The sequence below is a fragment of the Rhizobium sp. AB2/73 genome, from assembly GCF_020871915.1.
GTDB classification, from domain to species: domain Bacteria; phylum Pseudomonadota; class Alphaproteobacteria; order Rhizobiales; family Rhizobiaceae; genus Rhizobium; species Rhizobium dioscoreae.
This window is the reverse complement of sequence record NZ_CP067071.1, coordinates 618473-673936: the sequence shown is the minus strand read 5'-3', so window position 1 is coordinate 673936 and position 55464 is coordinate 618473. Positions and strand designations below refer to the sequence as shown.

Here is a 55464-nt window from a genome sequence, read left to right as displayed (position 1 = left end):
GGAAGATCAGCGTGTTCATGAGCGCTCGGCCTCCATCCCTTCCTCGAAACCGGGCTTCTCCTCAAGATCGGGATCGTTGGTTGCAAGCTTGCGCTCGCCGCCGGCGCGGATGCGGATCAGCGCCAGGATGGCAAGCCCGGTCATGGCGACGACAGCGATTTCGCCGAGCGTATCCGTGCCGCGGAAGTCGACGATGATGACGTTGACCACATTATCGCCATGCGCGATGAGCTTCGAATATTGATTGAAGAAGGTGGTCAGCGTCAGATCGAACGGCGCGTCGGTCGCCTTCAGCAGCAGGAGCGTAAAACCACTGCCGCAGGCAATGGCGAGCACGGCATGGGCGATCCTGGCGAGCGGCGGCCGGCGATCGGACGGCGAAAGCCGCAGCCGCGTCATGACAAGCGCCAGAATCACCACCGCAAGCGTCTCGACCATGAACTGCGTGAAGGAAAGATCCGGTGCGCCGAACAGCAGGAAAATGACGGCGACGGCAAAGCCCTGGATGCCAAGCGAAACGATCGCCGTCAGCCGGTCGCGTGCAAACACCACCGCCCCAACGCCGATGACCGCGATCAGGAAGATCGTCGCCTCATGCCATTGTAGGTTCGGCCATGCCGGCATCGCGGGCAGCTCGCCATGAGCAGCGAGAGGGATCAGCAACATTGCCGCCAGGCAAAGGAAAGTGACGGTGACGTAGATTTCCAGTCGGCCAGGTTGTAGCATCCGCGAGACGATGTGCGACAGCCGCACCAGACCGGAGATGAATCCATCAAAACCGCGATCCGGCCCCGGTCCAAGGGCGCGCAGAACGACGGACATCAGGAAACGCGCACGATCGAGCTGCCAGTAGACGATGACGCCGATCAGCACGGTCAACAGAGAAAGCGCCAGAGGCAGACCAACATGCGGGATCAAGGAGACCGAAATCTCCAATCCCTTGCCGCCGACCGCGCTTGCCATCGGCGAAGAGATATACTCGTGCCAAAGGCCTGAGAACAAAGCCGAAGCGATGCCGAGTAAAGCAAGCGTGACCGGTCCGAGCCAGAGCAATGGCGGCGCCTCATGCGGCTGATGAGGCGTATCGGTCAGCGGGCCGACGAAGGGCTTCAGCGCCACGGCAAAGGCGATGGCAAACATCAGCGCATTGCCGGCCACGGCGATGATGGTGAGGATGATCGCAGCCGGCGACGCCTGTGCCAGCGCGGCATAGATCTCTTCCTTGGCAAGGAAGCCGAAGGCCGGCGGCAGACCACCCATCGACACGGCGGCGACCAAGGCAGCGGCAAAGGTCAACGGCATGGCCGAGCGCAAGCCGCCCAGCCGGGTGATATCGCGTGTTCCCGTTTCATGATCGACGATACCGGCGACCATGAACAGGGCGCCCTTGAACAGGGAATGCGCCACCAGATAGAGGACGGCAGCTTCGACTGCATAATCGGTGCCGAAACCGGTGAGCATCACCAGCAGGCCGAGCGAGGAGACCGTCGTATAGGCGAGCTTCAGCTTCAAGTCGGTCTGGCGGATGGCAAGCAAAGTTCCGACGAGCAAGGTCGCCGCGCCGAATACCGGCAGGATGGTCTGCCAGGCCATCGTCCCGCCCATGATCGGATTGAGCCGCATCAGCAGATAGACGCCTGCCTTCACCATGGTTGCCGAATGCAGATAGGCCGAGACCGGAGTCGGCGCCTCCATGGCATTCGGCAGCCAGAAATGAAAAGGAAACTGCGCCGATTTGGTGAAGGCACCACCAAGCACCAGGATCAGGGCCGCCAGATAGAGCGGGCTTGCGCGCAGGACATCGCCAGCCTTCAGGAGATCGGACATCGCGCCGATGCCTGTGATCTGCCAGATCAACAACAGGCCCGCCAGCAACGGCAGCCCGCCGCCGCCGGTCACGACCAGCGCCTGCAGCGCCGCCCGTCGCGACGCTTCCCGATGATGATCGAAGCCGATCAGCAGGAAGGAGGTGATCGAGGTCAGTTCCCAGAAGACGAACAGCGTGAGGAAGCTGTCCGAGACGACGAGGCCGAGCATCGAGCCCATGAAGAGGAAGATGAAGGAGAAGAAGCGGCCGAGATCGACATGCCCCTTCAGATAGCCGCCGGCATAGAGGACGATCAGCGTGCCGATGCCGGTGATGAGCAGCGCAAAGGTCAGCGACAGGCCGTCAATCAGCCAGGAGAACCGGAGATCAAGGCTCGGCACCCAATCGAAACCGCCAGTTTGGATGCCGCCGGCTGCAACGGCGGGAAGGAAGCTCGAAAAATGCAGAAAGGCGAGAGTGGGAAGCAGCGCCAGGAGCCACGCCGCATTGTGGCCCAAACGCCGAACGACAACCGGCGCGGTCAGCGCACCGAGAAAGGGCAGGCATAGAGCCAGGAATGTCAGGCCCGCGGTGGCGGCGGCCATGCTCCCCCCTAACTGAACGTTCATGCGGAATCCGGCAAAGCCGGAGCGGTCTTGAAGGGATAGGCGAAAGGACACATCGCCTCAAGCCCTGACAAGGGAAAACCGGACGTAAACCAACGAAATCGATTTTTGCTGCCAGCAGCCGTGGAGGTTGCAGGATTCAATGATCGTCCGGAAGCCCGCGATGCCGGTTTGAACGTCGCAGCATTGCAGAATTCCTTGCTATTCCCGCATGGCTCGCAATGAAGTTGTAATGAATTTGCGCTAATTTATCGGTATTTTCCGAACCGCTATGGAAATTGCGCTCAAAAAAGCGCTAATCTTGATCGGTTTGCAGATCTCGCCTCCCGGAAACCGCAATGCTCGCCCGCCTGATCGCCCTCCTGCTTCTTTTCGCCGTCCCGGCCTTTGCCGCGGACTGGTGGTCCTATGACAATGCAGGCTTTGGCTACGCGATCGAGCTGCCGTCGGAATTCCATCTTGCCGCCTCTTCCGAGGATACCGATCGGCTGTCGCTGTCGCCGGCAGATCGCTCCGCTTCGCTGCAGGTCTTCGGCACGATGGTTGCCAATGGCGATTTTGCATCGGAAGCGAATGGGCGTGTGGCGCTTGCCAGAGACCAGGGCTGGAAGATTTCCTATTCGAAATCGAATTCGCGCGGCATCAGCTTTTCCGGCACCAGACAGGGGCGGATCGTCTACGTGCGTGGGGTTGCGCTCTGCAACGGTGCCGCGGCCTTCTTCCAGATGGATTACTCGAAGGCGGACATGCAGCGCTACGACGCCATCGTCATGCGCCTCGTGCGCAGCCTGCGCTCGACGAAGAAATGCGCGCCGACGGCGGAGATCGTCAAAAGTTTTCCGGCGACAGGCTGAAGCAGGTCAGTACCGCCGAATAATGCACGGCGGCGGCGGCAACCACGAAGCCATGCCAGATGGCATTCTGGAAGCGCAGCCTTTCCCATACGTGAAAGATCACGCCGAGCGAATAGATGACGCCGCCGATGATAATGAGCAGCATCGAGGCGAATGGAATATGCATGGAAACCGGCTTGGCGACGAGGATGCCGCTCCAGCCCATTGCAAGGTAGAGCAGAATCGCCAGCCGATCGAAGCGTCCCGGAAAAAGGATTTTCAGGACGATACCAAACGCCGCAAACACCCAGACTGCGATCAGCACGCCAAGCAGCAGCGGGTCCTCGGATCCGCGCTCCAGAAAGGGGGTGTAAGTAGCGGCGATCAGGACATAGATGAAAGAGTGGTCGAAGCGGCGCAGAAACCATTTCGTCCTGGATACCGGCCATAGATTATAGGTAAAGGACATTCCGAGCGTCAGCACCAGGCCGACGCCATAGATCCAGGCGGCGGCAATTTCGCCGTAGGAGCTCCAAACCGTCGCATAGAAGATCAACACGGTGGCGCCGATCAGCGCGAGGACCACGCCGACACCATTGACGATGCCGTCCGCGATAATCTCATAGCGGTCATAGGCCCAGCGGATGCCTCTGTATTCGGTCATTTCATCCGGCTCCGTTTTCGTTGGAAACCGATCCTTGCACTAGAAACAGGAGGAGACAACTGCGCCAAACGCGCACATCGATCAATCTTCGTGAACGGCTTGCCATAGGCCTAGTTGTCGCTTGTCAACGGAAAGCGAACGCTCAATCCGCAATTTATGGTCTTCTGTGAACAATCGAAATCCGCCATATAAATATGCAAGTACAACGGACCAGAGGATCAAAAAGGCATATCAACCGGCGAAACCCTCCTGTCCGCTACCGGCGGCCCTTGCCGCCGACGCCGGTTGCCTTTTCGAGACCCCACCCCAAGGTTGGAACTGACACCATGACCGAAACTGCCCCCTCCTACGCCCTGACCCGTCCCGCCTATGTTGGCCAGTCGCACCTCGTCGTTACCGACATGGCGCTGGTATCCCGCTTCTATCAGGACATGCTGGGCTTGAAGGTCATCGAGAAGACAGCGAGCGGCGAAGTACTCGGTGTCGCCGGTCTTCCTCTTCTGACGCTGACGACCGATCGGGCTGCGGTGCGTGCACCGAAGACGGCGGCCGGCCTGTTCCATACCGCGTTCCTGCTGCCGAGCCGTGTCGAGCTTGCGCGCTGGCTTCGTCATGCCGCTCATAAGAATGTGGTGCTGGAAGGCGCTTCGGATCATATCGTCAGCGAAGCCATCTACCTGTCCGACCCCGAAGGCAACGGCATCGAAATCTACGCCGACCGCCCGCATGAGGAATGGACCTTCCACGATGACGGCACGGTCGAAATGGCGACGCTCCGGCTTGATCTGCAGAAGCTCTACGAGAGCGCCCCGCAGGATCGCTGGGACGGTATGGCCGAAGGATCGGCCATCGGCCATATCCATCTGCAGGTCGGCGATGTTGCCGAAGCCAACGCCTTCTATCGCGACGTCCTCGGCATGAAGGTCATGGCAGCGCGCTATCCCGGCGCGACCTTCCTTGCGACCGGCGGCTATCACCATCATCTCGGCGCCAATACCTGGAACAGCCGCGGCGCCGGCATACGCAGCGAACATATGACCGGCCTTTCCGACTATACGTTGCGCTTCAACGACAAGTCAGCCCTGGACAAGGCCGTAGCGGCCCTGGAGCAACACGAAATCAAGACGGAGAAGCGCGACGGCGGCATATCGCTGCGCGATCCGTGGGGTATCGGACTTAATCTCATCGCCTGACTTTTCCGATCCGACCGCCATTCGACAAGCCCGTTGCGGAACCGCGGCGGGCTTTTCGCGTTGAAGTAGCGAGGCAATCCTGCCTTCGGGGAACTTTCCGGGGATGGAATTCGACAAAATCGCCGCCGGCCGATCGGATGCAGCAACCGCGTCGCAGGATGTCGGCCCGGGTATCGATCGCAACGCATCCCGGGCACAAGACGACGAAACGGAAATTTTCGGTCTCTCCGACCAGCGAGGACGCGACAAGCTCGACATTGCCGCCTCCTGGGCAACGATCGGCATCTTCCTGATGTTGGCCTTCGCCGCCGTCTACACGATGTCGCTGATCCTCATTCCGGTGACGCTTGCCGTCGTCGTCGGAATGATCCTCGGCTTGGCGGCCGAAAGGCTCAGCAAGCTCGGCATTCCCCGCGTTCTGAATGCCGTCATTCTTTCCTCCAGCGTTGCCCTGGTGATCTTCCTCATCATCAATGCGCTCGCCGAACCGATCGCCAAGCTCGCACAGCAGGCGCCCGACTTCTTCCAGCGCACATCCGACCGGCTGATGCCCTATCTCGACCGGTTTCAATGGCTGCACATTTCATCCGAAACCTTTCAAGGCAGCCCGATGTCGATCAACACCTTGCTGGAGAACAGCGGCAACGTGCTGCATGTCGTGTCCACCAGCCTGACGCCGGCCATCGTGCAGATCCTGATCTTCTTTGCAGCCCTGCTGCTATTCCTTGCCGGCAGGGTAAGCCTGCGCAAGACGATCATCATGACCTTTTCCAGCAGGGCATCTCGACTGAATGCCATCCGCATCATCAATGCCGTGGAGCGGGTGCTCGGCTTCTATTTTGCGACGGCTTCGCTGATTTATGCCGGGATCGGCCTCGTGATGACCTTGATCGCCTATGTCGGCGGAATGAGCGTGCCGGTGCTGTGGGGCGTTTTCGCCTTCTTATCCAGCTTCATCCCATTCCTCGGCGTCACGACCATGACGATTGCACTCGCGATCGCCGGCATCATCACGCATTCGGACATCATTTTCGGTCTCGCGCCGGCCGTCGCCTTCTTCGCAGTGCATCTGACCGTGGAAAACCTAGTCTTCCCGGCAATCATGGGCCGCCAATGGGAACTCAATCCCTTCGTCGTCTTTCTGGCCATCATCTTCTGGACATGGATGTGGGGCGCGGTCGGCGCCATGCTGGCGCTGCCGCTGTCGCTGATCGTCATGACCGTCATTGACGAGCTTTTCATCGAGGAAAAAACGCAGCCGCAATTGCCGGGCTAGCACTCGAGCGCTCAGTTGGTCGTGTCGTCGTCACCCTTTTCGGGGATATCCTGCAGACGAACGAAATCGACGCCCTTGGCCTTCAGCGCGAGGATGCTGGCCGCGACCCCCTCGCCTGCCGTATGCGTCGGCTGGTTGATGTGGGAGATGATGACATCGCCGTCCTTGGCGGAGGCATATTGCTTTTCCACCATCTTGGCCGGCAGAAGCGAACCGCTGTCGCCATTCACCGAGTAGCCGGCGATCCGATAGCCCATGCCACGGATCTGCATGATGGCGGCAGGCGTGTATTTCGCGGTCGCGCCACGGAACCAGCGCGGTTGTGGAATGCCGGCTGCGATCATCGCGTCCGCACCGCCCTTCACCTCCAGAGTGACCGCCTGCGGCGAGCCAGCGGCGGCGATACCGTAAACCTTGGTCGGGACATCGACGGCGGGGATATGATTTTGACCGTGATTTTCCAGCTCGAAGAGATCCGGATGCGCAAGGAAGACCTTCAATGCATCCGGATTGGTACGCAGCCAACGCGCGGTGACGAAGATCGTCGCCGGAATGCGCTGATCGACAAGGGTGCTCAGGATGCGTGGGTCGGTCTTGCCCATGCAGGCATCGAAGGTGAGCGCGATGCGGGGAGCTCCCTTGCCAGCGCGATCGACATGCAGATGCGGCTCCACAAGCTTGATCTTCGAAACCGGCGCCTTCGGCGGCAGTTGCGGCCAACCGGCAGGCGGCTGCTCGGGTTGCGCGGCAAAGGCGGCCGCCGCGACAAGAAGGAGTGAGGAAGCGAGCAACAGGCATTTCATCGGACGGCCACCGGTGGATCAGGCAAACAAAATTCGGCGGGCGCTTGATTACCAGCCCAGCCACACCGCTCGCCATTATCCGGCAAGACGCCGGAAATATGGCAAAGCGGCGGCGGCAGCGCCCATTTCACATCACAATGACGACGGACATGAAAGCTGCCAAGTCCGGGCTTCAACCTGACCGCGTCTATGATACGATTGATATGAGCCTACCCTAGCACTATCTGCGTATCTTTCCGTGCTCCCGAAGAGAGACATGTATGAGTCGCGATCCCTATGAAATTTTGGGCGTAAAGCGGGACGCCCCGCAAAAAGACATTCAAAGCGCCTATCGCAAGCTTGCCAAGAAGCTGCACCCAGATCTCAACCCGGGTGACAAGCAGGCCGAGGACAAATTCAAGGAAGTCTCGGCGGCCTATGGCATTCTCGGCGATGAGGAGAAACGCGGACGGTTCGACCGTGGCGAGATCGACAGCAGCGGTGCCGAGCAGGCACCGCGCAACTACTACCGCGATTATGCAGCGCAGGAGGGCCAGCGCGGCCGCTATCAGAATGCGGGCGGCTTTGCCGATTTCGGCGATGCCGACGATATATTTTCCAGCTTCTTCTCGCGGCGCAGCCGAGGCCAATCGCAAATGCAGGGTCAAGACCGTCACTATACGATGGAGGTCGACTTTCTGGACGCCATTAATGGCGCGAAGAAGCAGATCAGCCTGCCCGAGGGGCCGGCGCTCGACGTCCAAATTCCACCAGGGACACGCGATGGGCAGACGCTGCGGCTGAAGGGTAAGGGCGATCCCGGCTTCAATGGCGGGAAACCCGGGGACGCGCTGATCGCCGTGCATGTTCGGCCGCACCGCTTCTACACGCGCGATGGCGACGATATCCGATTGGAAGTGCCGATTTCGCTGGCCGAAGCTGTGCTCGGCGGCAAGATTCGCGTCCCGACACCGTCGGGAGCCGTCACCGTGACGCTGCCGCCGAACTCCAATACGGGCAAGGTGTTGCGCTTGAAGGGCAAGGGCGCACCCGTGCGCGGCAAGGACAATGGCGATGCCTATGTCTCGCTGAAGATCGTCCTGCCGGATACGCCGGACCCCGAGCTGACGCGCTTCGTTTCAGATTGGGAGGCAGGCAAGGCGCAAGATCCCAGAAAGACCATGGGAGGATAAGCGATGAACGAGAACGAGTTTCGACTTCACCTCCGGATCGAAACCACGGTGCTGGAAGTCTGGATATCTCAGGGCTGGGTCGTGCCCGAAGTCACCGATCAGGGCCGCAATTTCCATGACTCCGACATTGCGCGCGGCCGGCTCATCCTCGATCTCAGCAAATCGATGGGCGTCAACGAGCCAGGCGTCGATGTCGTCATGGATCTGGTGGATCAGCTTCACAGCCTCAGAGCGACGCTGCGCGACCTGACGGATGCCGTGTGCCGGCAGCCGCCCGATGTACAGGACCACATCCTGTCGGAGCTGACACGTGTGGAATCGCTGAGACGGCGATAGGTAGGAAACTACCTTAGGATGGAGTGTGGCCACCCTAAAGTGACGTCCGCGGCCCCTGCTGCTTGATCCGGGCGCTCAATCGTAAAGATAATGCTCCTGCCAAGCGTCGCGCGGCACCTTGTCACCGATCTGATAGCTCAGATCGCGGACATGGATGTGCTGCGGCCCGGTCACACACGTATAGGAGAGGTGATACCAGTCACCCTTGCTGCGAAAGACGGCGCCGGGCGCATTCATGGCATCCGGTTTCATATCCGGATCGCCGAATGTATAGGCGATCACCTTGTCCGGTTTGAAACCCGTCTTGTCCGTACCGATCCGCTTCATGGCCTCTGCATCGCACGCCTGCTCCATTCGCTCCGACGGATCGAGCTTCTCCAACTGCTTCTTGATAGCCGCATCGACGGCGAAGGCGGAGGTGGCGACGCTAACCAATGGAATCAGGATGGCGAAGAGTTTCAGCATGAGGACCGGTCCCTTGCATTGTTTTGGATTTGAGTGCGTTCGCTCTACTGGAGAAGGCTTTGACCGCCCTCATGTCGACGCACTGTATGCCGACTTCGATAAAGAATGTGGTCTCATCAAGGCAGCGCCACGATGCGGTCTCCCGCAAGCTGCCTGTTCGAGCAAAACTAATATCGGCTGCTTGCATGAAGCTGGAGGGACGGACTTGCCGCTTGAACCTCACCTCGCTGCCCTCTATTTCTCTCTTCACTTCACATCCGACTTTCACTCCAGAGAAAGCGCCCCTCGTGTCAGTTTTCAAGAATCTTCCCACCCCGCCCGCCGCTGCGAAAAAACCGTTTACGGATACACGTCATGGCATTACCCGCACCGACGATTACGCGTGGCTGCGGGCCGACAACTGGCAGGCGATGTTCAAGGACCCGTCGATCCTGGCGCCGGAAATCCGGTCGCATCTGGAGGCGGAGAACGCCTACATGAATGCCGCAATGGCGGACACGAAGGAGCTGCAGAAAGTTCTCTTTGCCGAGATGAAGGGCCGCATCAAGGAAGACGACAGCTCGATACCGATGAAGGATGGCCCCTACGCTTACGGCACGCTCTTCGTCACCGGCGGCGAACAGCCCCACTTCTTCCGCGAACCGCGCAACGGCGGGGAACGCAAGCTGCTGCTGAATGGCGACAAGGAGAATGAGGGGAAATCCTATTTCCGCCTTTCCGGCCTCGATCATTCCTCCGATCACAGCCACGGCATCTGGGGCTATGACGACAAGGGCTCGGAATATTTCACGCTGAAGATCCGCAATTTCGAGACCGGCGAAGATCTGCCCGACGTGATCGAGAACACCGGCGGCGATGCCGTCTGGGCACCCGACGGCAAGAGCTTCTTCTACACGCTGCAGGACGAAAACCATCGCCCCTCGAAGATCTTCCATCATATCATCGGCACAGCGCAGTCGGACGACCGGCTCGTCTATGAGGAGGAGGATCCGGGCTTCTTCATGGGCGTCGGCGGCTCGCTGTTGGACGACTACATCTTCATCGACATTCACGATCACGAGACCAGCGAATATCGCATCATCCCAACCTCGGATCTCACCGCCGAGCCCAAGATCGTGGCCGAGCGCGAAACCGAGATCGAATATGAGATCAGCGAAGGCGGCGACGTCTTCTACATTCTCACCAATGACGGCGGCGCCAAGGATTTCAAGATCATGGAAGCACCGGCAGAGAACCCGGGCAAGGAAAACTGGCGTGAGGTCGTGCCCCACAAGCCGGGCACGCTGATCCTCAGCCACCTCGCCTATGCTCGCCATCTTCTCTGGCTGGAGCGCAAGGACGGCCTGCCGCGCATCGTCATCCGCGACCGTCGCACTGGCGAGGAACACGCGATCGCTTTCGAGGAGGAAGCCTATGCACTCGGCCTGCAGGGTGCAGCAGAATACGATACGGATGTCATCCGCTTCTCCTACTCTTCGATGACGACGCCGAGCCAGCTCTACGACTACAACATGGTGACGCGCGAGCGCACGCTGCTGAAGACACAGGAAGTTCCTTCCGGCCATAATCCGGAAGATTATGTGACGCGCCGTGTCTTTGCCCCGGCCTGGGACGGTGAGACCGTGCCGGTGACGCTGCTTTACCGCAAGGACACGCCGCTCGACGGCTCGGCACCCTGCCTGCTCTATGGTTACGGCGCCTATGGCGTCACCATTCCGGCAGGTTTCAACACCAACTGCCTGTCGCTCGCCGATCGCGGTTTCGTCTATGCTATCGCCCATATCCGTGGCGGCAAGGACAAGGGCTTCGCCTGGTACGAAGACGGCAAAATGGAAAAGAAGACCAATACCTTCAAGGACTTCATCGCAGCCGCCGACTATTTGAATCAGCAGAAGTTCACCTCTTACACGAAGATCATCGCCGAAGGCGGCTCGGCCGGCGGCATGCTCATGGGCGCCGTCGCCAACATGGCGCCGGAAAAATTCGCCGGCATCATCGCCGCCGTGCCCTTCGTCGACGTGCTCAACACCATGCTCGACGACACCCTGCCGCTGACACCGCCGGAATGGCCGGAATGGGGCAATCCGATCGAAAGCAAGGAAGAATACGAGCAGATCGCCGCCTACAGCCCCTACGACAATGTCGGCGAAAAGCCCTATCCGCCAATCCTCGCACTTGGCGGGCTGACAGACCCGCGCGTTACCTATTGGGAGCCGGCGAAGTGGGTTGCCAAGCTGCGCGAGAAGACGACGAGCGAAGCACCCATTCTCCTGAAAACGAACATGGACGCCGGCCATGGCGGTGCTTCCGGCCGCTTCCAGCGTCTGGAGGAAGTTGCGTTCGAATATGCCTTCGCCGTCAAGGTCGCCGAGAAGATGTAGGCCGGACAGGGGAGGAAGCCATGACCGTCTTCATCGCCCTGCTGCGTGCCGTCAACGTCGGCGGCACCGGCATGCTGCCCATGGCCGATCTCAAGGCACTGTGCGAAGAGATCGGCTTTACGGATGTGCGCACTTACATCCAGAGCGGCAATGTGGTTTTCCGCGCCGAAGCGGATGAGGCAACGGTGCTGGCTCAACTTGAAAAGGCGCTGGCGACGAAGATGGGCAAGCCCCCCGGCGTGATTCTGCGCAGCCGCGAGGCTCTGGAAAGGGCAGCGGAACATTCGCCTTTTCCGCATGCCAAGCCGAACTACCTGCTGATCACCTTCCTGCAGGAGCCGGCACCGGAGGATGCGCTGGAGAAACTCGTCGCACCCGGCGGCGAGGAAGTGCATGTCGCCGGCAGGGAGATCTACGTGCATTACCCCGATGGCTCGGGACGCTCGAAGCTGAAGCTGCCGGCGCTGAAGGCGGGAACATCGAGAAATCTCAATACGGTGCGCAAGCTGGCGGAGATGGCACGGGAGCTGGAGGAAGACTAGGGACGCGCCAACAGGGTCTCATAGTCTCGGCTGCCAAAAATTATGTTGGTGATGCGCACGCGATCATCTTCCACGAGGTAAAGAATAACAATGCTGCGCTCGAAGACGGCCATCCGTATGCCGGCAGCCAGATCGGGCCGCGCAACACCGCCGAGTGGCGCGTTGCCAATCTTCATACATTTATTCCGGATGCGCTTGATATAGCCCAGGGCTGTTTGCCTGTTTTTGCTTTGGTCCAGCACGTAGCCGAATATCGACTGAAGATCAGCTTTGGCTGTCTCACGAAACGCGACGGTATATCGCTTCGTGCGGTTACTGTTTCTCCGCAGCCAGCGTCTCGATCCAGTTGTCGATATCCTGCATGTTCAAATCCGGCCTGGGATCATCGAGCGATGTTTTCACTCGCTGCCTGATCGCTGCGATCCGCTGCTGATATTCCTCTTCTTCCCTTAGCCAGACCCGGACTGCCGCCCGTAACACCTCGCTCGTAGAGGCATAGCTCCCCGCATCGACGCGAGCTTTGATCGCGGCAACCATTTCACTGGGGAGCGAAATGCTCAGTTTCTCGTTCATCGCAAAATCCTCTTATCCGGTGGGATAAAGTAGGATGGTTTCCTACCAAGGGCAAGCGCCTTGCGTCGCCTCTCCGTCGGCCCTACCTTAGTAACATGAGCTCTCCTCTTCACGATGATACCGCCCTTCGGGCGCCGACGGCCGCCTTCGACAACAGCTACGCGCGCCTGCCACCGCAGTTTTTCACGGATCAGGCGCCGACCCCGGTTGCCGCGCCACAGCTGATCAAGTTCAACGAGGTTCTGGCGCGGGAACTCGGGCTGGATGTCGATGCGTCGAAACAAAATGCGGCGGCAATCTTTTCGGGCAACGAGCTGCTGCCGGGATCGCAGCCGATCGCCATGGCTTATGCCGGTCATCAGTTCGGCAATTTCGTTCCGCAGCTTGGCGATGGACGCGCGATCCTGCTCGGCGAGGTGAAGGATCGGAATGGCAGACGCCGGGACATCCAGCTCAAGGGGTCGGGGCCCACGCCGTTTTCCCGCCGCGGCGACGGGCGCGCCGCACTCGGTCCGGTTCTGCGCGAGTATATCGTCAGCGAGGCGATGCACGCGCTCGGCATTCCGACGACGCGGGCGCTTGCTGCTGTGATCACTGGAGAGCCTGTCTATCGCGAGGAGGTGCTGCCGGGTGCAGTGTTTACCCGCGTGGCGGCAAGCCATATTCGCGTCGGCACCTTCCAGTTCTTTGCGGCGCGGGGCGATACGGAGAGCGTACGGACCCTGGCGGATTATGTCATTGCCCGGCACTATCCCGAGATCCGAGACCGCAAGAACCCTTATCTCGCCCTGCTCGAAGCCGTGGCCGACCGGCAAGCTTCATTGATCGCGCGCTGGCTGCATGTCGGCTTCATTCACGGCGTAATGAACACCGACAATATGACCGTATCAGGCGAGACGATCGATTTCGGTCCCTGCGCCTTCATGGATGCCTATGATCCGGCGACTGTCTTCTCATCCATCGACCGCAACGGCCGCTACGCCTATGCCAATCAGCCGGCGATCGGGCAATGGAATCTCGCGCGCCTCGGCGAGACTCTGATTCCGCTGATCGACCCCTCCGTGGATGCGGCGATCGATCTGGCAAACACGGTTATCAAAGCCTATGGCGAACGCTTTCAGGCCTATTGGCTTGCCGGAATGCGCGCCAAGATCGGTCTTGCAAACGAGGAGGATGGCGATCTCGAGCTGATCCAGTCGCTGTTGGCGACGATGCAGCAGCAGGGCGCGGATTTCACCCTCACCTTCCGCCGGCTAGCGGCACTCGCCGCAGACGAAGACGTCGGCGATTTTGCCGCGACCTTCAGCGATCCGCAATCGCCGGCACCTTGGCTCGAACGCTGGCGCGAGCGGCTTGCTCGCGATCCGCAGACGCCGGCGGCGCGGGCGGCGGCGATGCGCAAGGTCAATCCTGCCTTCATTCCCCGCAATCACCGGATCGAGCAGGCCATCGAGGCTGCTGTGGAGGACGGCGACTTTTCTCTATTCGAAGCATTGCTGAAGGTGCTCGCCATCCCATACGAGGATCAACCAGGCTTTGCGCCCTATGCAGAACCACCATTGCCGACAGAACGGGTGCTTCAAACCTTCTGCGGCACCTGAGGAAGCTTGAGCGCACAAGCCCCGGGCAGGCTTGCGGAGTCATCGTCCCCACAACCTGTTGGGAGACATGATGATGAAAGTGCACAGCAGCACCCAAAACTATTTCAGTGCGCCGATCCGCAACCAGCAGAGCGGCGACAGCGACGACAGCGCGCCCTTTTCGCTGCCGGGCGACGGTGGCGGCGACCAGGACGATATGCAGGGGCCTTCCATTGCCTCCAGCGGCGTCCCCTCCTCCATTTCGTCCGGCCTCTGGCTCAGCCAGTTCGGTGATTCCTCGTCTTCGACATCAGGCTCCGCTGACGACCAGTCTGGCGCGGGTGCTTCCAGTAGCTCGGCATCGTCAAGCGGGCAATCCGATCAGGATATTCTCGACGAGTTTGCCAAATGGGCAAATATGACGCCGGCCCAAAAGATCCGCGCACAATATCTGGAAGCGCATGGCCTGACGGAAGATTCTTTCAAGTCCTTGCCGGCCGACCAACAGAAGGCGATCAACGACCAGATTGCCGATGAGATCAAGCAGAAGCTCGGCGCCGGCAATGCCGATGGTGACGGCGATCAGGAAACGGACAGCGCAGCCTCGGCACTGTCGCTGGTCTAAACATACTGCCAGATTACATGAAGACGATACGAAGCCGATTCACATCTTGAGCGTATCGCCTTCTATTTATTATCAATCTCGCTATTGCCCGACCATGTCTACGATGATCTTGCCGACCTCGGCAAAGACGGCTTCCACATCTTTTGCAGCCGCAGTTGCCTCGGCCACGAAAGTCGTGACCAGAACGGGACCGCGTTCCGGCGGCCAGATGACCGCGATGTCGGCATAGGAACCATTATTGCCCGTGCCGGTCTTATCGCCGACCTTCCACTCCTTCGGCAGACCGGCCCGCAGGCGATTGCTGCCTGTGGTATTGGCGACCAGCCAGTTGACCAACTGCTCCCTCGATGTTTCCGACAGCGTATTGCCGAGGGTCAGAAGGCCGATCGAATCCAGCATCGCATCCGGCGTCGTCGTATCGCGCGGGTCGTCCTTGACGGCCTGATTGACATCGGGTTCGTTGCGATCGAGGCGGGTTTCGGTATCGCCTGTCGTGCGCAGCCATGAGGTCAACGCGGCAGGCCCGCCGAAGCTTTCGAGCAGAAGATTGCCGGCTGTATTATCGCTCAGCGTGATTGCGGCTGCGCAGAGCTCGGCAACAGTCATGCCATCGCCGTCGGCATGCTTTTCGGTTTCGGGCGAATAGGTGACGACCTTGTCCTTGCCGTAGGTGACGCGCCGGTCCAGCTTTTCCGTGCCCTGATCGACGCGCGCCAGCACAAAGCCAACGGCAAGCGCCTTGTAGGTGCTGCACAGGGGAAAATGCTCCTCCTCGCGATGGCCGAGCGAAATATTGGTTTCGGTGTCAAGCACGGAGACGCCGAGACGACCGCCGGTCTTCTTTTCCAGATCGGCCAGCTGCTTGTCGACATCGTCGGAGAGTTGCGAATTGTCCTGCACTCCGCTGTCGCCTTGCGGGCTCTGGCCGCTGGCGTCGGGCGTTGCCGGATTGTCCGTTGCGGGAGGCGTCTGCGCCGGCGTGCCGCTATCCTCAGCGAAAAGCCTATTAGGGCGGAGCGTCAGGGCGGGAAAAAGCAGCGCCGAGCCCACCATGAGGCGGCGGCGCGTGAGCAATGTGGGCATATGAGAGGCCTCCAGCAAAATCGGCAGGTCTTGGGCTATGCGAGGAATGTGTCAAGCCTCTGACCTGACCGATTGCTAACGGATTCTATGCCGCCTTGTCGACGGTAACTTCGACCGTCACGTGTGAGAGTTCGTGGATCTCGGCAAGCCGAGCCTTGTAGAAGGACGGATCGCGCGAGACGGGCGTTGCGACCGCGACGATGGCGGCATGATGCCCCGGGCCGACCTGCCATACATGCAGATCGGTGATGCGATCCTCATCTGTCTCGATCGCCTCGCGGATCTCATCCGGCAGATCCTCGCCATGCGGGATGAAATCCAGGAGAACGGCGCCGGAAGCACGCAGCAGGCTCCATGCCCATTGCAGAATGACCAGGCCGCCGACGATGCCCATGACCGGATCGAGGAAGGTCCAGCCGAAGCGGCTGCCGAGCAACAGGGCGACGATGGCCAGAACCGATGTCATCGCATCGGCAATGACATGGACATAGACCGAGCGCAGGTTGTTGTCCCTGCCGCCTTTTTGGCCATGGTCGTGGTGATGATGATGGTCGTCATGCGAATGGTGATGGTCATGCTCGTGGGCATGGGCATGGCCGTGCCCGGCGTGACCGTGGTGATGATGGCTATGGTCGTCGCGCAGCAACCATGCACTGGCGAGATTGACGAGAAGACCCACTACCGCAATAGCAATCGCTTCGCGGAAATTGATCGCCACCGGATCAAGCAATCTCAGAATGCTCTCCCAGCCCATGATGAGCGCGATCAGCGCCAGCACAATGGCGCTGGCAAAGCCCGCGAGATCGCCGAACTTACCGGTGCCGAAGGTGAAGCGTGTATTATGCGCATGCCGGCGCGCATAGAGATAGGCGAGCGCCGAAATCAGCATGGCGCTAACATGGGTCGACATATGCCAGCCGTCGGCAAGCAGCGCCATCGAACCATAGATCGTGCCCGCGCCGATCTCGACCACCATCATGACGGCGGTCAACGCGATGACGGCCCAGATGCGGCGCTCGTTGCGCTGATGATCGGAGCCCAGAAAAACATGGCTGTGGCCCATTTCGGAAGAAATACTCATGACATTAGTCTCTCTTTGAACGCGCGAATCGTCACCGCAGATAGGTCTTCAGCACGTCGGCAATCTCATCGACCGCCTGCCGGCGGGCCTCATCAGTTTCGGCATGCAGCACATGCTCCTGCAGATGGTCTTCCAAAACCTCCCCGGTCAGCCCCGTCAGGGCACCGCGAATGGAGGCAAGCAGCTGCAAGATTTCCCCACAGGGACGCTCGGCCTCAAGCGCCCGCTCCACCGCTTCCATCTGTCCTTTGAGACGGCGGACGCGAGAGAGGAGCTTGGCTTGCTGACGAATGGTATGGGACATCGTGGCCTCGATTATAATATAGGGGGGTATAGTATTTATGACGGCAAATTGGAAGCACCTTCTTGCGACCACGACCTGAGCAATAAGAAAGCGGAGCACTATCCGGGGGCAGTTAGCCCTACCTGACCCTTGCATTTTTGCGATGCCGGTCGCATATATTGCTCTAGAGACTAGAGGTATTGGAGGCCACTCAATGCTGACCATTGGCGATTTATCGAGACATACAGGCGTGAAAGTGCCGACGATCCGTTATTATGAGCAGATGGGCCTGATCTCGGAGCCCGAGCGCAGCGAAGGCAATCAGCGGCGTTATTCCAAAGCCGATCTCGAACGCCTCGCCTTTATCAGACATGGCCGCGACCTCGGACTGACGATCGATGCCATCAAGGAGCTGATTTCGCTCAGCCAGCATCCGGACCGCCCCTGCGTCGGCGCCGACCGCATCGCCAAGGAGCATCTGGATGACGTTCGCATCAAGATCGCACGGCTGAAGAAGCTGGAGCACGAACTGGAGCGCATCGTTTCGCATTGCGACGGCCACAGCATCGAGGACTGCTATGTGATCCGCGCGCTTTCCGACCACAGCCTGTGCGAACACGAGCATTGAGGCCCATTGACAAACGTGCTGAACCGGATCATTGATGCGCCCATGATCACGCACGCGCTCCACAACTGCTCGTATTTTTGGCTGTACCTGTAACAGGCGGCCAAGACAGATCATATGTCAACAAGCCGCCGTCAGGCGGCTTTGTTGTATCGGCAGCGTCCTGACGGCTCATTTGAAAAACAAGGACGCAAAATGCCATGCTAGACGATAGCGACATCTCACTTCTCCGCCCTCCGGTTCTGACCATTCGCAATGCTCAGCCGCGTGACCTGCCTGAGCTCAACGACATGATCCGGCTGCTGGCCGCCCACCACGGCGATCCTTCCGGCACGACGCCGGAGCAGCTCGAGCGCGACCTCTTCGGCCCCGTGCCCTGGATCACGGCGCTTGTCGCCGAAGGCGAGCAAGGGCTGATCGGCTACGCCATCCTCGTGCCGCTGTACAAGGCACAGGAAGGCCAGCGCGGTATGGACCTGCACCATCTCTTCGTGCGCGACGGCCACCGCGGCCATGGCGTCGGGCAGCATCTCGTCGATCGCGCCCGCGATATCGCCCGCAAGGCCGGCTGCAGCTACCTTTCGGTCGGCGCCGCCACGGGCAATTTCCAGGCCCACCGCTTCTACGAAAACATGGATTTCAAGCCGCGTCCGGTCACCGGCATGCGCTACCTGCAGGCTCTCGCCTGATGCCGGCCTTTAACAGGATCGCCATCCGATATTGATTTTTAGAGTGTTTCTGGTTTCGCGCATTCCGGACTACAAACCGATGCGCATTGGAAATGCTTCAGTGATCGATGGCGATCCCGCGGCCTGCAAAGAACTTCTCGAATATCTCAAGTGACATTTCTGCGTTCTCGCGCGTCGCATCGACGTGGCCGGAGGGATTGTGGAAGCGGATGCTGTTTCCGTCGACGGCCGTTACCAGCACGAGATTGGCCGCCTTTGGCCGGCGGCTCGGTCTCTGGCCAGCGGATCGAATGATGCACCGACGCGATGAAGAACTCCGAATGCGTGAGGATATCGGCGATATCAGCGACAGCAATCCCGGTGACGACACGGGCATCGAGACCGAAGCGATCGCGAACGAAGGGAACGAACGGCGCGTAGATCAGCCCCTTGATCCTGCCATCCGCCTCCTCGACATAGCCGCCATACTCCCTGCAACCCATGGCCAGATCCATGATCAGGATGGTTTTGCCGGCGCGGGCAGCGAGCACCATCTTCAGGCAGGCCATGCCGCAAAGATTGCCGGCCCAGCGGGCATAATCCTCGACGCTGCTTGCGCCGGATGACGCCCAGAGCGGGTCCTTCAGCAAGGCTGATTGTGCGCCCTCGGCGACGACCGCCAATGTCATGTCAGGCGTTTCCCATTGACTGAAATAAGGAACCTTCCGCGCCACCCTTGCGTCCACGACCACCCTCTCCCGTTGCCGAATCCCGTGGCTACAAGCTTGATCGGAAATGCGCTAGAAAAATGGCTGTCGACTTCGATCTGCAACTGGAGGTGCGCCTTGGAGCAACGGTTCACATTCGATGGCGTCGCCAGCCTCTACAATACTTCCCGCCCGCTCTATCCCGATGCGCTTTTTGCCGATGTCATCGATTTTGCCCGGCTGGAAACCAAGAATCAGGTCCTCGAAATCGGCTGCGGCACCGGACAGGCGACAGAGGGCTTTGCCCGCCGTGGCCTTTCCATTCTCGCGCTCGATCCCGGCGCGGAACTGATTGCAGTTGCCCGGGAAAGATTGGCGGAATTTCCGCGAGTGCGATTCGAGCAAACCACCTTCGAAGCATGGCCGGGCAAGCCGGAGAGCTTCAGGCTGATATTCGCGGCGCAATCCTTCCATTGGGTTTCGCCGGAACTGCGCTTCGCTGCGACAGCCGCCCTTCTCGCGCCGGAAGGAACACTCTGCGTCTTCGGCAATGTGCCGATGAAGCCGGAACCGCCCCTATCCGACAAGTTCGCGGGGATCTACGCCCGCCATGCCCCGCAGCTTGCCGGCCCGCCCGTCGAGGCATGGTATCTGCCTGATGGCCCTTTTGCTCGGGAGCTGCAGCAGTCCGACTACTTCGAAGCTCCAGCGCATCACTGTTACTACTGGAGCCGATCGCACACGTCACAGAGCTACACCGACCTTTTGCGCACGCTCTCTGGCTACCGGCTTTTGGCCGAAGATCGGAAGGAACTCCTGCTTTTCGAACTTGCCGATGCCATCAACACCCATGGCGGCGTATTCGAATTGCATTATGAAACCCATCTCTATCTCGCACGACGCGCAGGCGCGGCTTGAGCGCCTTGCGGCTTTACTTCGCCGGCAGCGCCTTCAGGTAGGCTGCGATCGCCTCCCGGTCGGTTGCCGGCAGATGGGCGATATTCTGCTGAACTTCGGCCATCGAGCCGCCTGCGGAGTCGTAGTCCGGGGTGAAGCCGGTTTCAAGGTAGTTGGCGATGTCGCCGGCGCTCCAGCTGCCTATGGCCTTCGAGCCGGGCGTGATATCGGGGATCTGCCCCTTGCCTTCCGGATTGGGCGCACCCGCCAGCCATTGGCCGCTTACGAAGCCGCCGAGGCTGTCGCGCGGCGTGTGGCATTCGCCACAATGGCCTGGCCCTTCCACAAGATATTGCCCGCGCTTGACCTTCTCGTCGGCACTGGCGAGCACGATACGCGGCTGGTCGTTGAGATAGAGGAACTTCCAGCCGCCCAGCGCCAGCCGGATGTTGAAGGGAAAGGGCAGCTCGTGCGGCGGGGCGACATTGTCGCTCTTCGGCAGCGTCTTCAGGAAGGCCCAGAGATCGTTGATGTCCTTGTCGCTCATGCGCGTATAGGAGCCGTAGGGAAAGGACGGATAGAGGTGCTCGCCGTTTTTACCGACGCCGCGCTTCATGGCATTGCCGAAATCGGCAAGCGTCCAGCTGCCGAGCCCGGCTTTCTCATCCGGCGAAATATTCGGCACATGGAAGGTGCCGAAGGGACTCGTCAGTGCCAGACCGCCTGAAAGCACCAGTTTGGCGTCGCCCTGAGCGCTCGGAGCCGCATGACAGCTCGTGCAGCCGCCCGCCCAGAAGACGATCTGACCGTTCTTGACGTCGGGATCACCGAGATTGGCCCAATGGCTTGCCGGCAGAGACGACGGCGCGGTGATGACATAGACGGCGCCACAGCCAAGGATGATCACGCCGAAAAGGCAAAGCAACCATCGAATAAACCGCGCCATCATGCTACCCCCAGTAAAGCCAAATGCTCCGCACGGGCAGAACCGGTGCGGATGCCAAAATCGATTTTAAGAGCCTTGCCACTTTTCTTCGAAATGTGAAAAGGCTCTAGGCTTTTGCCTTTACACAATTCCGGACGGAAAACCGCTCTGCGCTTTTCCGGGAATTGCTGTGGATGAAGCCGACCTACCGCTTAGTCCTTCTTGATGCGGTAGGCCTGATGACAGGCGCCGCAGCTGGCGCCGAGGGTCTTCAGCGTCGCGCCGACGCCCGCCTTGTCGGCAGGAAGCTGGGCGAGCGCCGTCTCGGCATCGGTCGAAAGCTTGGCGGCATGCGCCTTGAAGTCATCGAGATTGTCCCAGATCTTCGGATTGACCTCGGGATCGGTCTTGTCGCTCTGCGGGTTGAACTGATCCGGGAAGGCCTTGGCGGTTTCGGCGATCGTCGTCAGCGATGCCTTGACGATATCGGCGTCATAGGGCTTGTCCCCCTTGGCGATCGCGCCGAGAGCTCCGGTGGCGCCGCCGATCTTCTTCATCATCCCGATGCGGGAGTCATGCGTGCCATCGGCTGCGACGACCGAACCCAGTGCGATGCCGGCCAAAGCCGTCGCCATCACAATCGCTTTCCACTTCATTTCGTTCTCCTACCTCTCGGGTGTTCAAGACCGCGCATGCGGCCGGCGCATGATTACGGCGATATGTTTGCCGGTTTCCTTTCCGGCAATGAAGTCACAAAATGGTGAGAGTTCAGTGAAATCAGTGTCATGCAATAGACACACGCATTCGCCGCATCAGCCCTCACGCCAATTTCAGGCCCTCCCAGACCGTAAACACAGAAACTGCGACAAGCAGCAGCCCGGCTATGCGGCCCGCAAAGGCGGTTGCTCTGGGATTGGCGACCAGCAGCTCGCGGCTGCGCCCGGCGGTGATGGCAAGTCCGCCATAGACGGCAAATTGCGTTGCGATGGTCATGGCTCCCATGATGACGGCCTGTATCCACATCGGCCCGTAATCCGGCTTCAGGAACTGCGGATAGACGGCAAAGATGAAGAGATAGGCCTTGGGATTGATGAGGCAAGTCACCGCTCCCTGCCGGAAGGCTTTCCAGGCGGAGCGGCTACCGGCCGGCCCCTCGCCTCCCACGGTGATGGAACTGCGCATCAGCGTGTAGCCGATGAAGGCCATATAGGCGCCACCAGCAATCAGCAGCGGATTGAAGAGAACGGGCACGAAATGCATCAGCAAGCCAATGCCGACGGCACCGTTCAATGAATGCACCGCACCGCCGAGCATGATGCCGCCTGTCGCGGCAAGGCCGCGATTGCTGCCGCCGGTCAGCGAATTGGCGAGCACGAACAGCATGTCCATGCCCGGCACGATGATGATCCCTAAGAGAAGGATGAAGAAGAGCCAGAGATTTTCTGCGTAACCCATGTCAGTTGCCTATCGCCCTCTCCATGGAGACAAGAGAGGAAATGGTTGATTTTCAAGCTAATAGGCAGTCTTATAAATTGAGCCAACTGACGGGGTGTTGTCAGTAGCCTTCATTTTGAGGGTAATGAAATGCGCAAGGCATCGCGCCTGTTCGAAATCATTCAGATCCTGCGGCTGGCCAAGCGGCCGGTGACGGGGGCCGATATCGCCGCCCGGCTGGAGGTGACGGTTCGCTCGGTCTATCGCGATATCGCGGCACTTCAGGCGATGCGCGTGCCGATCGAGGGCGAGCGGGGCATCGGCTATATCCTGCGGCCCGGCTTCGACCTGCCGCCGCTGATGTTTTCGATCGAGGAAATGGAAGCGATCGTGCTGTCGCTGGCGCTTTTGGAGCGCACCGGCGATGCCGAGCTGAAGCAGGCAGCCAAGCGCGTCACCGCGAAAATTGCCGGCGCCGTTCCACCACCGCTGCGCCAGACGCTCGACGCCAATGCGCTGCATGCCTGGGGCTTTGCCGCACCTTCCGCCTCAACGGTCGATCTCTCGCTGGTGCGCCGCGCCATTCGCGACGAGGAAAAGCTCGACCTTGCCTATCGCGACGAGCTTGGCCGCGCCACTGAACGCATCATCCGGCCGATCGCCCTCATCTATTATTCGGAGACCGCCAACATCGTCGCCTGGTGCGAGCTGCGCCAGGCGATCCGCAACTTCCGCAGCGATCGGATCGAAAGCTGTGAGGCGACCGGATTGTGGTTCAAGGGCGAAGGCGATGGCCTCAGGCAGATCTGGGTGAACGGCTGGCAGATAAACACCCCAACCGCTGCCGGCTGAGGTGCTGCAGATCCCACAGATCTAACGTTCCGAATTAGAGGACCATGCCACCCGAGGCCTCGATGCGCTGCCCGTTGACCCAGCGATTGTCGTCCGACAGCAGCGAGGCGATCATCGGGCCGATATCGTCAGGCAGGCCTGCCCGGCCGAGTGCTGTCATGGAAGCGACCATCCTGTTGACCTCGGGATTGTCGCGAACCATGCCGCCGCTGAAATCTGTCTGGATCGCGCCCGGCGCCACCGTGTTGACCGTGATGCCGCGCGGGCCGAGCTCCTTGGCAAAATAGCGTGTCAGTACCTCGACCGCACCCTTCATCGCCGCATAGGCCGACGAGCCCGGATAGCTGACACGAGCAAGGCCGGAGGAAATATTGACGATACGGCCGCCGTCGTTGATGTGCGGCAGCAGCTTCTGCGTCAGGAAGAAGACGCCCTTGAGATGAACATTATAGAGCTTGTCGAACTCGGCTTCCGTCGTTTCGGCGATGGAGGCGTGATAGGACGTGCCGGCATTATTGACGAGGAAATCGAAACGATCGCGGCCCCAACGCTGCTGCAGCACGCGGCCAACTTCGGCAACGAAAGCGTCGAAGGATGCAACGTCACCGGTGTCGAGCCGCAAGGCAACAGCCTTTTGACCGAGCGCTTCGATCTCGGCAACGGCGTTAACGGCTTCTGCCTTATTTGCGTTATAGGTCAGGATGCTATCGACACCGCGCCTGGCGAGATGAATGGCGGCATTGCGACCGAGGCCGCGGCTGCCGCCGGTGATGATCCCAATCTTTGTGTTTGATTTATCGGTATTTTCGGTCGTCATTGCCGTTCTCCAGGGAATATTTGGTGGCCGGAAACTACGCCCGCAGAGCCATTTCGCTGAATGCCGGAACTCTCGAATTTCTTGCCTATTCCTCCAACTACCTTGTTCGCTGCTGCCCCGCTGCTATGATGCCGCAGTGGCACTTGCCCCGGAGACCACCAATGTCCTCAGCCCTTAAAGATGCGATCACACAATTTATCGAAGCCAATGACGGCGGCGACAATGGCGTCTTTCCCACGGGCATCGATGGCCTGCTGATCATGCGCTCGACCGAGCCGAAAATGCCGCATGCGATGATCTACCGACCGGCACTCTGCGTCATTCTGCAGGGTGCGAAGCAATTGGTGCTCAATGAAAGGGTGATCGATTATGCCGAGATGCAGGCGCTCATCATCAGCATCGAGCTGCCCGCAGCAGGCAGAGTGATCCAGGCAAGTGTCGAAAAACCCTATATCGCCATCTCCCTCGAATTCGACGCGGGCATGATGCGTGAGGTGATGGAGCAGCTCGACAAGCCGCCGAAACCCGCAGGCGGCACGCAGCTTGGCATCTTCGTCGAGAATCTCGGCGATGAGCTTGCCGATTGCCTGGTACGATTGACCCGACTGCTGTCGAACCCGAGTGCCATTCCGGTGCTTTATCCGGCGATCATGCGCGAAATCTGCTTCTGGATGCTCACCGGCCCGAATGGCGGCGAGGTCTGCAAGCTGGTGCTGCCCGATGGCCAGACACGGCGCATTGCGGACGCCATCCGCCTGTTGCGCGACAATTTCACGGAGCAGGTGCGCATCGAGCAGCTGGCCGCTGTCGCACGCATGAGCCCCTCCTCCTTCCACCAGCATTTCAAGACGCTCACCTCGATGACGCCGCTGCAGTACCAGAAGCAGATGCGCCTGCTCGAAGCCCGCCGCCTGATGGTCGCCGGCCACGCCAATGTCGAGACGGCAGCCTACCGGGTCGGCTATGAAAGCGCCTCGCAATTCAGTCGCGAATATACCCGTATGTTCGGCACGCCGCCGAAAAGGGACGTGACCGAGATGCGGATGGCGGCGGAATAATAACAGGTCAACTCTCGCTTTTGCGCGCCACTAAAGAGCAATCGCGGTCACCAACAGAATAAAAGCCAGTAATCCCAAAACCGCTCGCGCGGCATGCGACCATTCCCAGAGATCACGCAGCATAGTCCAGTCCGCCTCGGCATCAGCCTCGATCCGATGACCGCCGACTGAAACGTGGGAAAAGAAGCCTGCGCCCAACCCTTTCAGCTCGGCATCCTTGAGCCAGAAATTGTTTACGGGCTGTATCAGCAACCAAAAGACTGCATGCATGGCAGCCATGGCAGCAAAAGCCGCGGCAAACAGCCAGAACGCAATAACGTTGGCTGGCGTCAGGAACAGGAGAAGCAGAAGCAAAAGAGTGCCGATCGGCTCGGCAACTCCGCCGATCGTGAATCCGGGATAATAAATCCGCTGAACCGTCATATAGTCTTTTTTCGACAGTCGCATTTTGCCCGGCAGCTCCAGCAGATGTGCCAGCGCCAATGCCATGGCAACCGCCACGACCATGATTGTCAGTATTTGCAATACCGGAAACATCGGCTCCGCCTCACAGCAGCCCCGGTTCCTAAACTTTCAACGGTGCGGATCGTTCCCCGTGTCAAATCATCCAAGGGATTCATCAAGCGCCCGGCAGCGCCAGCACCCGGCTATCCTCGCGTCCGAAGCCCATGACCTCCAGCCGATCATTGTGGACGGCGACGATCGCATAGGCGCTCGTATCTTCGGTATCGACCATGCCCTTAAAGTTGATGAAGTATGTGCCACCCGACACTCCGAAGTTGCCGGCGTGATTGTGGCCATTGAGGTAGGCGACGACATGCTCGTGCTCCGCCAGAAGCGCCAGCAAGCGGTCGCTGTTCAGGGCGTTATGGGCATTATCCGGGAAGATCGGATAGTGGTTCATGACGATGACCTTCTCGCCCGCGGCCTTTGCTTCCCTGAGCTTTGCAACAAGCCAGTCATATTGCGTGTCGCCTATCGCTCCGTTCCATCGCTGGCCATTGAGCGCGCCGGTGCTTTCCAGCACCCGCATCATGTTCTTTGCCTCCTGCCGTCGAGGATCGCCTTCCGGCGGGGCAAAGACGCTGATTTCATTGCCGTCGAGCGCGATGAAGCGATAGCCGGAATGGCCGAAATCATAGTAGGCGGACGGCATGCCCACGCGTGCCGGCACCGTGCCGAGATGTTCCGATGCAACGGCGAAATCGTGATTGCCGAGGAGGAAGTGCTTGCGATGACGCAAGGCTTCGTAGACAGGCAGAATGGCGTCGAAGCTCTTCCATTCACGATCGATAATATCGCCGAGGGTCACCACGAAGGCGAGATCATGCCGATTGAACTCCTCAATGGCCTCCCGAAGCTTGTCGAGGCTCTTCGCCGGATAGCGATTGAGGGTGAGATTGGGCGCGAGATCGGCATATTGCGGATCGGCGATGACACCGAAGCGGAAAAGCGGCGCTGATGGCATTCAGCCTCCTGTGGCAATCTCCTGAGCCGTCATGCGGCACACAGATATATCAACAAGGCCGCTCATAAGAAAACACCCGACGCTAGGACGACGCCGGGTGCGAAAGCCAGCCTATGCGGCGAACCTTACTTGGTAGCGGCTTCGTAGCGCTCCAGGACGTAGTCCCAGTTGATCAGGCTGTCGATGAAGGCTTCGAGGTACTTCGGACGCAGGTTGCGGTAATCGATGTAGTAGGAGTGTTCCCAGACGTCGACGCCGAGGATCGGGTCGGCGCCATGAACGAGCGGGTTTTCACCGTTCGGGGTCTTGGAGATTTCGAGCTTGCCGTTCTTGACGGAAACCCATGCCCAGCCGGAGCCGAACTGAGTGGCGCCGGCAGCGGCAAAATCGGCCTTGAACTTGTCGTAGCCGCCGAGATCGGAGGCAAAAGCCGCTTCGAGCTTGCCCGGCAGCTTGTTGCCGCCGCCGCCCTTCTTCATCCACTTCCAGAAATGGATATGGTTGTAGTGCTGGGCTGCATTGTTGAAGAGGCCTGCATTGGTGCCGAACGACTTCTTCACGATTTCTTCGAGCGAGAGATCGGCAAGACCTGCTTCAGCAGCGAGCTTGTTGCCGTTGTCGACATAGGCCTTGTGGTGCTTGTCGTGGTGATATTCGAGCGTCTCACGCGACATGAAGGGCGAAAGTGCATCGTAATCATAGGGAAGTTCAGGCAATTCGAAAGCCATGGTCATATCTCCTCTTGGCAAAAAATTGCGTCGGCAGGTGAAGCGGAACATAGGAGCCGTCGCCTGGAAGAGCAACCGGCGACATGCCAAAAAAGTTGGGTACCGGAGCAAAATTGCCCTATTTTTCAATCAGGTATAGCATAGACTTAGAAATGAACCTTGATGCATATTCCGACGCCCGAATACAGGGCGAGGTGCTGCACTGAAATGTCGACAAGGCAGATTGCCGAGGCTAGGTTTGCGGATCTCATTCGGTGATGAGGAATGTCGGTGACGATCGCCTGTTTGCACACAGCCGAAAGCAACATCGCCGTCTATGAAACGGCGGCGAAGGCACTCGGGCTGCCTGACGGCATGCTGCGTCACCACGTACGCGCCGATCTTCTTCTTTCTGCCGAAAAAGTGGGGCGCCTGACGGATGAGATCTCTGCCGAAACGGCAGCGGTTCTCTGGCATCTGGCGGAGGATGCCGATGCCGTCGTGCTCAACTGCTCGACACTCGGCCCGGCGGCGTCGAAGGTCGCTGCCGGTGCCGAGGCACCGATCATCCGGGCTGATGCGATGCTGGCCGAGCAAGCGGTCCAGGCAGGCGGCAAGGTTATCGTGCTGTGCACCGTGGAAACGACCATCGCCCCGACGACCGCACTTTTCGAAGCGGCGGCTGAGGCGACGGGTGCTGAAATCGAGGTTCGGCTGGTGCCGGGCGCATGGGCCTACTTCCGGGCGGGCGATCTGTCGGCCTATCTCACCTCGATTGCTGATGCCGTAAAAGCGGCCAGCGGCGAAGGCGCTGTTACGATCGCTTTCGCTCAGGCTTCGATGACCGATGCAGTTCATCTTCTTCCAGCAAACTGCCAGAAACCTATGACCGGTCCGGCGGCCGCACTTGCCGTGGCAATGGCGAAGACTACAGAGGGCTGAAGCGCTACAAATTCCGTCCGAAATAGACCGTCACTTCGGCGATGCGGTCGCCGGCGAAGCGGATCACTTCGACATTGCGAAAGCTGCCGCCATCCGTCTTCTCGGCACGATAGCCGACGATCACATCATCGCCATCGGGCACAAGATGTTCGATATGAATGTCGCGAAAGACCTTTTCCTTCGGCCAGCAGTGCTGGAAATAGCGTTTTCGGTCGATGTGATCGTCCCGCGGGCTGGAAAAGGTGAAATCCGGCGTCAGCATCGGATCGACGATATCGGGATGCTGCGCGACATAGGCTGCAAACAGCCGCTTGACCGTATCGCAACGGGCATTTTCGAGAGAGTTCATAATCTGCCTCCTCCTTGCATTAATGGGGCTTTTGCTCCGCCAACCATAAACTGATTGCATAACGCAATCAGTTTATAACATCAGCCGGGCGAACCGACAAGGCGCTTTGCGGACTTGGCATTGCCGCCCGCGTGGTCCAAACTCCTCGATACCCCAATCAGCAGAAAGCCATCGCAGTGTCCGAGGCTCATCACCCCATGTTGGAAAAGCTGCGCCGCCTGGCGGCAAAGGACAATCGTCCGGCGGTCGAACCGACCGGCGTCGGCAGCTATTCCACACTTTTCACCTTCGTCACGCGCGAACGCGAGCGCATTGCCGGCTCGGCCTTTTCACAGGTTTCAATCGTCGCCATCCTCGAAGGTTCCAAGGAAATCGTCAGCATGGGACGGCAGCGGCATTTTGCGGCCGGTACGGTGCTCGTGCTGCCGGCCGGCTGGAGCGGCGACGTGGTCAACGACCCCGATCCGCAGACCGGCGTCTATCGTGCAATCTTCATCACCTTCCCGGAGGAATTGACGCGCCGTGCAGCAAAAGCCTTTCCGCCTGCGCAGATCGCATCGCAGATAGACTTGCCGCTCGATCCGCTGCTGGCTGCCGCGATCAACCATGCTGGCGAAGGCATCGCCGGCGGCAATATGCCGATCCCTTTGATCGAGCACCGGCTTCTCGAAATTCTCATGGTGCTCGGCATGCGCGGTGCCCTGCCCGGTTCGCCGGAGACCACAGCCGAGGCGGTGCGGGCGCTGGTGCGCTGGCAACCGGACCGAGCCTGGACAGCCGACCTCATCGCCGCAGAGCTCGGCACCAGCAACGCCACGCTACGCCGCCGCCTGTCGCGCGAGGGCGCCTCCCTGCGAGAGGTACTGGCAAGCGAGCGCGTGGCGTTGGCCACGACCCTCCTCGCCGAGGACGGGCTGTCGCTGCGGGAAGCCGCGCTTGCGACGGGCTATCGCTCGCCCCGACGCTTTGCCGATCGACTTCGCAGCGCGTGAGCGTTTCCGACCGCATTTTGAGCGTTTGCGCGCGCAACCGCTCGGCACGAATTTGTTAGACCTGCCCTCGAAGCTCACTGGAGCGAACCGCGAAAGGGCAACATCATGAAAATCATGCTCAAAGTTCTGAACACCATCGTCATCGCCGTAGCTGTCGCCACCCCAGCCCTATCGGCCGATCTCAAGGTGACGTTTCCGAAGAGCAATGACCGGATGCTGCAGCCGGAAAACGCCTCCTGCATTTCGACATCTTCAGACAAGTCGGCACCCGGTCCCAACAAGAGCCTTGCCGTTTCCTGGTTGAACGGGCCGAAGGGCACGCGATCCTATGCGCTGACGATGGTCGACCCTGACGTGCCCACCGATTTCTCGCTGTTCAACAGAGCGGACAAAACCATTCCGAAGAATTTCAAGCGGATGGAATTCGTTCACTGGGTGCTGGCCGATATTCCCGCATCGCGCACCAGTCTTGCCGAAGGCGCGGACGGAAACGGCCCTTCAGCCAAAGGGCTGCCGCTCGAACGCACGGCCTATGGACGCCGCGGCCAGAATGGTGCTGGCGGCGGCAATTTGAAGGATGGGCCACATGGCGGTTATATGGGCGCTTGCCCGCCCTGGAATGACGAGCGGGTCCACAGCTATCACGTCACCGTCTATGCGCTCGATGTCGACCGGCTGAACCTGCCGGATCTCTTCACCCGCGCCGATCTGCTTGCCGCCGCGAAAGGCCATATCCTGGCATCGGGCAGCAAGGAACTGTTTTATACATTGAATGCAAAGGCTGAGAAATGACTGAGACGAGATGGGATGCAGCCGCACCGGCCGAGCCGGAAACCGCGCATTGGATGCGGAACCTGATCATCTGCCTCGTCGGCTCGTTCACGACGATCGTGGCGATGACGTTGCTGCTCCCCTTCCTGCCGCTCTATGTCGAGGAACTCGGCGTCAGCGACAAAGCCGCGATCGTGCAATGGTCCGGCATCGCCTATGGCGCCACCTTCTTTGCCGCCGCCTTCGTCGCGCCGCTCTGGGGACGGTTGGGCGACATCTATGGCCGCAAGCTGATGCTGATCCGCGCAAGCCTTGGCATGACGGTCGCCATCTCGCTGATGGGCATGGCCGGCAATGTCTGGCAGCTGGTGGCGCTGCGCCTCTTCACCGGTCTTGCCGGTGGCTATGCCTCGGGTTCGATGGTGCTGGTGGCAGCGCAAACGCCGAAGCATCGCTCGGCATGGGCGCTGGGCACGCTGTCCGCCGGCATCATGGCCGGCAACCTCGTCGGACCGCTGATCGGCGGCGCGCTGCCGCCGATTATCGGTATTCGCGGAACCTTCCTGCTGGCCGGCGGCGTGATCTTCCTGACCTTCCTGGCGACGACCTTCCTGATCAAGGAGGAAAAATCAACGGCGCGCAAGAAAGCGGCAAAGGCCAGTGGCAGCTGGGCTTCGATTCCGGACAAACGCCCCGTCGTCGCCATGCTGTCGCTCGGCCTCTTGCTGATGCTCGCCAATATGTCGATCGAGCCGATCATCACAGTCTATGTCGCGCAGTTCGTCACGGACGCCAATGTGACGATGGTCTCGGGTGTCGTCATGGCGGCCGCTGCGCTGGGCAGCATCCTGTCGTCCTCGTGGCTCGGCAAGCTCGCCGACCGCATCGGCTACTGGAGCGTCATCATGGCGGCGCTTGCTGTTGCGGCGCTGCTGCTGATACCGCAGGCTTTCGTGACCTCGGCCTGGCAGTTGATAGGCCTGCGTTTCCTGATGGGCGTGGCGCTCGGCGGCCTTCTGCCCTGCATCACCGCCGTTATCAGGCACAATGTTCCCGATGCGGCCACGGGCAGCATCCTCGGGCTCTCCATCTCCTCGCAATATGTCGGTCAGGTGGCAGGCCCAGTCCTGGGCGGCTTCGTCGGCGGCCATATCGGCATGCGCGCCGTGTTCCTCGGAACCTGCGTGCTGCTGGCGATCGGCGCGATCTATTGCTGGCGGGTCAGCCCGAAGAAGGAAGTGGAATAATCTGCCTTCGATAGAGGATATTCGAGATCGGAATCGCGGCCTGATCGCCGCGATTCTACCCAAGCCGTGTTGAACTCGGATGCGCTTTCGGTACTCTTTTCACCATTGGCAGTTGTGGATATCCGCTATGACGCTTCCAAACTTTGAAACCGAGCGACTGATCCTCATCCCTCGCACCATGGCCGACCTTGACGACTGCATCGCCATGGATCGCGACCCGGAAGTAACGCGCTTCATCCCAGGTCCGTGGCAGGACGTGGATGCGCACCGAACCTTCGTAAAAAGCCGGATCGAGGCGAATTTCGGCGATGGTTTGGGATATTGGTCGATCCGCGCCAAAGAGAATCTCAAGCAATTCCTCGGCTGGATATTACTGATACCTGCCGACGCCATCGGGCCTGACATCGAGATCGGATGGCGGCTGAACAGGCTTGCCTGGAGCAAGGGCTACGCGACGGAAGCGGCAAGGCCCGTTCTTGCCCATGCCTTCCAGACGCTCGAACTCGATCGCGTGATTGCCGATATCGCTCCTGGAAATGCGGCGTCCATTCGCGTTGCGCAAAAGCTCGGCCTCTCGCAGCCGCGCGAGACCACCTATCACGATGAGCCCTTTGCTTCGTACAGCATGACGAGAGCTACCTTCGAGGCTGAGCTTACGAGGCAGTGAACCCATTGCCTCGGCCGATGATAGCGGCTCACTCTTCGCCAGCGCTACGGCCGTGTGCCCAATCCATATAGAGGTCCAGTGCCTTGCGGGCGACCGGTCCTTCCTGGAATTCGCGATCATCGAGACGATTGACGCTGACGACCTTGGAATAGTTGCCTGTCGTGAAGATCTCGTCGGCGGTCATGAACTGCTCGACGGACAGGGTTTCCTCGCGCACGTCGAAGCCATCCCGTCGCAGCAGACCTATGACGCGGGCGCGGGTGATGCCGGCAAGGAAAGTACGATTTGCGACGGGCGTATAGACGATACCGTCCTTAACCATGAAGACGTTGGAGGATGCCGTCTCGACGACATTGCCGTTCATGTCGCGCACCAGCGCATTGTTGAAGCCGCGGCCCCTCGCCTCCAGGATCATGCGGCCGCTATTCGGATAGAGCGAGCCGGCCTTGGCGTCGGTCATCGCCGTTTCCGGCGACGGGCGGCGGAAGGGCGAGACAGTCAGCGTGATGCCGCCGGTGCCGCCGAGCGGCGCCTCGAACAGGCAGAGGGCGAAGCGCGTCGATTCCGCATCGACGGCGACGACGCTGCCCGGCGAGCCGTGCTCGCCCCAATACATGGGCTTGATGTAGATCGGAGTCTTGCCGTCGAATCTTTTGATGCCTTCCCAGGCGAGCGCTTCGATCTCCTGCGAGGTCTTGACCGGCTTCAGCCCCATGGCCACGGCCGAGCGATTGATGCGCTGGCAATGGAGATCGAGATCGGGCGCGATGCCATCGAACCAGCGGGCGCCATCGAACACGGTCGAGCCGAGCCACATGGCGTGCGAGGTCGGCCCAATCAGCGGCGGATTGCCGGAAAGCCATTCTCCTTCGACATAGGTCCAGGTGGCGGTGCGGGGCGACGTATCGACGGACATGGGGGTTTTCCTCTCCTAAAACAGTTCAGCTCACGGGATCTCTGAACCGCTCTACCTCTTTGTTTTCTCGCAATTCCGGGCACAAAACGGCTTCGTACTTTTGCTGGAATTGCTCCGGGTGGCGGAGAGCAAATAACCGTGCAACCCGCGGGTCAAGCAGAAACTGCGCGGCAAAATCCATTTGCAACAAAGCGCTTGATATCGCATTCATAACGCAATTTTCATGCGTCGAAACAACAGCTTGACGAATGGGTCCATCAGCAAAAGTGATGAACCATAGGGATCGTCAGGAGAGAGGGAGAACTCCCATGAAAGCGATGTATTACGAGGCCTTCGAGGCAACACCCGAAATCCGCACCCTGCCCGACCCGACGCCCGGTGAGGATAGCGTGGTCATCGCCGTCGGCGCGACCGGCCTTTGCCGCAGCGACTGGCATGGCTGGATGGGTCATGATCCAGATATCAAGCTGCCGCATGTGCCGGGCCACGAGCTCGCCGGCAAGGTCGTGGCAACCGGACGCGGCGTCGTCCGTTTCAAGGTCGGCGATCGCGTCACCGTTCCCTTCGTCTCCGGCTGCGGCCGCTGCGTCGAGTGTCACTCCGGAAACCAGCAGGTCTGCCCCAGCCAATTCCAGCCAGGCTTTACCCATTGGGGTTCCTTTGCCGAATATGTCGCGATCGACTATGCCGACACCAATCTCGTGCACCTGCCAGAATCTGTCGATGACGCGACGGCGGCAAGCCTCGGCTGCCGTTTCGCCACCTCCTTCCGTGCCGTTGCCGATCAGGCCAAGACGCGCCCCGGCGAATGGATCGCCGTCCATGGCTGCGGCGGCGTCGGGCTGTCGGCGATCATGATCGCCAGCGCGCTCGGCGCCAATGCCATCGCCGTCGACATTTCCGACGAAAAGCTCGCCTTTGCCCGCGAATGTGGCGCGGTCGCGACGATCAATGCGGCTGAGGTCACCGATGTAGCCGAGGCGGTGCGCGAGATCACCAAGGGCGGCGCCCATGTCTCGATCGACGCGCTCGGCCACCCCACCACCTGCTTCAACTCCATCAAGAACCTGCGCCGGCGCGGCCGGCATGTGCAGGTCGGCCTCATGCTCGGCGCCCATGCGACGCCGCAGATCCCGATGGCGCAGGTCATCGGCCATGAGCTGGAAATCTACGGCAGCCATGGCATGCAGGCCTGGCGCTACGATGCCATGCTCGACATGCTCGCCGCCGGCAAGATCACGCCGCAGAAGCTCATCGGCCGCAGGATCAGCCTGGAAGAGGCCGTTCCGGCACTGATGACGCTCGATAAGGCCGAGGGTAAGGGCATCAGCGTCATTACACGGTTCTGATATATCCCGGTGCTATGCGCATCGGGGGAAACGGTAATCCAGGAAGAGGATAGGCTTATGGCATGGTCTGCCGGCCAATATGTAAAATTCGAAGATGAACGCACGCGCCCGGCGCGTGACCTGCTGGCACAGGTGCCGCTGCAGCATGTCGAGCGGGCGATCGACCTTGGTTGCGGCCCGGGCAATTCGACCGAGCTAATCGTCGAGCGCTATGGCATTGCCGGCGTCTCCGGCCTCGATAGCGACGACAATATGCTGGAGGCCGCCCGCAAGCGCATGCCCGGCACGAGTTTCATCAAGGCCGATCTTGCCACGTGGCGGCCGGAAAAACCCGTCGACCTGCTCTTTGCCAATGCCGTGTTTCAGTGGTTGCCCAATCATCTCGACATTCTCGACCACCTGATGGACGGGCTGAAGCCTGGCGGCGTTCTTGCCGTGCAAATGCCCGACAACCTCACCGAACAGAGCCATCTGATGATGGAGGAAACGGCCAAGAATGGTCCTTGGAGCGAGGCCTTTGCGAAGAAGAGCGTACGCCGCAATCCCCTGCCCACGCCCTCGGTCTATTACAACAGGCTGATCGGCAAGTCGGCCCGGGTCGATATCTGGCACACGAACTATAATCATGCGCTGGAAAACGCGGCAGCCATTGTCGAATGGGTGAAGGGCACGGGCCTGCGCCCCTATCTCGACCATGCCGGCGCCGAGCATCGCGATGCCTTCACCGCCGAATATCTGAAGCATATCGAGCAGGCCTATCCGCCGCTTGTCGACGGCAAGGTGCTGTTGCGCTTTCCGCGGCTCTTCCTGGTCGCGGTGAAGAAATAGGATATTTATCAGCCGCGAAATGCCGACTGACGGCGGTGCGTCGATCCCATCGACAACCGGCATCGGCCCGCGCTACAGCGCCGCGCGCCACATGTGGCGCGCAAAGGCCGCTGTAACAGTTTAAATCTGCTGCATAATTTTATCCTTAAATCGATTCCGATTTGCGGAATTATGCAGTAGAACACCCACAGCCAAAGCTGAAACAGCAATAGCTCCGAGGAGATAGTCGATGTCGTCCAGAAGCCCCGAATATGGCCGCCAGAAGGAGATGCGCGCATGACCACCCCGGACGTCGCACCGGCTCCGCCGCTAACATTCGTAATCTTCGGTGCTGCCGGCGACCTTACGCGGCGCCTGCTGATCCCGACGCTGATCAACATGACCCGCAGCGGGCTCGTCGGCGAAGACCTGCATATTCTCGGCATCGGCATCGAGACCGGCGGCGTCGACATGCTGCTGGATCGTCTGGAATCATTTCTGAAGACCTCGGGCGACATGGACGATGCTGAGCGGCAGGCGGCATGGCAGAGCCTGCGCAAGCGCATTAGCTACATCTCCGGCGATTTCACCCAGAACGGCGTCTACAAGGAAATTTCGGATTATCTCTCGCATGCGCCGACCGCCAATGCAGCCTTCTATTTCGCCGTGCCGCCGCGCTTCTTCGGCGATATCGCCGAGAAACTCTCCGAAAACGGGCTGATGAACGAGGCGACCGGTGCCTTCCGTCGTATTGCGATCGAAAAGCCCTTCGGCCATGACCTTGCCTCGGCACAGGCTTTGAATGCGCGGCTGCTGAACCATGTGTCCGAAAGCCAGATCTATCGCATCGACCATTTCCTCGGAAAGGAAACGGTGCAGAACATCATGACGACGCGCTTCGCCAACATGATGATCGAGGCGCTATGGAACAACAATTATATCGACCACGTGCAGATCACGGCGGCAGAGCTTGTGGATGTCGGCACGCGCGGCAAATTCTACGATGCGACCGGCGCGCTTCGCGACATGGTGCCGAACCATCTTTTCCAGCTGCTGGCGATGGTGGCGATGGAACCGCCGAACAGCTTCGATGCCGAATCCATCCGCAATGAGAAGGGCAAGGTGCTGAAGGCGCTGCGCGTCTATTCGCGGGAGGAGGCAGTCAAGAACGGCGTGCGCGGCGCCTATACGGCCGGCCCGATTGCCGGCAGGGATCTGCCGGCCTTTACCCAGACACCCGATGTCGCGCCCGACAGCAACACCGAAACCTTCGTGGCGCTGAAGCTCTTCGTTGATACATGGCGCTGGGCGGGCGTGCCCTTCTACCTGCGCACGGGCAAGGCGATGAAGGCACGGGATACGGAAGTGGTCATCACCTTCCGGCCGGTGCCCTTCGCCCAGTTCCCGCGCCACGAGTCGCGTCCCGAGCTGCCGCCGAACAGGCTCATCATTCAGGTGCAGCCCGACGAGGGCCTCGACATGGAAATCTCGATCAAATCGCCGGGGCTGGTGCTGAAAACCGCGCCGGTTTCGCTCGATTTCCGCTATGCCGACAGTTTCGATATCGGCAAGCAGACCGGCTATGAAAGCCTGTTCTACGAACTCTTCGTCGGCGACCAGACGCTCTTCCAGCGTGCCGACGGCATCGAAGCCGGCTGGGCGGCCGTGCAGCCCTTCCTCGATCTCTGGGCAGAGGGCGGCAAACCCGATCCTTACGCCCCCGGCAGCACCGGCCCGGCCTGCGCCGACGAACTCATCGAACGCGACGGCCGCAAATGGCATGAGATCGACGGGACGCCGAAGGGTAGGAAGGTGTAGGATTGCCCGCTGGTCTGGGTGGCGGAGGCGCTCATGCCGACGCCGCAATCTGGATGGCCAGATCCTTGCCCATGAAGGGACGGTCCGCAACTCCGCCTTGGCCATGGCCCATAGCCCATCGTTCAGGCCATATGCTGCGCTCGAGACCGGTTGCCGATGCACCCTTGAGCGAGCTCCACCCGTGGTCGGTCGGCATACGAAAGAGCATGCCACCGGGGCCCATGCCGGCGTGCAGGGCGATATCTATATCGAATGGTCGGCCCGGAGCGAGATCAGGCCCGAACCAATAATGCGGACTGCGGCCTGGATCGCGGCCAAGAACCAAAGTCAATGTCTGCCGGGGGCCACGCAAGCCCAGCCATACGGGGGCGATCTCTCCGGGTCCGAAAGCAGAAAATAGCGTTTGCGCCGAGGCATGCGCCTCGTCCGTCAAGCATCCAGATATCCGGAGGTGAACGATATAATCATCGCCCTTGAGACCGCCAAAATCGGCTTCATTCAATCCTGGCGATAGATGTCGCAAGGTCTTGGCTGATTTGAACGGCCATTGCAGCCGCTCGCGAACGATGCCGTCGGTGTCGAGCACCTGATAGCGGAATCCGTCCGCATCCAATGCGGCCTGAACGCAATGGAGATATTCCACGCCTTCCGGCATGCGGTGCGCCGTCCCTGCTCCCGCAGTGCAAAGCTGCAGGACGCCGCGATGAACTTGAATGTCGAAAACCAGCATATGGCTGCAGACATAAGCCAGGACATCGGCGTCCACGAGAATATCCCAGAACGGCTTCGCATATTCGTGACCGATCTCCCGCTGGTATGTACCGGAATAGCCGTTGACGGGGAAAACAGGGTGATGACCCAGCACGATCTTATGCCTGGCATCGGAATGCGCCTTCAGCGTCGCTTCCAGCCATTCCGTCTCGACGTGCCCTTCGCCACCCAACCCCGTCCACAACGTATGTACGAACACCAGCAGCAGATCATCGCGACGAACCCAGTAGGATAATCCCTCCTGCCCTTCCGGCCCGTTTTCGGGCAGCTGAAGGACTTCGCGGAAAATCCGCTCGCTCATCTCGTCATAGGTCGTGTGGTTGCCTGTCGTATGCCAAAGCTGCGTTTGACGGCGATCGAGCCATGCCATCTCATGATCAAGCCAATGCCGCCATTGCGCCCGCAACGCATCCGGATCGGCGGTTAGCCCGATGATCTCGTCTCCCGGAAACAGAATGAATTCCGGGTGCGGATCGAGCCTGCGCAGGATCTGATTGACGCTGGCGAAAGTGCTTTCATGAAGGGCGCCAGGGATACCGGAACAGGCATCACCATAGAGGACGAACTGGTGACCGGACCTGCTTGGCATAAGGGCCGGGATAGGGCTGTCTGGCACGAATCTGCCTCCTCAAAAACGACGGCCCTCGCCCAAGGGCGAAGGCCGAGATCGAAGTAATCAATGCTTAAACTGCGGAACGTACCCATGAAGTCAACGGATGAAACCGATGGCTATCGGCCAGTCGGCTCTCTCGTCATCAGGAGAACGCTTCTTCAGCCTCAAATGAACTGGTGCAGGCCCGGGACGGAATTGACGACTTGGTCGACAACCTCGTCGCCGGCGTGCTGGCGAGCCGTTGCAATCGTTTCCTTGGCGAGCGAGCCGATTTCACCCATGCTGAGACCGCTGCTCATCAGCTGCTGGCCGAGCGCCATCAGGCCGCCGCCACCGCCGACTGCGCTAAGCAAGCCGCCGATCAGGCCGCCGCCACCCGTTTCCTCGCCGTTATATTGTGCAACGAGATCGGAGGCGCCCGGGATGGATTCGATCATCTTGGTGACGGGGCCATCCGGAGCTTCGCGCTGCAGGAAGCCGAGAATCATGCCGACGGCCTTTTCCGCGAGATCGGGAGCGATGCCGGCTTTGGTCGCGATCTGATCAATAACTTCGTTCACTGTGGCCTCCTGCCTTTATAACGTTAACGTCAACGTAACTGAATGCGGCAACCGGCACAAGACGCCCCCGCGGCTATCATTCTACCAGAAGCGGAACCTCGACGCGAATGGTTGTCCCTCTTCGCGCGAGTTCTTATAACAGTGTCAGGGCAAATCGATGAATGGCCCTTGCAGCTTTCTGAAGCTGCTGTGCCGCCGCCCTAGAACCGGATGATTTCGGATCCAATCGATCCGAAATCATCCGGTTCTAGAATCATATAGGTAGAGCGTGATGTCGTCTGAAAACCGGTGACATTTTTCGGCAGCATGCTCTGGAGCATTTCCGCTTTTCTTCGAATCGCGAAAACGCTCTATCTTTTTGTTTTTATGCAGTTCCGGACGCAAAACCGCTTCGCACTTTTGCTGGACGTGCTTTAAGGAGACGACACCATGCCGCAGCAGGATGGACAGATTTTCGTGGGCGCGAGCCGCAATCCGGATGACAGCATCAACAAGGACGAGTTCCTGACGCTAAAATTCGGCAACCGTCACGGCCTCGTCACGGGCGCCACCGGCACTGGCAAGACGGTGACGCTGCAGGTGCTGGCGGAAGGATTTTCCAAGGCCGGCGTGCCCGTCTTCTGTGCCGACATCAAGGGCGATCTTTCAGGTATCGCCGCCAAGGGCGAGCCGAAGGACTTCCTGCTGAAACGCGCCGAGGAAATCAACCTGTCGCCCTATGAGTTCGACCAGTTCCCGGTGATCTTCTGGGACCTCTATGGCGAAAAGGGCCATCGGGTGCGCACCACCATCGCCGAGATGGGGCCGCTGCTGCTGGCACGCTTGATGGATGCGTCCGAGGCGCAGGAGGGCGTGCTCAACATCGCCTTCAAGATCGCCGATGAGAACGGCCTGGCACTGCTCGACCTCAAGGACCTGCAAGCGCTGCTGAACTATATGGGCGAGAATGCCAGCGAGCTTTCGACGAAATACGGCCTGATATCGAAATCGTCAGTCGGTTCGATCCAGCGGGCCATGCTTGTTCTGGAACAGCAGGGCGCGGAAAACTTCTTCGGCGAGCCGGCGCTCAAAATCTCCGACATCATGCGGATCAGCAATGACGGCTACGGGCAGGTATCGGTGCTGGCAGCAGACAAGCTGATGATGAACCCGCGCCTCTATGCCACCTTCCTGCTGTGGCTGCTCTCCGAGCTGTTCGAGGAACTGCCCGAAGTCGGCGATCCGGAAAAGCCGAAGCTGGTCTTCTTCTTCGACGAGGCCCACCTGCTCTTCAACGACGCGCCGAAGGTGTTGATCGAACGCGTGGAGCAAGTGGTGCGATTGATCCGCTCAAAGGGCGTCGGCGTCTATTTCGTGACGCAGAACCCGCTCGACGTCCCGGAGACGGTGCTGGCACAGCTCGGCAATCGCGTGCAGCATGCGCTTCGCGCTTATACGCCGCGCGAGCAGAAGGCCGTGCAGACGGCGGCCTCGACCTTCCGGCCCAATCCGGCCTTCGATTGCGCCACCGTCATCACCACGCTCGGCACGGGCGAGGCGCTCGTGTCGATGCTGGAGGGCAAGGGGGCGCCGTCCGTCGTCGAGCGCACGCTGATCCGCCCGCCATCCGGCCGTATCGGCCCCGTCACGGATGGCGAGCGTCAAGCCATCATCAACGGCAGTCCGGTTGCAGGCGTCTATGACCAGACGATCGACCGCGAATCAGCCTATGAGATCCTGACGGAGCGTGCGCGCAAGGCGGCCGCACCGCAGAACGACAGTGCCGGCGATGGCTGGACGCTGCCGGGCTTCGGCGGCGACAGCAGCAAGCCAGCCGGTCGCCGTTCGGGCTATCAGCGCGAGACGATCCTGGAAGCGACGATGAAAAGCATGGCGCGCACGGTGGCAACGCAAGTCGGACGGGCGCTGGTGCGCGGTATTCTTGGCAGCCTGAAGCGGTAGAAGATTACCCTCCCCTTGAGGGGCAGGGGTATCGCATATGGAGGCGGACGAGCACCATAAGCTCCTTCTCCCCAGCGGGGAGAAGGTGGCCCGAAGGGTCGGATGAGGGGGTTATCGATTTGAATTCATGGATTTTTGTGGTCTTGGCGGCCCCCCCCCCTCATCCGCCTGGCGGCACCTTCTCCCCGCTGGGGAGAAGGGGGACAGCGGCGATCTCCGCTCATATGCGATAGCCCTCCCCTTGAGGGGGAGGGTCGGAGCGAAGCTCTGGGGTGGGGTGATCCGCGGCGACCTTTCCAGTTCCGAATATCGCCCCCACCCGCCGCTTGCGGCGGCCTCCCCCTCAAGGGGAGGTGCTACTTCCCTCAAGGGGAGGTAAAGATCAGCGCACCGGCGCGACCAGCGAGAAGAACGCGCCCTGCGGATCGGTTGCCTGGACGATCCAGCTGCCGCCGGGCACTTCCATCGGGCCGTTGGCGATCCTGCCGCCGCCCTCCGTGATGCGGGCGATCGCGGCGTCGATCGCCGGAACGTTGATGTAGAAATTCCAGGCCGCCATCGGCATTTCCGCCGGCTTGGTCATGATGCCGCCGAAGTCTCGATCGCCGATCTTGAAGATCTTGTATTTGCCCATCGGCCCCATGTCGAAATCGGGTAAGCGCTAATTTCGGGGGTTATTAAGAGGCGATTTTGCGGTCTTCGGCCTGGGGATTGCCGATTACTTTATGATTTGAGGTTGGATCGTCGCGAATCAGACGGCGGCTTCAACACTCGAGCGCTTGGGGAAGTTGAAGGGGAGCAGGTCGTCAATATTGTCGTCGGGACGCCGCTGGGGCAGTTCCGCGAGGACGTGTCGCAGCCACGCAAGGGGTTCGATGCGGCATGCGCGGCAGGTCAACATCAGACTATAGATGACGGCACTGGCCTTTGCTCCGTCTACGGTATCGCTAAAGAGCCAGGATTTTCTTCCCGTTGCAAAGATTCTGATGTCTCGTTCCAAAAGGTTGTTGTCGATCGGCATGTTGCCATCTTGGGTGTAGCGGATCAGGTATTCCCACTGGTTCCGCGTATACGAGACCGCATCCTCAAGCTTGCTTTCCGGCAAAACCTTCGGGGCAATCTTGTCGAGCCATTCCTTGAGGGCATTCAGGACGGGAATGCTGTGCTGTTGACGAAAGCGACGAATACAGTCAGCCTGCGTTTCACCATCATTTGGCTTTTCCTCGCGAGCCTGTTTTTCAATCCGGTAAAGTTGCTCGAAGAATTTCAGCGCCTGTTCCGGTGGTCCCCCGCCTTTCTTTCTGGCTCGCAGCGCCTCGACAAAGCGCCGCCGTGAATGAGCCATGCACCCGATATGGGTGGCACCTTTCAAGGTGCGCCAGGCCGCATAACCGTCGCTCACCAATATACCGCGATAATCTCCAAGGAAGGCTTGCGGATATTGCTGCCCTCGACCGGGCTGATAATCGAGCAGCACGATCGGTTCGTCACTATCCTGGCTGCTGCGATACGCCCACATGTAGGATATGCTGGTGGGAGTCTTGTCCTTTTCCTTCAGCACCTGAACCGTGGTCTCGTCGCCGTGGATGAGGGAATGGGATCTGAGCCGCAGTTTTAGCGCGTCATAGATCCGATGCAGATGCTTCTCGCTGGAACCGATCACCCAATGTCCGAGAGCCCCACGACTAACGGGAACGCCAGCCCGTTCGAAGGCCTTGCTCAACCGATAGAGCGGTGTGCCGTCAACAAACTTGTGAACGAGCGCGAAGGCCAGCGTCGAAGCCGTGGCGATGCTGCCCGGCAAAGGTTGCGCAGGCATCGGGGCAATAACGATCGGTGTTTTGATGCCGGTACGGTCGCAGTTTCGGCACGCATATTTGGCACGCGCATTCTGCAAGACCTTGGCCTTCACCTCGATGTGAAGCTGCTCGGTGACCAGTTCACCCATGCGATGCAGCCGGCGACTGCAACATGGACAAATCTTCTGATCGTCGGGGAGGTCGTATTCGACACGTTCGCGTGGCAGGTTTGAAGGAAGCGGTTTACGTCCGCGCTTTTTGCCTTGCCCCGCCTCGGTGTCCGGCAATCCCGTCTCTGGCAATTCAGCGGTGTCCACATCATCGGTATCGGCGAGGTCTTCGTCCGCATCTGCCTCAAGGGCAGCCTGTTCGGCTTCGTTGAAGACGCGATCAACACCCTTCTCACTACGCGGAGCAAAACGGTGCAGTCGCGCCAGGGCCAATTCTTCCTCAAGTTTGAAGACACGTTCGGAGAGCTTCTGGTTCTCCGCTTGCAGCGCAGCTATCTGCGCCATCAGTTCTTCAACAGTGGGGTTGTCGGTTCGATTCATCCCAATGCTTGAATCGAACGCGACCAACGGCGTCAATAAATGAATTCAGATTTTGTTACGATATTCGCATCAACCAGCAATTCTATATTGCCGTACCGGATGGCGAACCATCGCATCGATATCGATACCGTCAAGTAACCAGTGTAATTGTTCCGTCGTAAGCTGCACTATTGTTTCCTGACGCTGTGGCCAGCGGAATTTGTCGTCGGTCAATCGCTTCAATATGAGCACAAAGCCGGATCGATCGAAGAACAAAATCTTCATTCGGTCCCGACGCCGGTTGCAAAATGCAAAGATCGCTGGCGTGAACGGGTCGAGTTCCATCTCCTCCTGGACAAGGACTGCAAGGCTGTTGATCCCGCCCCGGAAGTCGATGGGATCACGGTGCAGATAGACCTGAACGTCAGAGGCAAACTTAAACATCCCTAACCGCTCCGATGACGGCTGTTAATGTCCGTACATCATCGCATTCCAGCGATAACGTCACACCGTTGGGCAAAGTCACATTCAGCTTGGTGACAGAAGAGAGTGACGCCACCTTCGCAGATGCCAGCTGCATCGCGCCAGGATTGCTCGCAGCCAAATCCAGCGCGTGAGCACTATTATGTCCAGGTATGACGCCACTTGTAGCAGGCTCGATGCGAACCGGAATAAAAGCCGACGCCAAAGGTGGCGATGGTGACAAGGCTTCCATTTCCGCTGCCTTGTGCTTACGCACCCATTTGCGCACAAGGTTCGTATTTATCCCGTGATCAATGGCAACGCGCGACAGCGATGCGCCGGGCTCAAGGGCGCAAGCAACAACCTGCTTCTTCCATGCACGATCGTAGTGATGGTTGCCTTGCCGGTCGACAAACAGCACGTGCGGTTTGTCTCCATTCGCTCCCATAGTTCCCATCGGTGTCCACCCTTTCAGTCGGTGGACACCCTTTGCACCACTCCATTCAACCAATGAAGGTGCTTAGAAATGAGCGTTTACGAAATCGGAGCTCAGCTCCCAGCCGAACATCTCGCTATAGAAATCGAAGGCCTTCGGGCCGTCGTTGGAATAGAGCTCGTGCCAGCCGAAATAGCCCGGTGTCGCAGGCGCAGGCGGCTCCCAATCCTGGCCCGGCAGCGGGGTGAACAGGCAGAAGGCAGCGCCATAGGGATCGGAGACGACGGAGAACCGGCCGACGCCTGGAATATCCGTGGGCTCGCGATAGGTCTTGCCGCCCTTGGCGACAACGGTGTTGGTGGCTTCATCGACATTGGCAACGCCGATATAGCCGGTCCAGCACGGCGGCGTGCCCATGGCCTTTGCCTCGTCAGGCAGGATCATTAAACCGGCAACAGGGCCCGCACCGGCGCTGAACAGCGTATAGTCCATGCCGACATCAGGCATGCCGGCATCCGCCGCATCCCAGCCGACGACCTTGGTATAGAAGGCTTCCGCCGCCTTCATGTCCGTCGTCATCAGCTCGTACCAGACAAAATATCCCTTCTCAGCCATAACATCGCTCCCTATCGTGATTGTTGCGGTCATCCGTCTCATCCTGAGCCTGATGTCGGCGCAAGCACATCATGGCCGATGAAAGTGACGGCCGAACGATGGTCAATCGGTTGATCCGTCGTTCCCCGGCGAGCAGGCTCCAGGTCTTAACTAGGCGCAAGGCATAATAATTCGACCCCTTGTGCCGCATGGCATGAATTTGGCGGTCTCGTCACGCCCTCAATGGCAGCAGGAATGCGCTTTCGCGGCATCCTCATATTCGTCATGGCGGCGAACGAAATCCATGGTGTGGCCTTCATTCCGGCCCTTCGGCGCATTGTCGAGGATCATCAGCGTACCGATCATTTCCTCGCCGCCGCGGGCATAGCTGGAATAGGTGTGGAAGATATTGCCCGCTTCATCCTTGTAGAAAGCGCTGAGACCAGGCAACTCGTCATTGCCGTCGGCGGCGTCCATATCATTGAAATTATAGAACACCTTTTCACCGGCGAGCTGCTCTTTGGTGAAAGAGACGTGATAGTCGAAATTGAAATCGTTGGAGAAGGACGACACCCAGGGGAATTTCCAGCCCATGCGTTTCTTGTAGACCTCCACCTTCTCCAGCGGCGCGCGGGACACCGCAACCAGCGTGACATCGTGGTTGTTGAGATGCGGCAAGGTGCCATCGAAATGATCGGCAAGGAAAGAGCAGCCGGTGCATCCGGCATCCCAATCCGGGCCGAGCATGAAATGATAGATGATCAGCTGACTGCGTCCGTCGAAGAGATCGGCGAGCGTCTTTTTGCCGGCCGGCGTGTCGAAAACATAGTCCTTCTCGACCTTCACCCAAGGCAAGGCCAGGCGTTCCGCATTGACGCGATCGCGAAGATGCGTGGCTTCCTTTTCCTTGGCAAGCAGTTGACGGCGGGCCTCGAGCCACACTTCCCTGGAAACGACCTGGTTCATTGTCCGCGCCCTCCTCCGGCGTTTTCATTTCCAAATCTTGACAAATATATTGATATCAATATTAATGAATCATGTCAAACGCAGTTGAAATACCCTTTGAAACCACGCTATTAGTCCGCGACACGTGCCTGTGCCTGCATGTTCAGCGGGCGGCGCGCGCTCTTGCCCGTCGCTTTGACGAGGCGCTGCGGCCGTTCGGACTCACCAACGGCCAGTTTTCCCTGATGATGTCGCTGAACCGACCCGCGCCAGCGCCCATGGGATCGGTCACGGCACTCCTGGCAATAGACCAAACGACGCTGACGGCGGCCTTAAAGCCGCTGGAACGGCGGGGATGGGTGAGCATCGTGCCCAATCCAAAAGACCGCCGTGCCCGCCTGCTCAGCCTCACGCCATCGGGAAAGGCAGCGCTTGCTGCCGCCGTGCCGATCTGGAAGACGACGCACGCCGCCCTCGAAGAGCGATTGCCCGATGGCAATGGCGACCGCCTGCGCAGCGATCTTGCTATTCTGCTTTGAACTGCGGTTCAGACAATCGCGGATCGCCCTCGAAATCCTGCCTTTCAAAGCCGATACGGCGCCGTGGGAATTCGCACAGCGCCTGCACCCCGACGCGAGACAGCCGGATGCGCCAGGTCTGGCGCTCGATGGGCTCTCGGGCAGAGAAGGCTTTGGCCGTGAGCAGCGCTATATTCATGCCTCCGCGAGGATCACGGACAGAACGATAGAGGATTGCCTCGATGCCACCGGCTCGGGCCGCTTCCGCAAGCGACTGGCAGGCTTCGTAGTTGACCGGATCGGTCCACAGTTTCCGATCGCGATCCAAGGGAGGCGCCGCCAGATCGATGGCCGCCTTCGTCGCAATCGCAGCAGAAAAGGCGGTATATTCCGCAGCATTGGCAGGCAACGGCGTGTCAGGGGAATCACGGAAGAAGAGCAGCCGATAGAAGCTCATTTCAGCCAGCGCCGTCTCCACCTGCTCCGAGGCATAGAAAACGCCGAGCGTACGGCCGGCGCGCCGGAAACGGGAACCGTGGGGATAGATCGCCCCATAGCGGAAGGGTGTGGCAAGGAGATAGTCGAGCCCGGCGCATTCAGGCGGCAAAACCGGCTTGCTTTCCTCCAGGATGCTTTCGAGAAGCGCCTGCTCTTCCAGCGTATCGACAAGCTTCAGCGTCGAGACCTGATGCTGCGATTCCACCAGCCGCCAATATTGGCCGGAAATGGACCTCGCCTCAGACGAGAGCGCGGCGGGCGTCCAGATAGGCAAGGACATCGGTCAAACCAGAAATCGAGACGATCTTGTCGATCGGTGCTGCGCCAAAGGCGATATTGCTGTTACGCAGCCATTGCCGCGCCACAGCCTCGTCGCCGCCGACGATAGCGTCGAGCGAACGGAAGAGACGAACAAGAAGCACGGCAAGCTCGAAAGGCTTGCTATCACGCTCCAGTAGATGATCCTGCCGCTTCATGCGCGATACCGTCGCCTCAGACACGCCAATGATGGCCGCAAGGATGCGGGCGTTCAATCCCAGCCTCTCGGCGGCATTGACGACGGCCTTGGTGATGACTAGCGCTTCGCCGGCCATCGGCTGGCCTATTGTCTGGGCTTTTATCATAACCGCTACCTTTCCTAAGAAAAGATATAGCATTTTTCTTGCAAAAGAAAAGGAGCCACAGATCAAACTGCCGCTCCTTTTCAATATATTCGATATTTCCGGCCTTCAATCAGCCGGTGGCGCGTTTTGCATCAGACAACAGCAACCGGCACTTCGGTCGAGGTGCGCATGGCGTGGCTGTAGGGGCATACGATATGGGCGGCGGCAGCAAGCTTTTCAGCTTCGGCCTTGTCCATGCCGGGAATGTGGACAGCCAGCGAAACTTCGATGCCGAAGCCGGTTCCATCCGCGCGAGGACCAATCCCGACAGTTGCCGTGACCTTGGCATCTTCCGGAATCTTGACCTTCTGCTGGCCTGCGACAAATTTCAGTGCACCCAGGAAGCAGGCGGAATAGCCGGCTGCAAAGAGCTGCTCCGGATTGGTGCCGGTAGCGCCGTCGCCACCGAGCTCCTTCGGCACGGTCAGCGTGACGTCAAGGACGCCATTTTCGGAAACTGCATGGCCGGCGCGGCCACCGGTGGCGGAAGCTTTGGTGGTATAGAGAATAGGCATGTCATGTCTCCTTCGGTTGGATGGATTTTATATACGTCACGATTTAATCGTGCGCAATATATATTTCAAAAATTAATTCGTCACGGAAATAGCTGATCCGCACGACTAGCGCCGGCAGCCCGAGGTCAAGTCAGCAGCGGTTTGAATCGGTTTCGGCGCGCCGGGTACTTCCGGTCAGGACTGCAAACAAAAAGGGCGCCGGTGACGCCCTTTTTTATGATGCGGCATCAGGCCGTGACCAGGATCGGCGCCCGCTCGGGAACGCGATCATAGAGATCGATGACATCCTGATTCAGCAGACGGACGCAGCCGGAGGAAACAGCCTTGCCGATGGAGCGCCAGTCGGGGTTGCCGTGCAGGCGATAGAGCGAATCCTGCTTGTCCTCGAAGATATAGAGAGCACGCGCTCCCAGCGGGTTCTTCAGACCCGGGTCCATGCCGCCATTGGCGATGGAATATTTCACGAGTTCCGGCTGGCGGGCGACCATTTCATCCGGCGGATTCCAACGCGGCCATTTCTTGCGCCACTGAATGACGCCCCGGCCCTGCCACGCAAAGCCTTCACGGCCGACGCCGATGCCATAGCGCATCGCAGTGCCGCCTTGCTCGGTGACGTAGAGCATGCGCTGGGTGGTGTTGACGACAACGCTGCCGGGTGCCTCGCCTGTTGGGTCGATTACCCGCTGACGATAGAAGCGCGGATCGATCTGCTGGTAGGGAACCGCCGGAATGATGAAGCCCCCATCCTCGACGGAGGCATAAATTACGGCCGGATCGGGTTGCTCGCCGTCATAGCTGGAGAACCATGTGCGGAACGGCCGCGGCGAGCCGGTATATTGAACCGGACTGACGACGGGGCCGCTGTTGATGGTGGAGGCACAGCTGGCGAGCGTCGAAACTGCGCCAAGACCAGCAAGAGCGAGGAAATTACGTCGGGATAGGGATGAAGGAAGGCTCATGTCGACAGCATAGTTCCTTTTGTGGAGGAAGCGAAAACCCGTACCAACAGGCTGATTCGGCTCCCCGAGAGGTTCGCAGAGACAAACGCAAAACTAAAGAGCGCAAATCACCCCGACTATCGCACTTATGCAACATCACGAAAATTTGTGGTAAAATACCGCTACAGAACGACGATTTCCGCCTTATCGGGCACCCGGTTGTAAAGGTCTATCACGTCCTGGTTAAGCATGCGAACACAGCCGGAAGATGCAGCCTTGCCGATCGACTGCCAATCCGGCGTGCCGTGAACTCGATAAAGCGTATCCCGGCCATTCTGATAGATATAGAGCGCACGCGCGCCGAGCGGATTGGTCGGCCCTGGATTCATGCCGCCGCGCTCGGCCGATAGCGGCCTCATCTGCGGGTCGCGAGCGACCATTTCTGCGGGCGGGGTCCAGCGCGGCCATTTCTGCTTCCATTGAATCAGGCCCCTGCCGTGCCAGGCATATCCTGCCGCGCCGAGGCCGACGCCATAGCGCATCGCCTTGCCGCCCGGTTCGATGAAATAGAGGAAGTGGTCGCGCGTATCGACAACAATGGTGCCGGGGCGTTCCCTGGTCTGGTAATCCACCTCCTGGCGCAGGAAGCGCGGATCGATGCGCTTGTAGGGAATGGCCGGCAACGTGAAGTCGTCTTCACTGCGCTGCGCATACATGGCCTGGTGCACTGGATTGAAGGTCGGCAGGCCATAGGTCTGGTGGAATTGGGTGCGGAAGAGATCTCGCGATTGCGGCACGGGCTGCACCGGCAGGCGCCTTACCCTGTTCGGCTCGATACCCTCCGGACGATAGAAGACAGGCGTCGTCTCCTGCACGAAGCGATCCGGATCAGTGGCGCCTGTATCGGGAATGATGCTGCAGGCGGACAACGTCGCCAGCGCGGCAGCGGCAAACAGGTGACGGGAAACGGGCAGCAGGTCGGCCATTATCGGAAACCAGTTGGGACACATCGGATCGGCCGCATAATGACTGCCGCGGCTGGAGCGAGGCTGGCGTCGATCGCCAGACGGTTCCAACGAAGATATTGCACCGATCGGCCAAACTCCTGTTTTCCCTTGCGACATCATGGGCTAGACCAATGCAGTACGGAGGAGCGCATGAATATCGACAGTCTCGACCCGGGCATCTTCGGCCAGACCGACCAAAAGACTTGGCTGAAGCTGGTGGAACGGGCGCTGAAAGGCAAGAATTTCCAGGAAGCGCTGGTCTCGCGAACCGATGACGGCATCGCAATAGAGCCGCTTTACGAGCGACTGCGCGACGGCAAGCCGCTATTTCGTCAGCGGGCCGAGTTGCCCTGGACGGTGATGCAGCGCATGGACGATCCAGACACCGAGCGGGCAATGGTGCAGCTCAGCGACGATCTTGCCAATGGCGCAAGCGGTATCAGCCTCGTTTCCAGCAGTTCCGCTTCGGCCTTCGGCATCGGGATGGATGCTCAGTCGCCAATCTTTTCCGAAGTGCTGGCAGCAGCATCCGCCAAGACTACAACCCTGCGCCTCGATGGCTTTTCTTCCGGCGTCGCGAAAATGGTTGCGGACGGTGGTGCCCAGAGATTGCACCTTGGACTCGACGCTTTCTTGACAGCCGCGCATTTCGCCAATTTTACCAGCGACATCAAATACTTCAAAGAGTTGAAGTCGGTTGGTACGATCGTCAATGCGGACGGCCGGGCCGCGCATAACGCAGGCGGGACCGAGGCGCAGGAACTGGCAGTGATGGCGGCAAGCCTCGTCGGCCATTTACGACTGCTTGAGGAAGCGGGACTATCGCCGGAAGCAGCGCTTGCGGCAATCAGCCTCTGCCTTTCGGCCGATCAGAACCAGTTTATCACAACCGCGAAGATGCGCGCCGCGCGGCTGATCTTCACCCGGATCGCCGAGGCCTGCGGCGTTACCGACCCACGACCGGCACATCTCTTTGCTGAGACCAGCTATCGCATGTTGACCCGCCTCGATCCGGAGACGAACATCCTGCGCTACACGATCGCGGTCTTTTCAGCCGGCGTTGGCGGCGCCGACGAGATCGGTGTTCTGCCGCACAGCCTGACGCACGGCATTCCTGATCCGCTGGCGCGGCGCCTGGCGCGCAACACGCAGACGATTCTGATCGCCGAAAGCCACCTCGATCATGTCGCCGATCCAGCTGCCGGGGCCGGCGGCATCGAGGCGCTGACCGACGCGCTTTGCGAACGGGCTTGGGAGATTTTCACCCGGATCGAGGACAAGGGCGGATTGGCGAAGGTCATTTCCAGCGGCGAACTGGCGGCGATGATCGCAGAGGCGCGGGAGAGCCGTGCCGCAAGGCCGATCGTGGGCACGACGCTGTTTGCCATGAAGACCGAGCGGCCAGTGACGGTTTTGGGGCCTTTAGGTCCGATTGTTGGCGGGATGGGGTTGGTGCCGATACGATTGGATGAGGGGATGGAGGCATGAGAATGGACATCGTGTTCGAGACAAGTGCGATACCCCCCTCTGTCGCTTTCGCGACATCTCCCCCACAAGGGGGGAGATCGTTCGGAGAATGTCGCACACCTCACAGCAGAACCCTATACCATGTCAGCAAGGCGCAAGAATTTTTAGGGCAGACACCCGCCGCAAGCTGCCAATCTCCTCCCTTGTGGGGGAGATTTCACGAAGTGACAGAGGGGGGTGCCGTACTTTCGACGTCCACGGAGGCATCGGCTCCATGACCAATATCCCCGACTTCGCCACCATCCCCTGGGCCAAGCCGCAGGCAACGACGCCAACAATCGGCGCCCACGTCTGGGAAACTCCCGAAGGCATCAGCGTCAAGCGCGCCTATGGCGAAAGCGATCTCGCCGGCCTGAAGTTTTTGGACACCTACCCCGGTGCTGCGCCGTTCGTGCGTGGCCCCTACCCCACAATGTATGTCCAGCAGCCCTGGACCATCCGCCAATATGCCGGCTTCTCCACTGCCGAGGAGTCCAACGCCTTCTATCGCCGCAACCTTGCCGCCGGACAGAAAGGCCTTTCCGTCGCCTTCGATCTTGCCACCCATCGTGGCTATGACAGCGATCATCCGCGTGTCGCTGGCGATGTCGGCATGGCGGGTGTGGCGATCGATTCCATCCTCGATATGCGCCAGCTCTTCGACGGCATTCCGCTTGACGAGATGAGCGTATCGATGACCATGAACGGCGCTGTGCTGCCGGTCATGGCGCTTTATATCGTTGCGGCCGAAGAACAGGGCGTTTCCGAGGATAAGCTGTCGGGCACGATCCAGAACGACATCCTCAAGGAGTTCATGGTTCGCAACACCTATATCTATCCGCCGCAGCCCTCGATGCGGATCGTCTCGGACATTTTCAGCTATACCAGCCAGCGTATGCCGAAGTTCAACTCCATCTCGATCTCCGGCTACCACATGCAGGAAGCCGGCGCGACGGCGGATCTGGAGCTCGCCTACACGATCGCCGACGGCATCGAATATGCGCGGGCAGGCGTGGCAGCCGGGCTCGATATAGACAGTTTCGCTCCCCGCCTCTCCTTCTTCTGGGCCGTCGGCATGAACTTCTTCATGGAAGTCGCCAAGATGCGCGCGGCACGGCTCATCTGGGCCGCGCTGATGCAGAGGAATTTCGCGCCGAAGGACCAGAAATCCCTGGCACTCAGGACCCACAGCCAGACCTCCGGCTGGTCGCTGACGGCACAGGACCCGATGAACAACATCATCCGCACCATGATCGAAGCCATGGCGGCGACGCAGGGGCATACGCAGTCGCTTCATACCAATTCCTTCGACGAAGCGCTGGCACTCCCGACCGATCATTCCGCTCGCATCGCGCGCAACACGCAGATCCTGCTGCAGAAGGAATCCGGCACGACAGGAATCATCGATCCCTGGGGCGGCTCGGCCTATGTAGAACGGCTGACCCATGATCTCGCCGCGCGCGCCCTTGCCCATATCGAGGAAGTCGAGGCACTTGGCGGCATGGCAAAGGCGATCGAGAAAGGCATCCCCAAGCTTCGCATCGAGGAAGCGGCGGCACGCACGCAAGCACGCATCGACAGCGGCCATCAGACCGTCGTCGGTGTCAATTTTTCCAGGCCGGAGCAGGATATCGAAGTCGATGTGCTGAAGGTCGACAATTCCGAGGTGCGGGCACGCCAGCTTTCCAAACTGCAGCGATTAAAGGGCACACGCGAGACGGCCGCTGTCGAGACTGCGCTCGACGCTCTGACGGAAGCCGCGCGAAACGGCACCGGCAATCTGCTCGATTTTGCCGTCAAGGCAGCAAGGGCGAGAGCCACCGTCGGCGAAATTTCGCTGGCATTGGAAAAGGCCTATGGCCGGCATGTCGCCGAGATCAGGACCATCTCGGGTGTGTACCGCAAGGAAGTTGGGGATGCTGACCCCATCTTCAACAAGGCCGTCGCCAAGGTCGAAGCCTTCCGCAGGGCACGCGGCGAAAAGCCCCGCATCCTCATCGCGAAGATGGGCCAGGACGGCCATGATCGGGGACAGAAGGTGATTGCGACGGCCTTTGCCGATCTCGGTTTCGATGTCGTCGTCGGCGCCATGTTCCAGACTCCGGAAGAAGTGGCCGATGTCGCCGTTCGCGAAGGCGTCGATATCGTCGGCGCGTCGTCCCTTGCCGCCGGCCATCTGACGCTGGTGCCGGAACTGAAGGAAGCGCTTGCGCGCCGTCATGCCGGCGATGTGCTGATCGCCGTCGGCGGCGTCATCCCGCCACAGGATTTCGCGGCGCTGGAAGCGGCCGGTGCGGACGCAATCTTCCCGCCCGGCACGGTGATTGCGGAAGCGGCAACGGCGCTGATCGAGAAGCTGATGGCGTAAGCATCGACTCGCAGAGCGGTTCGGATTATCTCCCGCGCCGCTCTTGCGGGCGCTGGTTCAGACAGCCACGCTCTTGAAGAACTCGATACTTTGGGCGATTTCGCCCGGCAAAGCCGAATTGTGGCTGCCCGGCACCGTCGCCATTTCGATCTTCACGCCGGCGGCCGTTGCCCGCTTGGAGAGCAGCGACAGGCGCGAGTCGAAATGTGCCTCTTCGGTTCCGTGAAACAGCTTTATCGGGCTTTTGAAGCTGTGCGCGTAGCAGAGCGGCGAGCGCATCTGGTATTCGCGCGGGTTCCTGGTGTTGAAGCGGATGTCCTGCGGGTAGCGGCTGAAGAAGGCGTAAGCGTCGGGGTTGCCGGATATCGGCGCGACCGCACGGAAGCGCTTCGTCGACATGGCGGCGAGCATGGCGAGCGTACCGCCGATGCTGTGGCCAGCCAGGAACATGCGATGCGGATCGACACCAGGCAGATGCCGCAGCCGGTTGGACGCGGCCAGCACATCGGCAACTTCGTCGTAAAAGCCGGAAAAATTGCCCTTCTGGCCGTTTTCGCCGCGCATGGAAGGGATCATGACGACGTAGCCGGCCTCGACATAGGGCTTCATCAGCTGCCAATGTCCCTGGCCGATGGCGTTGCCGCCATGCAGGAAAAGTACGGCCGGCTTCGGTTTCTCCGAACGCGTGTAGCGGGAAACCCAGGCGACGAGCTCCAGCTCCTCGCCGACACCGCTGCGATAGAAAAGCCGTTCGGCGGTCGATGGCGTCACCAGCGGTTCGTAGATATCGGGAGCAGGTCCCTTGCTCACGAGATCGGTGCGAAACAGATGGCGCTCCTTGGCATAGTCGCCCGAAAGCAGCGGCGGCGCATCCTCGGCCTTCTTGTCGCTCCGCGTGGCGACACTCTTGTTCTCGGCAGGCTTGCCCGCAGTCGTACTGTCATCGGCAGCTCTGACGATGTTGGGCGCAAAGAGCGTGAAGGCAATACCGGCTAGAAGGCTGCGGCGATTGGGACGAAATGCGTGGTCGTCGGACATGGTCGTGGGCTCTGTCGAAATATCCCGGCGCAGATCGAATCTGCACGGGTTGGAAGGCTAGGCCAACTCACTTTGTGGTGAGGAATCGCCCTCGCTATTCATCGACAACCGGAGCCTTGGCGTCAATCATCGCGATCAAAGTTTCCAGCCTGTCGGCCTCGTAGGGCGGTTTGTCGGGCCGCAGTCGGGCAATGCGGGGAAAGCGCATGGCGACACCCGATTTATGCCGGGTCGAGCGGTTGATGCCTTCAAAGGCCACCTCGAGCACGAAACCGAAATCGCGATCGGCACGTACGGCACGCACGGGGCCGAAACGGTCGACCGTATTATTGCGCACGAACTTGTCGAGCACCTCAAGCTCCGCATCGGTAAAGCCGAAATAGGCTTTGCCGACAGGCACGAGCTGCTCGCCCTCCGGAGTCGT

The 55464-nt window shown here is 59.9% G+C and carries 58 protein-coding genes and 3 pseudogenes (2 of these 61 only partly in view); 26 read left to right on the top strand and 35 right to left on the bottom strand.

The genetic code is table 11. The features are described 5' to 3' along the window. Window positions 1-19 carry the beginning of a Na+/H+ antiporter subunit B gene (locus tag I8E17_RS03425; protein WP_069616065.1) on the bottom strand. Its footprint begins 401 nt before the window's first position, so only the first 19 of its 420 coding nucleotides appear in the window; its start codon is at window positions 17-19; its stop codon lies off the left edge, out of view. Continuing rightward, entirely contained in the window at window positions 16-2412 is a 2397-nt protein-coding gene (locus I8E17_RS03420; protein ID WP_113366340.1) for a putative monovalent cation/H+ antiporter subunit A, read from the bottom strand. Before I8E17_RS03420 ends, I8E17_RS03425 begins: the two co-directional genes overlap by 4 nt. Window positions 2413-2771: 359 nt before the next feature. Here I8E17_RS03420 and I8E17_RS03415 point away from each other — a divergent pair, with 359 nt between their 5' ends. Next, on the top strand, window positions 2772-3287 hold the full coding sequence (locus I8E17_RS03415) for a hypothetical protein (protein ID WP_069616063.1): 516 nt from the start codon (window positions 2772-2774) through the stop codon (window positions 3285-3287). Here the strand turns inward: I8E17_RS03415 and I8E17_RS03410 are convergent. Continuing rightward, window positions 3262-3930, bottom strand: a complete 669-nt coding sequence (locus tag I8E17_RS03410) for a hemolysin III family protein (RefSeq protein WP_113366339.1) — start codon at window positions 3928-3930, stop codon at window positions 3262-3264. The two genes, I8E17_RS03415 and I8E17_RS03410, sit on opposite strands and share 26 nt — an antisense overlap. A gap of 326 nt (window positions 3931-4256) precedes the next feature. On the opposite strand from I8E17_RS03410, the gene I8E17_RS03405 reads away from it, so the two are divergent. Then, entirely contained in the window at window positions 4257-5123 is an 867-nt protein-coding gene (locus tag I8E17_RS03405) for a VOC family protein (protein ID WP_113366338.1), read from the top strand. Window positions 5124-5226: 103 nt separating this feature from the next. Then, window positions 5227-6399 carry an AI-2E family transporter gene (locus tag I8E17_RS03400; RefSeq protein WP_069616060.1) on the top strand — a complete coding sequence of 391 codons (1173 nt, stop codon included), beginning with the start codon at window positions 5227-5229 and terminating at the stop codon, window positions 6397-6399. An 11-nt stretch (window positions 6400-6410) separates the two neighbouring features. Here I8E17_RS03400 and I8E17_RS03395 read toward each other — a convergent pair whose 3' ends face one another. Further along, entirely contained in the window at window positions 6411-7202 is a 792-nt protein-coding gene (locus I8E17_RS03395) for a polysaccharide deacetylase family protein (RefSeq protein WP_113366337.1), read from the bottom strand. A gap of 260 nt (window positions 7203-7462) precedes the next feature. Here I8E17_RS03395 and I8E17_RS03390 point away from each other — a divergent pair, with 260 nt between their 5' ends. Further along, window positions 7463-8374: a DnaJ C-terminal domain-containing protein gene (locus tag I8E17_RS03390; RefSeq protein WP_069616058.1), complete on the top strand. Its 912-nt coding sequence runs from the start codon at window positions 7463-7465 to the stop codon at window positions 8372-8374. Between the two features lie 3 nt (window positions 8375-8377). Further along, window positions 8378-8710 carry a chaperone modulator CbpM gene (locus tag I8E17_RS03385; protein WP_069616057.1) on the top strand — a complete coding sequence of 111 codons (333 nt, stop codon included), beginning with the start codon at window positions 8378-8380 and terminating at the stop codon, window positions 8708-8710. 75 nt (window positions 8711-8785) lie between these two features. Here the strand turns inward: I8E17_RS03385 and I8E17_RS03380 are convergent, their stop codons facing one another. Continuing rightward, window positions 8786-9175: a DUF930 domain-containing protein gene (locus tag I8E17_RS03380; RefSeq protein WP_069616056.1), complete on the bottom strand. Its 390-nt coding sequence runs from the start codon at window positions 9173-9175 to the stop codon at window positions 8786-8788. A gap of 287 nt (window positions 9176-9462) precedes the next feature. Here I8E17_RS03380 and I8E17_RS03375 point away from each other — a divergent pair, with 287 nt between their 5' ends. Both I8E17_RS03375 and I8E17_RS03370 read left to right on the top strand, forming a co-directional pair. Beyond that, complete coding sequence (locus I8E17_RS03375; protein WP_069616055.1) at window positions 9463-11556, top strand: S9 family peptidase; 2094 nt, start codon at window positions 9463-9465, stop codon at window positions 11554-11556. Window positions 11557-11576: 20 nt separating this feature from the next. Next, complete coding sequence (locus I8E17_RS03370; RefSeq protein ID WP_069616054.1) at window positions 11577-12098, top strand: DUF1697 domain-containing protein; 522 nt, start codon at window positions 11577-11579, stop codon at window positions 12096-12098. Here I8E17_RS03370 and I8E17_RS03365 read toward each other — a convergent pair. Then, window positions 12095-12340 carry a type II toxin-antitoxin system RelE/ParE family toxin gene (locus I8E17_RS03365; protein ID WP_229002071.1) on the bottom strand — a complete coding sequence of 82 codons (246 nt, stop codon included), beginning with the start codon at window positions 12338-12340 and terminating at the stop codon, window positions 12095-12097. The two genes, I8E17_RS03370 and I8E17_RS03365, sit on opposite strands and share 4 nt — an antisense overlap. Before the next feature lie 70 nt (window positions 12341-12410). Further along, window positions 12411-12671, bottom strand: a complete 261-nt coding sequence (locus tag I8E17_RS03360) for a ribbon-helix-helix domain-containing protein (RefSeq protein ID WP_069616052.1) — start codon at window positions 12669-12671, stop codon at window positions 12411-12413. A gap of 95 nt (window positions 12672-12766) precedes the next feature. Here I8E17_RS03360 and I8E17_RS03355 point away from each other — a divergent pair, with 95 nt between their 5' ends. Then, entirely contained in the window at window positions 12767-14272 is a 1506-nt protein-coding gene (locus tag I8E17_RS03355; protein ID WP_069616051.1) for a protein adenylyltransferase SelO, read from the top strand. A gap of 67 nt (window positions 14273-14339) precedes the next feature. Beyond that, window positions 14340-14876, top strand: coding sequence for a hypothetical protein (locus I8E17_RS03350; RefSeq protein ID WP_229002070.1), 537 nt, complete (start codon window positions 14340-14342; stop codon window positions 14874-14876). 81 nt (window positions 14877-14957) lie between these two features. Here the strand turns inward: I8E17_RS03350 and bla are convergent, their stop codons facing one another. The 3 genes from bla to dmeR form a co-directional block, all read right to left on the bottom strand. Next, entirely contained in the window at window positions 14958-15959 is a 1002-nt protein-coding gene (gene bla / locus I8E17_RS03345; RefSeq protein ID WP_069616050.1) for a class A beta-lactamase, read from the bottom strand. 85 nt (window positions 15960-16044) lie between these two features. Continuing rightward, a complete protein-coding gene (dmeF, locus tag I8E17_RS03340; RefSeq protein ID WP_069616049.1) occupies window positions 16045-17040 on the bottom strand; it encodes a CDF family Co(II)/Ni(II) efflux transporter DmeF in 996 nt (331 codons plus the stop codon). A 31-nt stretch (window positions 17041-17071) separates the two neighbouring features. After that, window positions 17072-17344 carry a Ni(II)/Co(II)-sensing transcriptional repressor DmeR gene (dmeR, locus tag I8E17_RS03335; protein WP_069616048.1) on the bottom strand — a complete coding sequence of 91 codons (273 nt, stop codon included), beginning with the start codon at window positions 17342-17344 and terminating at the stop codon, window positions 17072-17074. A gap of 193 nt (window positions 17345-17537) precedes the next feature. Here dmeR and I8E17_RS03330 point away from each other — a divergent pair, with 193 nt between their 5' ends. Together I8E17_RS03330 and I8E17_RS03325 are read left to right on the top strand one after the other, a co-directional pair. Next, window positions 17538-17951, top strand: a complete 414-nt coding sequence (locus I8E17_RS03330) for a helix-turn-helix domain-containing protein (protein WP_069616047.1) — start codon at window positions 17538-17540, stop codon at window positions 17949-17951. Between the two features lie 197 nt (window positions 17952-18148). Further along, the gene (locus tag I8E17_RS03325; RefSeq protein ID WP_069616046.1) at window positions 18149-18637 is read left to right on the top strand and encodes a GNAT family N-acetyltransferase; all 489 of its coding nucleotides are present in this window, start codon (window positions 18149-18151) and stop codon (window positions 18635-18637) included. A gap of 97 nt (window positions 18638-18734) precedes the next feature. Here the strand turns inward: I8E17_RS03325 and I8E17_RS03320 are convergent. Continuing rightward, window positions 18735-19305 (bottom strand): annotated as a pseudogene (locus I8E17_RS03320) (hypothetical protein). Window positions 19306-19461: 156 nt separating this feature from the next. Here I8E17_RS03320 and I8E17_RS03315 point away from each other — a divergent pair. Further along, window positions 19462-20241, top strand: coding sequence for a class I SAM-dependent methyltransferase (locus I8E17_RS03315; RefSeq protein ID WP_069616045.1), 780 nt, complete (start codon window positions 19462-19464; stop codon window positions 20239-20241). A gap of 13 nt (window positions 20242-20254) precedes the next feature. On the opposite strand, the gene I8E17_RS03310 is transcribed toward I8E17_RS03315, so the two are convergent. The 3 genes from I8E17_RS03310 to I8E17_RS03300 all read right to left on the bottom strand — a co-directional run bounded on the left by I8E17_RS03310 (window position 20255) and on the right by I8E17_RS03300 (window position 22600). Further along, a complete protein-coding gene (locus tag I8E17_RS03310; RefSeq protein ID WP_069616044.1) occupies window positions 20255-21169 on the bottom strand; it encodes a cytochrome c in 915 nt (304 codons plus the stop codon). A gap of 188 nt (window positions 21170-21357) precedes the next feature. Further along, the gene (locus I8E17_RS03305; RefSeq protein ID WP_069616043.1) at window positions 21358-21801 is read right to left on the bottom strand and encodes a cytochrome c; all 444 of its coding nucleotides are present in this window, start codon (window positions 21799-21801) and stop codon (window positions 21358-21360) included. Window positions 21802-21964: 163 nt separating this feature from the next. Continuing rightward, window positions 21965-22600, bottom strand: a complete 636-nt coding sequence (locus I8E17_RS03300) for a LysE family translocator (RefSeq protein ID WP_069616042.1) — start codon at window positions 22598-22600, stop codon at window positions 21965-21967. Between the two features lie 129 nt (window positions 22601-22729). Here I8E17_RS03300 and I8E17_RS03295 point away from each other — a divergent pair, with 129 nt between their 5' ends. Continuing rightward, complete coding sequence (locus I8E17_RS03295; RefSeq protein ID WP_069616041.1) at window positions 22730-23431, top strand: YafY family protein; 702 nt, start codon at window positions 22730-22732, stop codon at window positions 23429-23431. A gap of 34 nt (window positions 23432-23465) precedes the next feature. On the opposite strand, the gene I8E17_RS03290 is transcribed toward I8E17_RS03295, so the two are convergent. Further along, window positions 23466-24248, bottom strand: coding sequence for an SDR family oxidoreductase (locus tag I8E17_RS03290; RefSeq protein WP_069616040.1), 783 nt, complete (start codon window positions 24246-24248; stop codon window positions 23466-23468). Window positions 24249-24409: 161 nt separating this feature from the next. On the opposite strand from I8E17_RS03290, the gene I8E17_RS03285 reads away from it, so the two are divergent. Beyond that, entirely contained in the window at window positions 24410-25306 is an 897-nt protein-coding gene (locus I8E17_RS03285; RefSeq protein WP_219510990.1) for an AraC family transcriptional regulator, read from the top strand. A gap of 30 nt (window positions 25307-25336) precedes the next feature. On the opposite strand, the gene I8E17_RS03280 is transcribed toward I8E17_RS03285, so the two are convergent. From I8E17_RS03280 to I8E17_RS03270, 3 genes are all read right to left on the bottom strand, one after another. Beyond that, window positions 25337-25843, bottom strand: a complete 507-nt coding sequence (locus tag I8E17_RS03280; RefSeq protein WP_069616038.1) for an anthrone oxygenase family protein — start codon at window positions 25841-25843, stop codon at window positions 25337-25339. A gap of 82 nt (window positions 25844-25925) precedes the next feature. Continuing rightward, entirely contained in the window at window positions 25926-26774 is an 849-nt protein-coding gene (locus I8E17_RS03275) for a metallophosphoesterase (protein ID WP_069616037.1), read from the bottom strand. A gap of 125 nt (window positions 26775-26899) precedes the next feature. Continuing rightward, window positions 26900-27502, bottom strand: coding sequence for a superoxide dismutase (locus tag I8E17_RS03270; protein WP_015339177.1), 603 nt, complete (start codon window positions 27500-27502; stop codon window positions 26900-26902). A gap of 264 nt (window positions 27503-27766) precedes the next feature. Here I8E17_RS03270 and I8E17_RS03265 point away from each other — a divergent pair, with 264 nt between their 5' ends. Next, a complete protein-coding gene (locus tag I8E17_RS03265) occupies window positions 27767-28423 on the top strand; it encodes an aspartate/glutamate racemase family protein (protein WP_229002069.1) in 657 nt (218 codons plus the stop codon). A gap of 4 nt (window positions 28424-28427) precedes the next feature. Here the strand turns inward: I8E17_RS03265 and I8E17_RS03260 are convergent, their stop codons facing one another. Next, window positions 28428-28772 (bottom strand): nuclear transport factor 2 family protein, encoded by a 345-nt coding sequence (locus tag I8E17_RS03260; RefSeq protein WP_069616036.1) that lies wholly within the window; start codon window positions 28770-28772, stop codon window positions 28428-28430. A gap of 176 nt (window positions 28773-28948) precedes the next feature. Between I8E17_RS03260 and I8E17_RS03255 the strand changes: the two genes are divergently transcribed. The 4 genes from I8E17_RS03255 to I8E17_RS03240 all read left to right on the top strand — a co-directional run bounded on the left by I8E17_RS03255 (window position 28949) and on the right by I8E17_RS03240 (window position 32449). After that, a complete protein-coding gene (locus I8E17_RS03255) occupies window positions 28949-29764 on the top strand; it encodes a helix-turn-helix domain-containing protein (RefSeq protein ID WP_069616035.1) in 816 nt (271 codons plus the stop codon). A 105-nt stretch (window positions 29765-29869) separates the two neighbouring features. Next, window positions 29870-30556 (top strand): YbhB/YbcL family Raf kinase inhibitor-like protein, encoded by a 687-nt coding sequence (locus I8E17_RS03250; protein WP_069616034.1) that lies wholly within the window; start codon window positions 29870-29872, stop codon window positions 30554-30556. Continuing rightward, window positions 30553-31782, top strand: a complete 1230-nt coding sequence (locus tag I8E17_RS03245) for an MFS transporter (RefSeq protein WP_069616033.1) — start codon at window positions 30553-30555, stop codon at window positions 31780-31782. Before I8E17_RS03250 ends, I8E17_RS03245 begins: the two co-directional genes overlap by 4 nt. Window positions 31783-31909: 127 nt before the next feature. Continuing rightward, window positions 31910-32449 (top strand): GNAT family N-acetyltransferase, encoded by a 540-nt coding sequence (locus I8E17_RS03240; protein ID WP_069616032.1) that lies wholly within the window; start codon window positions 31910-31912, stop codon window positions 32447-32449. Window positions 32450-32477: 28 nt separating this feature from the next. Here the strand turns inward: I8E17_RS03240 and I8E17_RS03235 are convergent, their stop codons facing one another. After that, window positions 32478-33365: a branched-chain amino acid aminotransferase gene (locus I8E17_RS03235; protein WP_069616031.1), complete on the bottom strand. Its 888-nt coding sequence runs from the start codon at window positions 33363-33365 to the stop codon at window positions 32478-32480. A gap of 308 nt (window positions 33366-33673) precedes the next feature. Here I8E17_RS03235 and I8E17_RS03230 point away from each other — a divergent pair, with 308 nt between their 5' ends. The 3 genes from I8E17_RS03230 to zwf all read left to right on the top strand — a co-directional run bounded on the left by I8E17_RS03230 (window position 33674) and on the right by zwf (window position 37339). Beyond that, window positions 33674-34714, top strand: a complete 1041-nt coding sequence (locus tag I8E17_RS03230; protein ID WP_069616029.1) for a zinc-dependent alcohol dehydrogenase family protein — start codon at window positions 33674-33676, stop codon at window positions 34712-34714. Between the two features lie 57 nt (window positions 34715-34771). Continuing rightward, on the top strand, window positions 34772-35542 hold the full coding sequence (tam, locus tag I8E17_RS03225) for a trans-aconitate 2-methyltransferase (protein WP_069616028.1): 771 nt from the start codon (window positions 34772-34774) through the stop codon (window positions 35540-35542). Window positions 35543-35818: 276 nt separating this feature from the next. Beyond that, the gene (zwf, locus tag I8E17_RS03220) at window positions 35819-37339 is read left to right on the top strand and encodes a glucose-6-phosphate dehydrogenase (RefSeq protein WP_069616027.1); all 1521 of its coding nucleotides are present in this window, start codon (window positions 35819-35821) and stop codon (window positions 37337-37339) included. Window positions 37340-37370: 31 nt separating this feature from the next. Here zwf and I8E17_RS03215 read toward each other — a convergent pair whose 3' ends face one another. Both I8E17_RS03215 and I8E17_RS03210 read right to left on the bottom strand, forming a co-directional pair. Further along, complete coding sequence (locus I8E17_RS03215) at window positions 37371-38726, bottom strand: metallophosphoesterase (protein WP_113366336.1); 1356 nt, start codon at window positions 38724-38726, stop codon at window positions 37371-37373. Between the two features lie 161 nt (window positions 38727-38887). Next, complete coding sequence (locus I8E17_RS03210) at window positions 38888-39283, bottom strand: hypothetical protein (RefSeq protein ID WP_069616025.1); 396 nt, start codon at window positions 39281-39283, stop codon at window positions 38888-38890. A 429-nt stretch (window positions 39284-39712) separates the two neighbouring features. On the opposite strand from I8E17_RS03210, the gene I8E17_RS03205 reads away from it, so the two are divergent. Then, window positions 39713-41224: a helicase HerA-like C-terminal domain-containing protein gene (locus tag I8E17_RS03205; protein ID WP_069616024.1), complete on the top strand. Its 1512-nt coding sequence runs from the start codon at window positions 39713-39715 to the stop codon at window positions 41222-41224. Window positions 41225-41606: 382 nt separating this feature from the next. Here the strand turns inward: I8E17_RS03205 and I8E17_RS03200 are convergent. The 6 genes and pseudogenes from I8E17_RS03200 to I8E17_RS03175 all read right to left on the bottom strand — a co-directional run. Continuing rightward, window positions 41607-41876 (bottom strand): annotated as a pseudogene (locus I8E17_RS03200) (VOC family protein); the annotation flags it as partial. A gap of 99 nt (window positions 41877-41975) precedes the next feature. After that, window positions 41976-43574 (bottom strand): IS66 family transposase, encoded by a 1599-nt coding sequence (locus I8E17_RS03195; RefSeq protein WP_113367574.1) that lies wholly within the window; start codon window positions 43572-43574, stop codon window positions 41976-41978. Window positions 43575-43643: 69 nt separating this feature from the next. Beyond that, window positions 43644-43997 (bottom strand): IS66 family insertion sequence element accessory protein TnpB, encoded by a 354-nt coding sequence (gene tnpB / locus I8E17_RS03190; protein ID WP_113367575.1) that lies wholly within the window; start codon window positions 43995-43997, stop codon window positions 43644-43646. Beyond that, a complete protein-coding gene (locus I8E17_RS03185) occupies window positions 43990-44436 on the bottom strand; it encodes a transposase (protein ID WP_162750996.1) in 447 nt (148 codons plus the stop codon). Before I8E17_RS03185 ends, tnpB begins: the two co-directional genes overlap by 8 nt. 135 nt (window positions 44437-44571) lie before the next feature. Further along, window positions 44572-45066 (bottom strand): annotated as a pseudogene (locus tag I8E17_RS03180) (VOC family protein); the annotation flags it as partial. A 219-nt stretch (window positions 45067-45285) separates the two neighbouring features. After that, window positions 45286-46011, bottom strand: coding sequence for a thioredoxin family protein (locus tag I8E17_RS03175; protein ID WP_069613862.1), 726 nt, complete (start codon window positions 46009-46011; stop codon window positions 45286-45288). A gap of 71 nt (window positions 46012-46082) precedes the next feature. On the opposite strand from I8E17_RS03175, the gene I8E17_RS03170 reads away from it, so the two are divergent. After that, window positions 46083-46529, top strand: a complete 447-nt coding sequence (locus tag I8E17_RS03170; protein ID WP_069613861.1) for a MarR family transcriptional regulator — start codon at window positions 46083-46085, stop codon at window positions 46527-46529. On the opposite strand, the gene I8E17_RS03165 is transcribed toward I8E17_RS03170, so the two are convergent. From I8E17_RS03165 to I8E17_RS03145, 5 genes are all read right to left on the bottom strand, one after another. Beyond that, window positions 46516-47286 (bottom strand): RES family NAD+ phosphorylase, encoded by a 771-nt coding sequence (locus I8E17_RS03165; protein ID WP_083258230.1) that lies wholly within the window; start codon window positions 47284-47286, stop codon window positions 46516-46518. The genes I8E17_RS03170 and I8E17_RS03165 overlap by 14 nt on opposite strands. Beyond that, window positions 47246-47629 carry an MbcA/ParS/Xre antitoxin family protein gene (locus tag I8E17_RS03160; protein ID WP_069613859.1) on the bottom strand — a complete coding sequence of 128 codons (384 nt, stop codon included), beginning with the start codon at window positions 47627-47629 and terminating at the stop codon, window positions 47246-47248. Before I8E17_RS03160 ends, I8E17_RS03165 begins: the two co-directional genes overlap by 41 nt. 131 nt (window positions 47630-47760) lie before the next feature. Then, window positions 47761-48183: an organic hydroperoxide resistance protein gene (locus I8E17_RS03155; protein ID WP_069613858.1), complete on the bottom strand. Its 423-nt coding sequence runs from the start codon at window positions 48181-48183 to the stop codon at window positions 47761-47763. 227 nt (window positions 48184-48410) lie between these two features. Continuing rightward, entirely contained in the window at window positions 48411-49142 is a 732-nt protein-coding gene (locus I8E17_RS03150) for a L,D-transpeptidase family protein (RefSeq protein ID WP_069613857.1), read from the bottom strand. 161 nt (window positions 49143-49303) lie between these two features. Further along, window positions 49304-50107, bottom strand: a complete 804-nt coding sequence (locus I8E17_RS03145) for a L,D-transpeptidase (protein ID WP_069613877.1) — start codon at window positions 50105-50107, stop codon at window positions 49304-49306. 171 nt (window positions 50108-50278) lie between these two features. Between I8E17_RS03145 and I8E17_RS03140 the strand changes: the two genes are divergently transcribed. Both I8E17_RS03140 and scpA read left to right on the top strand, forming a co-directional pair. Then, the gene (locus I8E17_RS03140; RefSeq protein ID WP_069613856.1) at window positions 50279-51616 is read left to right on the top strand and encodes a methylmalonyl-CoA mutase family protein; all 1338 of its coding nucleotides are present in this window, start codon (window positions 50279-50281) and stop codon (window positions 51614-51616) included. Window positions 51617-51869: 253 nt separating this feature from the next. Then, window positions 51870-54002 carry a methylmalonyl-CoA mutase gene (gene scpA / locus I8E17_RS03135; protein ID WP_069613855.1) on the top strand — a complete coding sequence of 711 codons (2133 nt, stop codon included), beginning with the start codon at window positions 51870-51872 and terminating at the stop codon, window positions 54000-54002. Between the two features lie 57 nt (window positions 54003-54059). On the opposite strand, the gene I8E17_RS03130 is transcribed toward scpA, so the two are convergent. Together I8E17_RS03130 and I8E17_RS03125 are read right to left on the bottom strand one after the other, a co-directional pair. Beyond that, window positions 54060-55040: an alpha/beta fold hydrolase gene (locus tag I8E17_RS03130; protein ID WP_069613854.1), complete on the bottom strand. Its 981-nt coding sequence runs from the start codon at window positions 55038-55040 to the stop codon at window positions 54060-54062. 94 nt (window positions 55041-55134) lie between these two features. Further along, a protein-coding gene (locus I8E17_RS03125) for a cisplatin damage response ATP-dependent DNA ligase (protein ID WP_069613853.1) crosses the window boundary here: on the bottom strand, window positions 55135-55464 show its end. It continues 1308 nt past the right edge of the window; only the last 330 of its 1638 coding nucleotides appear in the window; its start codon lies beyond the right edge, outside the window — the gene reads right to left on this strand; the stop codon is at window positions 55135-55137.

Excerpts from the sequence above, each read along its gene's own strand:
- I8E17_RS03420 (WP_113366340.1), bottom strand. The coding sequence starts at position 2,412 with ATGGCCGCCGCCACCGCGGGCCTGACATTCCTGGCTCTATGCCTGCCC.
- I8E17_RS03415 (WP_069616063.1), top strand. The coding sequence starts at position 2,772 with ATGCTCGCCCGCCTGATCGCCCTCCTGCTTCTTTTCGCCGTCCCGGCC.
- I8E17_RS03410 (WP_113366339.1), bottom strand. The coding sequence starts at position 3,930 with ATGACCGAATACAGAGGCATCCGCTGGGCCTATGACCGCTATGAGATT.
- I8E17_RS03405 (WP_113366338.1), top strand. The coding sequence starts at position 4,257 with ATGACCGAAACTGCCCCCTCCTACGCCCTGACCCGTCCCGCCTATGTT.
- I8E17_RS03400 (WP_069616060.1), top strand. The coding sequence starts at position 5,227 with ATGGAATTCGACAAAATCGCCGCCGGCCGATCGGATGCAGCAACCGCG.
- I8E17_RS03395 (WP_113366337.1), bottom strand. The coding sequence starts at position 7,202 with ATGAAATGCCTGTTGCTCGCTTCCTCACTCCTTCTTGTCGCGGCGGCC.
- I8E17_RS03390 (WP_069616058.1), top strand. The coding sequence starts at position 7,463 with ATGAGTCGCGATCCCTATGAAATTTTGGGCGTAAAGCGGGACGCCCCG.
- I8E17_RS03385 (WP_069616057.1), top strand. The coding sequence starts at position 8,378 with ATGAACGAGAACGAGTTTCGACTTCACCTCCGGATCGAAACCACGGTG.
- I8E17_RS03380 (WP_069616056.1), bottom strand. The coding sequence starts at position 9,175 with ATGCTGAAACTCTTCGCCATCCTGATTCCATTGGTTAGCGTCGCCACC.
- I8E17_RS03370 (WP_069616054.1), top strand. The coding sequence starts at position 11,577 with ATGACCGTCTTCATCGCCCTGCTGCGTGCCGTCAACGTCGGCGGCACC.
- I8E17_RS03360 (WP_069616052.1), bottom strand. The coding sequence starts at position 12,671 with ATGAACGAGAAACTGAGCATTTCGCTCCCCAGTGAAATGGTTGCCGCG.
- I8E17_RS03355 (WP_069616051.1), top strand. The coding sequence starts at position 12,767 with ATGAGCTCTCCTCTTCACGATGATACCGCCCTTCGGGCGCCGACGGCC.
- I8E17_RS03350 (WP_229002070.1), top strand. The coding sequence starts at position 14,340 with ATGATGATGAAAGTGCACAGCAGCACCCAAAACTATTTCAGTGCGCCG.
- bla (WP_069616050.1), bottom strand. The coding sequence starts at position 15,959 with ATGCCCACATTGCTCACGCGCCGCCGCCTCATGGTGGGCTCGGCGCTG.
- dmeF (WP_069616049.1), bottom strand. The coding sequence starts at position 17,040 with ATGAGTATTTCTTCCGAAATGGGCCACAGCCATGTTTTTCTGGGCTCC.
- dmeR (WP_069616048.1), bottom strand. The coding sequence starts at position 17,344 with ATGTCCCATACCATTCGTCAGCAAGCCAAGCTCCTCTCTCGCGTCCGC.
- I8E17_RS03330 (WP_069616047.1), top strand. The coding sequence starts at position 17,538 with ATGCTGACCATTGGCGATTTATCGAGACATACAGGCGTGAAAGTGCCG.
- I8E17_RS03325 (WP_069616046.1), top strand. The coding sequence starts at position 18,149 with ATGCTAGACGATAGCGACATCTCACTTCTCCGCCCTCCGGTTCTGACC.
- I8E17_RS03310 (WP_069616044.1), bottom strand. The coding sequence starts at position 21,169 with ATGATGGCGCGGTTTATTCGATGGTTGCTTTGCCTTTTCGGCGTGATC.
- I8E17_RS03305 (WP_069616043.1), bottom strand. The coding sequence starts at position 21,801 with ATGAAGTGGAAAGCGATTGTGATGGCGACGGCTTTGGCCGGCATCGCA.
- I8E17_RS03300 (WP_069616042.1), bottom strand. The coding sequence starts at position 22,600 with ATGGGTTACGCAGAAAATCTCTGGCTCTTCTTCATCCTTCTCTTAGGG.
- I8E17_RS03295 (WP_069616041.1), top strand. The coding sequence starts at position 22,730 with ATGCGCAAGGCATCGCGCCTGTTCGAAATCATTCAGATCCTGCGGCTG.
- I8E17_RS03290 (WP_069616040.1), bottom strand. The coding sequence starts at position 24,248 with ATGACGACCGAAAATACCGATAAATCAAACACAAAGATTGGGATCATC.
- I8E17_RS03285 (WP_219510990.1), top strand. The coding sequence starts at position 24,410 with ATGTCCTCAGCCCTTAAAGATGCGATCACACAATTTATCGAAGCCAAT.
- I8E17_RS03280 (WP_069616038.1), bottom strand. The coding sequence starts at position 25,843 with ATGTTTCCGGTATTGCAAATACTGACAATCATGGTCGTGGCGGTTGCC.
- I8E17_RS03275 (WP_069616037.1), bottom strand. The coding sequence starts at position 26,774 with ATGCCATCAGCGCCGCTTTTCCGCTTCGGTGTCATCGCCGATCCGCAA.
- I8E17_RS03270 (WP_015339177.1), bottom strand. The coding sequence starts at position 27,502 with ATGGCTTTCGAATTGCCTGAACTTCCCTATGATTACGATGCACTTTCG.
- I8E17_RS03265 (WP_229002069.1), top strand. The coding sequence starts at position 27,767 with ATGTCGGTGACGATCGCCTGTTTGCACACAGCCGAAAGCAACATCGCC.
- I8E17_RS03260 (WP_069616036.1), bottom strand. The coding sequence starts at position 28,772 with ATGAACTCTCTCGAAAATGCCCGTTGCGATACGGTCAAGCGGCTGTTT.
- I8E17_RS03250 (WP_069616034.1), top strand. The coding sequence starts at position 29,870 with ATGAAAATCATGCTCAAAGTTCTGAACACCATCGTCATCGCCGTAGCT.
- I8E17_RS03245 (WP_069616033.1), top strand. The coding sequence starts at position 30,553 with ATGACTGAGACGAGATGGGATGCAGCCGCACCGGCCGAGCCGGAAACC.
- I8E17_RS03240 (WP_069616032.1), top strand. The coding sequence starts at position 31,910 with ATGACGCTTCCAAACTTTGAAACCGAGCGACTGATCCTCATCCCTCGC.
- I8E17_RS03235 (WP_069616031.1), bottom strand. The coding sequence starts at position 33,365 with ATGTCCGTCGATACGTCGCCCCGCACCGCCACCTGGACCTATGTCGAA.
- I8E17_RS03230 (WP_069616029.1), top strand. The coding sequence starts at position 33,674 with ATGAAAGCGATGTATTACGAGGCCTTCGAGGCAACACCCGAAATCCGC.
- tam (WP_069616028.1), top strand. The coding sequence starts at position 34,772 with ATGGCATGGTCTGCCGGCCAATATGTAAAATTCGAAGATGAACGCACG.
- zwf (WP_069616027.1), top strand. The coding sequence starts at position 35,819 with ATGACCACCCCGGACGTCGCACCGGCTCCGCCGCTAACATTCGTAATC.
- I8E17_RS03205 (WP_069616024.1), top strand. The coding sequence starts at position 39,713 with ATGCCGCAGCAGGATGGACAGATTTTCGTGGGCGCGAGCCGCAATCCG.
- I8E17_RS03195 (WP_113367574.1), bottom strand. The coding sequence starts at position 43,574 with ATGAATCGAACCGACAACCCCACTGTTGAAGAACTGATGGCGCAGATA.
- tnpB (WP_113367575.1), bottom strand. The coding sequence starts at position 43,997 with ATGTTTAAGTTTGCCTCTGACGTTCAGGTCTATCTGCACCGTGATCCC.
- I8E17_RS03175 (WP_069613862.1), bottom strand. The coding sequence starts at position 46,011 with ATGAACCAGGTCGTTTCCAGGGAAGTGTGGCTCGAGGCCCGCCGTCAA.
- I8E17_RS03170 (WP_069613861.1), top strand. The coding sequence starts at position 46,083 with ATGTCAAACGCAGTTGAAATACCCTTTGAAACCACGCTATTAGTCCGC.
- I8E17_RS03165 (WP_083258230.1), bottom strand. The coding sequence starts at position 47,286 with ATGTCCTTGCCTATCTGGACGCCCGCCGCGCTCTCGTCTGAGGCGAGG.
- I8E17_RS03160 (WP_069613859.1), bottom strand. The coding sequence starts at position 47,629 with ATGATAAAAGCCCAGACAATAGGCCAGCCGATGGCCGGCGAAGCGCTA.
- I8E17_RS03155 (WP_069613858.1), bottom strand. The coding sequence starts at position 48,183 with ATGCCTATTCTCTATACCACCAAAGCTTCCGCCACCGGTGGCCGCGCC.
- I8E17_RS03150 (WP_069613857.1), bottom strand. The coding sequence starts at position 49,142 with ATGAGCCTTCCTTCATCCCTATCCCGACGTAATTTCCTCGCTCTTGCT.
- I8E17_RS03145 (WP_069613877.1), bottom strand. The coding sequence starts at position 50,107 with ATGGCCGACCTGCTGCCCGTTTCCCGTCACCTGTTTGCCGCTGCCGCG.
- I8E17_RS03140 (WP_069613856.1), top strand. The coding sequence starts at position 50,279 with ATGAATATCGACAGTCTCGACCCGGGCATCTTCGGCCAGACCGACCAA.
- scpA (WP_069613855.1), top strand. The coding sequence starts at position 51,870 with ATGACCAATATCCCCGACTTCGCCACCATCCCCTGGGCCAAGCCGCAG.
- I8E17_RS03130 (WP_069613854.1), bottom strand. The coding sequence starts at position 55,040 with ATGTCCGACGACCACGCATTTCGTCCCAATCGCCGCAGCCTTCTAGCC.